The sequence below is a fragment of the Oribacterium sp. KHPX15 genome, from assembly GCF_900107835.1.
In the GTDB taxonomy this organism is placed as follows: domain Bacteria; phylum Bacillota; class Clostridia; order Lachnospirales; family Lachnospiraceae; genus Oribacterium.
Genome location: NZ_FNRG01000022.1, coordinates 1 through 57671 on the forward strand (window position 1 = coordinate 1; position 57671 = coordinate 57671).

Genomic DNA, 57671 nt, shown 5'->3' on the forward strand with positions numbered 1-57671 from the left:
TTACATTGACTTAATTTCAGGTAATCTGGATTTGGGTCATCCTGAATGGCAGGAGTCAAAGAGTACTGGATCGTAGACCCCAAACATAGATTAGTTTATGTTCATCAATTTTCGGATGAAGATTATGCCCCTAAACAGTATGCATTTGATGCTGAAATTCCTGTAGGAATATCAGGCGGAAAATGTAGCATAGATTTTTCAAAAGTGAGAGCGTGATGGAAATTTTATTCAAATTTTACTGACATTTATGTTTCCCTTATTTATAATTGATTAGAAACAAAGTCAAAAATTTGGAGGTTATGATCATATGAAAAAATTAATCTCACTGATGCTTGCACTAGCATTGCCTTTGAGTATCACTGCATGTAACTCTACATCCATTCCTGCTTCTACTACGGCGGCTGCCGTTGAAGAGACCACCGAGACGGCTGCTGAAACAGAAGAAGCTTCTAAGGACGAGGAAACAACAGAAGCAGCTACAACAGCCGAGGAAACCACCAAAGCTGAAACAACCAAGGCTGAGGAAACAACTAAGGCCGAAACGAGCAAAGCTGAAGAAACAACAGCGGCTGAAACAACCAAAGCTGAAGAAACAACTACAGCTGAAACAACCAAAGCCGAAGAAACAACTACCGAAGCTAAAACAACTGCAAAAGAAGCAACAGTGACCGAATCCGATTCAACTGAAAATAAGGTTATCAATTTTGATGAAATCAGGTCAGAGAAAACAGTCACAATCCCCGAATGGGATCCTTCATCCAAGGCTATGCAGTCTCTTGTAGAATTTGTATCCGCATCCGTAGATGAAAACAGCAAGAGTTATATCCCAGTTAAGGATCGTATCGCAGTATTCGATATGGACGGAACACTTACCTGCGAAACCTTCTTCACCTACTATGATACCTGTATGTTCATAAGCTATTGTCTCGAGGATCATCCTGATAAGGTTAGTGATGACCTGAAGCAGGCAGCATTGGAACTGAAGCCGGGTTATACAGCAGGAGAGGCACTTGCCAGAAAATTCGCCAAGGCCTACGCCGGTATGACTGTCAAGGAGCTCTATGACTATGCAGTCGAGTTCGGACAGAAGAAGACTCCAAGCTTTAACAATATGAGATATCTGGATGGTTTCTATCTTCCTATGGTGGAAGTTGTAAAATATCTATATGATAATGACTACACCATTTATGTTGTCAGCGGAACAGAACGTACAACCACAAGAGCAATCGTTGCCAACTCACCTATAAGTGAGTATGTATCTCCAAGCCATGTCATCGGAACAGAATTTGAAGTTAAGGTTAAGGGCAATGAGGAAGTACCTTCCAACATGGATTTCAAGTACAAGAACGGTGATGAACTTGTATTGACAGGCGGCTTCATCCAGAAGAACCTCAATGCCAACAAAACCATCTGGATCGAGAGAGAAATCGGACAGTATCCGGTACTTGCTTTCGGAAACAGCGGAAGTGATACCAGTATGATGAATTACGCTCTGGATGAGAGAAATCCTTATCCGGCACAGGCTTATATTGTTGTTGCTGATGATGACGTAAGAGAATGGGGAACCCAGAAATGGGACGAGAAGTCAGCTGATTATGAGAAGCAGGGCTATATCCCTATTTCCATGAAGAATGATTTCGTTAATATCTATCCTGAAGGCATCACAAGAGCCGATGTGCAGTATCATGAGCCTGAAGTCAATGCCGCAGTAACAGAGACTGCAGAGACTTCAGCCGAGACTACCGCTGAAACTCAGAAGGCAGCATAACAGCAAAATAGTCCACAAAAATTTACGGGAGAAATTCACACTGAATTTCTCCCGTTTTTTCTAATTTACCAAGTACCGGTGGACATCCATTTAATACGGATGCCCACCGGCCTTTGTTTTACATTAGTTATGCTAAGTTTAATTGTTATTCATCTTATAAGTACCGGCTGGAATCTTTTGTTGCATTTAGTGATACCAGTGGGGACGGTTCTCGCCGAAGAGAACCGTCCCCACTGGTATGTGTTGCTTTTAGTGATTTATACAGAATCCCAAAGCCAGGCATATCAGCAATGCGGCAATGTGAACCTTCCTGTACATATAGAGTATTGCGATGGTCTCACGGAAGAAAGCACCGGGCCAGAAATACCATTTTGATTCACTTCCTATAACCTGAACTTCCATGCCTTCTTTTTTGGCAAGCATACCGGATCTTAATACATGGAAATCGGAGGTTACAACTGCGATTTTGGCATAAGGTTTTAAATCGTTGATGATCTTCTTCGAAAACTTCAGGTTTTCTTCGGTGTTTCTCGATTTCTTTTCCGGAAAAACCTCAAAATCCTCAGCACCGTGGCTAAGAAGATACAGTTCCATGGCAGAGCCTTCACTCAAAGGCTCATCATCACCTTTTCCGCCGGAAGGAACATAATAGGCGGTTTTCTCATTTTCGATTTCCTGCTCCCATACAAAATGTATGGCACGATTGACTCTTTTCTTTATAAGTGGTCGCAGCAGTCCGTTCTTACTGATGGAGCATCCAAGTATGATGATATAGTCTTTGTCATAGACCGGTTTTATCCTTAGCACAGCGTAACCCATTATCCATATGGCTATCACTGTACATTCCATATATTTGACGAAGGGTCTTATTAGCCGATAAAACGGTAATACAGTGGCAGGAAGTATTTCTGTTCCAAACCATAAAAAATATGAATCCAGAATGTACATTGCTGTGATCACATATATCAGAGATGGTATAGGACGGAAACCTTCTTTTGACATGAGTACGCCGTTATTCACACATACATATAATAACAAAAGTAAAAATACTATGGTGAGTGTACTTACCGGAAGGTTAAGAACCATGTCTGCCAGTAAAGTTATCAGAAAAACAGCTGCACCTATAATAAGGATATTGATATAGGAGTATGGGTTTGTTTTTAGTGACATAGGTTATTTTTTCCTTGATGAAATCTATACAAACATCATAAGCTTAATGACTGACAATCAGTTATCGGACCCCGGAACAGAGTATTCTAAAAATCCCTTATGACGTTCTAAACAATTATATCAAACTATCAATCATCATAAAGGTGCATGTCATTTCTTGTACATAATGAAATAAAGTGCTAAGCTTTTATTAATGACGATTGTGCATCTTCACTACAAATAAAACACCATCAATCATAAAGCTTAGTGCGAAAATATTTTTCATTACTATTTGTGCCGCCGGTCAAAAGTGGCGTAATGGGGATTATTATGAAAAGAGGAAGACTTTACATCATGAGGGGAAACAAAAAATCGAAAACCGCAGCAGCGATACTTCTGACAGGAGCATTGGCCTTTGGCAGTGTGAGCACTGCCTTTGCAGGAGTTATAGGTCATGGAATATCTGCAGGAAAATGGCAACAGGATTCCATCGGCTGGTGGTACCAGTATTACAATTCATATTATCCTGTGAATAAGTGGGAATTTATCAATGGTTACTGGTATCATTTCGGACCTGCGGGCTACATGGATACCGGCTGGTACACAGAAAACGGAGTTATGTATTATCTTGACCCTACAAATGGCAACATGTATAGGAACTGTCAGTCAGTCATAGATGGCTTTACTTATGATTTCGATGATTCCGGTGCAGCAAAAGTTGAAAATCACTACAAGAATCCTGTAGTGATACCTCCTGAAGGCCAGAAGAGCGACCTTGAAAAACTTGTAGATGCAATGTGTGATGACGTTCTTTCCGGGCTTGTCTATGACGGTATGACTGATCGTCAGAAGCTCACCAATATCTACTACTGGGTACGCAGTAATCTTTCTTACAGCGGACACTCTGCAACCAGAGACTGGGTGACTGAGGCCTATGAAGGTCTGAGAAGGCATCGCGGTGACTGCTACACTTATTTTGCGGTAACCCAGGCACTGCTCACGAGAGCAGGATTCCCAAGCATTGAAGTTATCCGATGCACCGACAATGATCACTTCTGGAATCTGACTCAATGCGACGGTCAATGGTACCACTTTGATACTACTCCAAGAGCCGCAGGCGGAACCTTCTGCCTTCTGACAGACGCACAGATGCTGGCATATTCAGCAGCCCACAGAGGATGCTTTGCATTTGACCAGAGTCTCTATCCGCCTACACCTTTATATTGATCACAAAACGGAGAACAACCATGGAAGAACTTATCGAAATCCTTAAAGACATTGACCCAGACGTAGACTATGAAACCTGTGACACCCTTGTAGAGGATGGCGTTCTTACCTCCTTTGAGATGGTAATGCTGGTGACGGACATCAACCAGCGAATGGGTGTAAGCATTGCCCCGGAAGACATCCTGCCTGAGAATTTCAGCTCAGCCAAAAAGATTTATGAACTGATTCAAAAATCACGGGGAGAGTAATCTGACATGCTTCTTGTTTCCTATCAGTTTCTGCTGTTTCTGGCAGTGCTGGTCATCCTTTATTATCTTATTCCGAAAAAATTTCAGTGGATTTTAATGTTTACGGCGGGACTTCTTTTCTATGCCTGCGGAGGTCCCGGCGGACTTGTTTTTGTCTTAGTCACAGTTCTGTCCACCTGGGGACTGGCGCTGTCCATAAGCAGGATTCCAAAGGGAGAGAAGAAACGAAAGTCTTTATTCATCCTTGGTCTTTTGCTTAATGCAGGTATTCTCGCAGTACTGAAATACACAAACTTTTTCCTTCAAAACATCAATACACTTCTGGAACCACAAGGCGTAAGTTTTTCCTACGTAAACTGGCTCCTGCCACTTGGAATTTCCTACTATACTTTTCAGTCAGTCGGATACTTTACGGATGTTTATCTAGGAAAGACAGAACCCGAAAAGAATCTCGGGCACTATGCGCTGTTTGTGACATTCTTCCCCCAAATGGTTCAGGGTCCCATCAGCCGATATGACGAACTCAAAGATCAGCTATTCAAAGGCTATACCTATGACAGCAGAAGAATCCGAAGCGGACTTCTCAGGATGCTATGGGGATATTTCAAAAAACTTGTGGTGGCTGACCGTATCGCGCCTCTTGCCATCACCATAGCACAGGCGCCTGAAGGCTTCGGAGGAATCTGGGTGTGGATAGGCATGGTTTCCTACACCATCTGGATGTACTCGGATTTCACAGGCGGTATAGATATCGTGCTTGGTGTGGCCGAGCTTTTCGGAATCGCTCTTCCGGAAAACTTTGATCATCCGTTTTTCTCAAAAAGCCTCGCTGAGTTCTGGCGAAGATGGCATATGTCACTCATGCGCTGGTTACGCGAATACATTTTCTTCCCCATTTCCATGAGTAAATCTGTGGGGAAGCTTTCCCAAAAAGCAAGGAAGGTTTTCGGGAAAAACATGGGCAGAAGAGTACCTCTCTATATAGCAAGCATTGTCACCTGGTTTGTAACCGGCATCTGGCACGGAGCTTCCTGGAATTTTGTATGCTGGGGCATGGCAAACTGTATCGCCCTTTTGATCTCTCAGGAGCTTTCCTCCTGGTCAAAAAAATTCCGTAAAACCCACACCTGGACAGAGTCCAATGCTTACGGCTGTTTTGAAGTGGTGAGAACTTTTCTCATTTTCTGCATGCTGGAAATGTTTGAATACTATCCGTTTTCTTCAGTATTCAGGCTTTTTGTCAGCATGTTTACAGAGTTTGATCCGAGGCAGTTGATAGGTGGAGCCCTATTTAACATGGGAATCACTATACAGGATTTCACCATACTTATCCTGTCTGTAGCTTTAATGGTCTGGACCGGTTTTGTAAGCCTGAAAACTCCCATGAGAGAATGGCTGTCAAAGCGTCCTGCATGGATACGTTTCATTTTGGTTTATGGACTGTTCCTTTGTGTTTTGATATTCGGAATCTACGGACAGGGATATGACGCAAGTCAGTTTATATACAATCAGTTTTAATTCAAACAGAAACCGGATAAACATAGTTTCAGTCCCAATGATTATGACAAACATCAGATTTCAAAAAGACTACTAAACCGTATGTTGAATTTAAATCCTTATTTCAGAATCAAAAATCAATACATGATTTTTTAAGGAGGAACAGTAATTTGGACTCCAAAAAATATACCCGTTTTTTTATAGCGGCTCTTATCATTGCAGGTAGCCTCACAGCACTAACACGACTTCTTGTACCCAAGTATATGGGGCAGGTCACGGAAGGTGCCTTCATAGGAGAGTACTATGAAGACAAATCTTCCCACGACCTCCTGATCCTGGGTGACTGCGAAGCCTACGAAAACATTTCCCCGGTTGCACTTTGGAAGGAATACGGTATCACCTCCTGGATTCGCGGAAGTGCCCAGCAGCTGATTCCTCAATCCTATTATCTTCTGGAGGATACACTCAGGTACGAGACTCCTAAAGCAGTTCTTCTCAGCATTTCCGCAATGCAGCAAATTGAACAGGTGAGTGAAACCTACAACAGAATGACCCTGGACGGCATGCAATGGTCCGACGCAAAGCTTATGGCGATAAAAAACACCATGATGCCGGAGGAACACTTTATAGAATATGTTTTCCCGCTTCTCAGATTCCATTCCAGGTGGAGTGACCTTTCAGAGGATGACCTCAAGTACTACTTTCACGGTGAGCCCACTACACACAACGGCTACTATCTGAGAGCCGATGTGAGACCGGCAGGAGAATTCCCGGAAGAGCGTCGTGTACGTAATCCGGAATTTGAGGCAAAGGGCTATGAATACCTCGATAAGATCCGTGAGCTCTGTGATAAAAACGGCATAAAGCTAATGTTTTTCAAGGCACCTTCTCTTTATCCAGTATGGCATGAGGAGTGGAACATGCAGATTGAGGACTATGCCGGAACCTACGGTATCCCCTACATCAATGCTTTGAAAGATATCGAAAAGACAGGCATTGATTTCGATACCGACACCTACGACGGCGGTCTCCATATGAATGTTTACGGTGCCGAAAAGGTTTCCTCTTATCTTGGGCCAATGCTTTTGGAGGCAGGTCTTCAGGATCACAGAAACGAGCCAGAACTCGCAGTCCTCTGGAAAGAAAAAGAGAATCGTTACGAAGCTGATAAAGCTGCCCAGACAAAAGAATTCGCCGAGAAAGGATACCTTGCGAAATATGCAGGAGAGTACACTCATTAATATTTCTGCTGATCCATCAATAAGTGTCAGATCTGTAATATATGACATGCTTATTACGTTATAACCGGCTAAAAAATTTACGTTAAGGCTTTTACATGTTTAGTTTTCTGACGATATAATTATGGTAATAATGTTTTAGTATTTCATTAAAGTTTTGCAATGCTCACAAATCATAAAAAATATAAACCCGAAAGGAAAGGACTATGAAGAAAGCAAAGTTATTAACAGCTTCACTTTTAACTGCATTAACCATGACCATGGCGCCGGTGACAGCATTGGCCTTCGGTTTACCTTTTGCAAATCAGGCTCAGACGGAGGAATCCTATACCTTTAAAAGCGGCCTGACAGAGATAAAAATGGGAGACGAAGCAGCAACTGTTATTGCGGCTCTCGGACAAACCACAAAAGCGGTTTTCGAAACGGACAGCTGTGCATATCAGGGAAAGGACAAGGTTTATACCTACAAAGATTTTGAAGTTTCCACTTTCCCAAAAGACGGAAAGGAATGCATATCAGCCCTTGTCATCACCGGGGCAAATGTGACAACCCCGGAGGGTATAAGCATCGGCTCCAAAGCCTCTGACGTAACAAAAATCTACGGAGCAAGCGACGGGAAGTACGGAATTTACCGATATGATAAAGGCCATTCCGAGCTTACCTTCTATACAGATGCGGCAGGTTCCGTAGAAGAAATCGAATACATTTACAAACAGTGATCCGGAGGAAAAAATGGTCAAAAATGTACTGGAGTATCTGGAAGCCTCTGAAGCGGGATTTCCGGATAAAAATGCTTACATGGATAAAAACGGCAAAATAACCTTTGGAGATTTAGGTGACAGGGCGAGGAGGCTTGGAAGCTTTCTCGCCCGTAAATCTGTTAAAGGAAAACCTGTAGCCGTATTCATGGAAAAATCGGTGGATATGATTCTCGGATTTATGGGAACAGTCTATGCCGGCGGCTTTTACTGTCCCATAGACGTGACCATGCCGGAGGAAAGGATACGTACTATTTTTTCGGTGCTGAAGCCCGCGGTTGTTCTGACCCGGGAGTCAGATCGTGAGAAAGTAGCTAAACTCTTCAGCGTAGGAGACAGCAATACAGATACCGATGTTATCATCTATGAGGAGGCTATACAGTATCAGGTTAATGTTTCCGTCCTGAACTCAATCAGGAAAAGAAGTGTTGACTCTGACCCGCTTTACGTACTTTTCACCAGCGGATCCACAGGCGTTCCCAAGGGTGTTGTAGTACCTCACAGAGTCATGATCAACAACATGGAGTGGCTGGAAAAGGAATATCACTTCACATCGGAAGAGGTGCTTGGCAACCAGGTGCCTTTCTATTTTGATGTGTCAGATCATGATATCTACAGTGTATTGAAATTCGGCTGCAGCATGGTTATCGTGCCGCCTGAATATTTCGCTTTCCCGGTGAAGCTTGTACAGTTCCTGAATGAATATAAGGTGACAGCCATTTTCTGGGTGCCTTTTGCACTCTGTATGGCAGCAAATCTTGACGCCTTTAAGGCAGAGGTACCGAAGTATCTGAAGTACATCTTCTTTGCCGGTGAAGTTATGCCGGTGAAGCAGCTGAACTACTGGCGGAAACATTTGCCTGATTCACTTTATGCCAACATGTACGGACCCACGGAAACTTATGTGTGCACTTACTATAATCTGGACCGTGAGTTTAGGGACGATGAATCACTCCCCATAGGTTTTCCTGTCAGATATGCGGACATACTGGTACTTGACGAGAAGGGAGAATTAGTGGAACCGACTGAAGACGGATCCGAAAGCCGACAGGGCGAGCTTTGTGCCAGGGGATGTACATTAGCACTTGGCTATATGAACAGCCCTGAGAAAACAGCGGAAAGGTTTGTTCAGAATCCCCTTCAGAAAGGCTGGCCGGAGATCATCTACAGAACCGGCGACATAGTCCGCTACAACTCCCGCGGAGAGCTTGAATATCTTAGCCGGAAGGATTTTCAGATCAAGCATCTCGGCTACAGGATCGAGCTTGGTGAAATAGAAACTGCAGCCGGAGCAGTGCAGGGAGTCGAAACCTGTGCCTGCGTCTATGACATGGGACGAAAGATGATAGTTCTGGTGTATTCCGGAGAAGAGATTTCGAAACGTGATATGCTCCGCGCCCTGGAATCGAAAATCCCGAAATACATGCTGCCGAACAGGGTGCTTCACCTGGAGGAACTCCCTCACAATGCAAACGGAAAAATCGACAGGAAGAAGCTTGAGGGGATGGTGGTTTAATATCCCATCATTTCAAGCATCAGGACATATTTATCATTTAATAATAATTTTATAGCAATCGACAAAGGATAGTTCTATACCTCCCCGGTTTAGTTGTGCATTATTTATAAATATTATCTTGTTATTATCTTTTTGTAGTTAATATTTTCTATTTTTGTACATGACAAAAAATTATCAATAGTGTATAATGAACATAATTTAGCTCGATAATTTTTTAACAATTTAAGGAGGTATTATATGAAGGGTTTTGCAATGCTTAAGATTGGCGAGGTAGGCTGGATTGAGAAGGATCGTCCGGCTTGCGGACCTATGGACGCTATCTGCCGTCCTCTGGCAATCGCTATCTGTACATCTGATGTACATACTGTTTGGGAGGGTGCAGTAGGTGACCGTCACAATATGATCCTTGGTCATGAGGGATGCGCCGAAGTCGTTGAAGTAGGAAGCATGGTTAAGGACTTTAAGCCGGGTGACAAGGTTCTGGTTCCCGCCATCACACCTGACTGGAATTCACTTGAGGCACAGGCTGGCTATTCAATGCATTCAAACGGAATGCTTGCAGGCTGGAAGTTCTCAAACTTCAAGGATGGTCTTGATTCAGAGTTTTTCCATGTTAATGACGCCGACGGTAACCTTGCTCACATGCCAGAGGGTATGACTCTCGAGGATGCCTGCATGCTTTCAGACATGGTTCCTACAGGTTTCCATGGTGTAGAGCTTGCTGACGTACAGTTTGGTGATACAGTTCTCGTTATAGGTATCGGCCCTGTAGGTCTCATGAGTGTTGCGGGTGCACGTCTCCGCGGTGCTTCACGTATCATCGCAGTAGGCACACGTCCTAAATGCGTAGAAGCAGCTAAGTTCTACGGTGCAGACGAGTTCATCAGCTACAAGGACGGAACCATCGAGGAGCAGGTTCTCGCCAAGACAAACGGCAAGGGTGTTGACAGAGTCATCGTTGCAGGCGGCGGAGTTAAGACATTTGAATCAGCTGTTAAGGCTCTTAAGGCAGGCGGAAAGATCGGTAATGTAAACTACCTTGGAAGCGGTGATTTCGTTACAATTCCTCGTGTTGAATGGGGTGTTGGTATGGGTCACAAGCAGATCGCAGGCGGACTTATGCCGGGCGGAAGACTTCGTATGGAGAAGCTCGGAGCACTTGTTTCTTCAGGAAAGCTTGATGTAAGCAAACTTTCAACACATGTATTCCACGGTTGGGAGCACATTCCTGAGGCACTTCAGCTTATGAAGGATAAGCCTGCAGAGCTCATCAAGCCTGTTGTTATCCTTGATAACCAGCCGTAATCATTTTAATTTCTATTCCTCTTAGATTTATTATGATATCCCGGGCGGTCTCAGGACCGCCCTGATTTAGTATTTATTCAAATTGATATATTGTATCAGGATGCGTCAGTGGATTATAAGCAAGATATAGTTCATGCAGCGGTTTTTGTTTTACAGGAGTTTGTTGATGAAGATTTTATTGGTATCAGGGTTTCTCGGGGCCGGAAAAACCACATTTATAAAGGAACTTATAAAGAGAACCGGGACTCACCCTGTGATCATGGAAAATGAATATGGCGATAACAATCTGGATTCCCTGGAGCTCCGGAACGATACCGCCAAAGAAGATGACATTCAGGTCATGGAATTTATGGAGGGATGTGTCTGCTGTACCATGAAGGACAGCTTTGCAAATTCCGTATTTACCATCTTTTCATCTCTTGACCCTGAGTATCTCATCATTGAACCCACCGGTGTCGGAAGACTCAGCAATATAATCAATAATTTACAGCCTTTTCTCCACGGCAGCATCAGTCTTTTGAAACCTGCAGTGGTTCTTTCTCCGGAAAATTTCCAACAGAATATGAAGGAGTGGCCTGAGCTTTACAGGGATCAGGTTGCCAATGCTGAGACCGTTGTTTTTTCCAAGTGTGAACATGCTTCCACGGAAGTCCTTGAGCAAGTATCTGCTATGATAAGAGATATAAATCCACACGCTGAGATCATAGGGTCACATTATTCAAACATGAGTGATGAATGGTGGATGTCTCTTATGGGTTTGGGAGATACTTCTGATAATACTTCCGAAATTACTGCCATACCGGGTTCAGGGTCTGATTCATTATCAGGAGATTCTGCCGGTGAGGCAGTTGCAAAGGATGAATTCACACAGGTAAGCATTAGCCGGACAGAGCTTCATAATCCTGCTGAACTTGTAATGTTCCTTGAAGACTGCCTTCACAATGAATTCGGGCATATGGCAAGAGCCAAGGGGACAGTGATGATCGATGGAGAAATGCTCAGATTCGATCTTGCGGACCGTATGTATGCCATAACATCTTCACCTGACACAAAGTGTCAGTGTGTATTCATCGGACAGTACCTGGACGAAAAGAAGATAAGGCAGCGTCTGTGCGGTGGAACAAAGGTTGTCCGGAAGATACAACAGATTCCGCAGAGAAGATTAAAAGCTGCAGTAAATGATATATGGTGAAAGATTGATTCAGGCTCATTTGTGGTAAATACATACCGCAAATGAGCTTGTTTTTTTATATTTTTCCTTTTGGACAATACTGAAATCAGAACAGTATAATTTAAATAAAACCTATACAAACGACTGTATCTAAACTATGATTCCAGTATAATTGTTTAGACAGCCGATCAGATCTGCATCTGTATGTCGGATAAAAACCGCGAAAAGCAGGTGTTTACAAATGAGCCAATTAGATTAGCATCTGTATGTCAGAAATAAGCGGCGCATAACATGCGCCTATAGAGGGAAGAATAGTTATGAAAATATATGTGGATTTTGATGATTGTCTCTGCGAAACCGCCAGAGCATTCACAGTAATTGCAGAAAGACTTTTCGGGAAGAAAGTTCCCTATGAAGATGTACGGTTTTTTAATCTTAAAAGTTCCTTTGATCTTACGGATGAAGAATATGAAAAAATGATGATAGAAGGGCATCTTCCCGAGATCCTTTTATCCTATGAGGAAACACCCGGAGCATCGGAAGTCCTTAATGCGTGGATCGATCAGGGGCATGAAGTTTCTATCATTACCGGTCGCCCTGCAAGTTCCTATGAGCACTCCAGAAAATGGCTTGACCAACATGGTCTTGATCGTGCCCGTCTTTTTACCCTCAACAAATATGGAAGAGACTCCTTTATCAAGAACAGTGAATTCAATCTGGAGCTTGAGGACTACTACAAAATGAAATTTGATTTTGCAGTAGAGGATTCACCCATGGCTTTCAGATTTTTTGATCATATGCCGGACCTGAAGATCATGGTTTTTGATCGCCCCTGGAACCGGGAATGTGAGTTTCCAAACAAAAACTATACCCGATGTCCGGATTGGGAGTATATTAAAGAAAAAGTGAATGAAAAATAAATAATTGAATAAAAAAGTGAATAAATAATAAAAAAAGAAACGGAGTACTATTATGAAAAAAAGAACTATTACCGCGATATTGCTGATCACAGCATTATCATTAACACCTGTATTTTCTACATATGCAGATACGCAGGGGATTTCTGAAACTACATCGGAAACATTTCCGACAGTCCCTGCGACTGAAAGCACGGATACCTATACAACCGGTGTGACACAAACAGAAAATGTACCGAAAGCAGAAGAAACATTGTCAGAGGAAGAAATCCTTCGGGAGCAGCAAAACAGAGCATGGCTTGCGGAACAGGAAAGGCTTCAGGAAGAGGCTCTTCGTGCTCAAAGAATAGGAGATTTTTATAAGGATTCTGTTGTTATAGGAGATTCTGTAGCAGAGGACTTTTCCCGTTATGCTGTAAGAAATTCTGCATTACCCATATTCCAGAATCTTAAGTTCCTCACCAGAGTAAGTTACTCGGTTCATAACGCCTTTATGGCGATTTCCGGCAAATCCAAACATCCCATATATCAGGGACAGCAGATGTACGCCTGGGATTCCTTAAAGCTTATGGGAGCAAAACACATTTATACTTTCTTTGGACTGAACGACCTTTGGGGTGGTGTGGACGGCACTGTGGCTAAGTATCTTCAGTATCTTGCAAAGATACAGCAGGAAATTCCCGGTATAAAGATTACTATTGTAAGTACAACACCTATTTATGTTTATGCCAAAGAGGAATTTAACAATGACACCATCCGTGCATTTAATGCAAAGATGGCAGCATTGGCCGCAGAAAACGGTTGGGGATATCTTGATGTAGCGTCACGGCTCTATGACAGTGAGGGAAATCTCGCAAAACAATATTGCAGCGATAAAGGTATTCACCAGACAAACGCAGCTTACAAGCATTGGCATGCCGCCTTTGAGGAGTATGCCGAGGCACACCTCAATGATGATCAGAATGCTAAGCATGAAGATAAGCATGATAATAAGCAAGATGAAAATCTTGATAATAATCGGGATACATCCTTGGATAATGGGAATGGGGATTTGTCATGAGAGTTAACGCAGGAACCCGAAGTATTGGCGGTCCTTTTGGTGGTCTTTTAGGCTCCATACTCATGGTGATAATCGGAATAGCCTTTATCTTTTCATCATCATTTATAGCCAAACAAAATGCCTCATTAAAAGAACGCTGCACAGCAGAGGTTCAGGCAACAGTGATCGGTTTTGCAAGATCTGAAAGCTCAGATAATGGAAGCTCGAGTTCATCCGCAGTAACACCTGTTTTTGAATATGACTACAAAGGTACTACCTACTCATCTAATGCAAATTCCTATAGCAGTACCTTTAAAAACACTTTCAAAGTAGGGAACAGCTACACGATCTGCGTAGATCCTGACGATCCTATGGAGTTTTATTCTGAGGATATTTCCAAATCAGACGGAACCTTCCTCAAGATATTCAGGTGGTTAGGAATTGGTCTTATAGTATTTGGAATCATGTCATTCATTATTTCCATAGTCATCGTGGTCGTGATCGGAGGAGCTGTGGGTCTCGCGATCATGGAACTCTTTAAGAAGAAAGAGTAGACGATAAACCAATGAATTACTTGATGAATTCCAAAGAATTAGATATTTAAATTAAGATTGGTTAATGGAATCAAAACAGAAAAAAATTTACTCATAGTAATAAAGTTTAATGGTCCCCGGAACATATGTTCCGGGGACCATTTTCGTGAAGAGATAGAAGATGAATAAAACGTAACAGTTCAGCCGGGATGCCATATTTTCGCAGTGAACAAGGCATTACATTGACCCATATTCCGGTAATCAGCATTTGGGTCATCCTGAATGGCTGGTTACATTGACTTAATTTCAGGTAATCAGCATTTGGGTCATCCTGAATGGCTGGTTACATTGACTTAATTTCAGGTAATCAGCATTTGGGTCATCCTGAATGGCTGGTTACATTGACTTAGATTCTGAATACTGAGTTTTAAGGTCAATCAGTGGTTCCAATAACTCCGGATGGTGGGGAAAAGAGCCGACCACGGTCTTCGCGAACCATTGCCGGCTGAACTGTTACAATAAAACACCCTACATTCTATAAATTCATTAAATTAATCTTGTCAATCCTCAATCAGGCTATTCTACCCATTCAATTTGAAAACCAAGAATTAAATCTTTATGTTTATCATTTAAGGTATCATTACAAATTGAAGTTCGTTACAATCCATCAGCTAATAATGCTTTACGTCAGATTTTAATCAAATTTATCGTTGCAATTGATAGTATGCCAATATACATTTGAATTGCACATACTATAAAGAATGATCCGGAGTACTTATGGAAAAGAAATCAAATTTAGTTTTAATCATTTCTATAGTGACAGTTTTACTTCTGGCAGCTCTTGTCGGGATACTGATATATTTCAATCTTCCGGCACAGCGCATCAGGCGAATGCTTAAGTCAGCCAATAAATATATAGCGGAAGAGAATTATGACGAAGCGATCCTGACATTGCAGAAGATGATCGAAATAGATCCTAAAAATGAGAATCTATATATCCTTCTCGCCAGTACATATGAAAAAAATGGCGAAAAAGATAAAGAGATAAGTATCTTGCAGGAAGCCGTTGAAGTACTTCCGGAGGCAGTAAACTTGTCGGATGCACTTGAACAGGCATATACGAATGTCATCATATCCGATAGCGAGGAAAGTCATTTCTACGATGCCGATGATAAATCTGTCACCGGATGGCAGTCTGTTAACGGTTCATGGAAGTATTTAAATAATGATGGTTCTTTTGTAACCTCTAGTTGGTATTGTATTGATGATGATAATGACGGCTATGGAAAATGGTATCGTTTTGATGAAAATGGAAATATGCTTACAGATACAACCATCGATAACAGAAAAATCAACTCGAATGGTGCATGGTATATGGGTGAAGAAACCAATGAAATGTCAGGCTCAGTAACCCAATATACACCTATAGATGCGTCTATTTCAGGTATATATACATACCAATATAACATAAATGATTCCGGTAAATGGACACGCCCTTTCAATTTTGAATATAATTCAGTAATAATTGAATATATAGATAATAACCATATTAAGGTAACTAAAATTAGTGATATTCGTGACGATAGTACCGGCGGTTTCGTAAGTAGACCTACGTCAGAGATATATTCCAGAGTTAGTGGTTCTGAATTTGGATATGTTACAAATACTATTATGGATGGTTATATGTCAATATTTACAATTAACCCATCTACAAACACAATTGTTTTCAGTGGTGAAGAAGATGGAGATAGCTACTATGCTAAAACCGATTCATTTAAACCACATGATGGTATTGTAGGAACATATTATGATCATTATATCGAAGATGCCGAACATGATGTTGAATTTGAAGTTACTTTAAATAATGACAATACCTATGGTGCCATGTTCTTTGGTGGAAAAAGAGGATTTACTAGTGCCGGTACATATGAATTAAATGGAAATAAACTCGTATTTGTAACCGATCCAGAGTATGGTGGTATTAAATATTTTGATAATGAAGACATTTATATAGAGAATGGACTTATTTACTTCGCTGGCCACGAATTTTCAGCAATTTATCGAGGAGACCCGTATTATTCAGAATCCTCGACGTATTAAGATTTAAAACCTTTAATAATCAGATTTACTTCACAATGAAGATAATCGTGCAAAAGGCGCTTGGTACATGTACCAAGCGCCTTTTGCTGAGCTAATGATTAGAATTTAAGAGTAAAAATATCTGAATCATATATGGTTTCGTAAGTGTTATTGTTAATTATAGTAAAATATAATTCAACTTCTTCGATGTCCTTTATTCCATTCTTTTCTAAATCAGAGCTGAGGAAAGTAACCGCACTGAAAGACTTCCTTCCTATGAGAACTTCTTCAGACATCATCGCATCAACCATAAAACCATTAACAGAAACATCTCTAACCTGAACGACGATATCAGAATCAAAGTCGTTTTCAATGTATAAAAGTATTTCCGGGCCCAAAAATGAGCTGTCTTTTGACAGGCCTTTATTGATTATCTTAATGCCATTTTCATCTACAAGTATATCTCCGGAGTCATCAACCGGCTGTTCAAAACCTTCTGCTACAGATGTATCTATAGTTATAACGTCAGAAGTGTCTATTTCAGCCCAGGTATCAGCCTCTATAATATAAAGCTTTGTTTCAATATGAGCGATCTGATCAATGCCGCATTTTTTCAATGAATTTGATTCGAATGTAAGACTGGAATTTGATTTTTTCCCGGCCGCAACATCAGTCGACATCAGAGTTTCTACCATAAAACCGTTTATATTAGTATCACGAGACTGAATTGTGATATCTTTATCGGAATTATTTTCAATATAAAGCGTTAAATCAGTTCCAAATGTAGAATCTTCGATTCCCGTAGCTTTAACTAAAATTCCATTATCATCATATATTACCTGTTCTTCAATGCTTACATCTTCAGATTTTGCAGTTGTTTCTTCTTCAGTTGATTCTTCTACAGTTGTTTCCTCTGCAGTCGTTTCAGCAGCTTCTGTTGTTGAAACCTCGGATTCTTTTTCTTTAACAGCTTCGACTTTGGATGGTGCGCTTGATTCAGCTTTATCTGCGGTACCGGAAGATCCACAGCCGATAACAGATCCTGACAGTAATAAGAAACAAATGGTTAAAGACATCAATCTCTTTTTAATCATAATATCTTTCTTCCTCCTGCTAAAAAATGCAGCCTGATAGTGATATATAAGGCTATTTATATTACAATCTTATTTTCGGCTCAAAATGAGGCAACTATAAGTAATTAACAATTGTAATACGCTTGACAAATCTATACTCTTTGCAATTCATCAGCAAATACTGCATTTTTATCAGTTTTAAATCTAATTTATTAATGCCAATGATAATATACTTACATACAAAAGAAACAAGCGAAATCCTAACAGGAGATAATCTTAAAAAGATGAGCGATCTGAGTATTCTTAAGTAACAGGATGTTGATTCGGATGAAGAATTCAAAAAACCAAAGCCGGATATCCTGTAAAAAAAAAACTATATATATCAGAATCTGTCCAAAGTATAGTAATTTATCTGCATTAAGTGTAGAATAGCCTTAAATTGTCAGCTGGGCCTCCAAAAAAAGTCGGGACTTATAATAAAAATTTTTATATTAACAAAAGGAGAATTAAGTAATGAAGATTAAGAAAGCAGGTTTAGTTTTAGTAACATCAGCACTTGTAAGCATTGGTGCTATGGTTAGTTACGCCGGTGCAACCGGTATTCAGGGTGTTGATGCTTACAATACTCAGAGCCAGACAGCCGGAACAACAACAGATCAGACAGCCGGAACAGCAGTTGATAACTCTCAGGCAGCAGCACTTATCAACGGTTTCGCTGCAAAGCTTAATGCAACTCAGAATTTTGGTGTTAAAGAGACTGTTAATATGAATATGAGTACCGGTACTGATTCTATGAATTCCGTAACCGAGAGTTATTCTATAGTTAATGGTGAAAATGTTCACAGTACAATGAATACCATCGAGTATGAAAATGGTGCTGTCACTGAAACAAAAGCCAGCGAGTTTTACACCATTTATGATGGAGTGAACTATAAGCGTTATGAAATTGCATCAGGTACTGTTGCTAATTCTGAGGTAATGCAGACATCAAACATAAGAGAAAACTACTTCCCTATTAAGTATCACGGTAATGAGACAGTTACTATTGAGAATGGTGAGTTTGTTGTAAGAGGTTATACAACTAAAGAGGACTTTGCCGGTTCAAGTGCACTTAATAGCGTTGAAAATACTGGTGATACAACCTATGATTATCTTTATAACATGCCTTATGAGTTACATTTTAATGCTAATGGTGATCTGACATTCATGCAGGTGGATATGTCTAGTCTTATGGATACTTTAGTGTCAATGATCTCTGCACTTTATGGTGCTGATGCAGCAGGCTTAAATATATCCAGTCAGCTGACTTATATGGTTGCATTCAATCTTGATCCTTCACAGACATTCGCAGTTCCTTATTATCTTAATTAATAACTAACTGAACTGAGATAGCATACTACCATATATTTTGAAGACCTTCGGATTTTCCGGAGGTCTTTTTGTCTAGTGTTTTATTCGACATTTTTTTGTACTGTATCTGATTGCCGGATTATCGGATATGGCCGATGGAGCCATCGCCCGGAAAATAAATTTAGTCAGTGAATTTAGATCGAGATTTGATTAAATCGTCTTGTAAAAGGACTCTTGGCAAACTATCAATTGATGTGTATACTATCAATTGATAGTGTATATATTGAGGGAGGTGATTGACATTTTTCTTAGCACGCAATCGAAAAAAAGAGAAGTCATCGCTTTCTTGGAAGAATTGAAAGAGCTTCTGGGAAAAAAGGATTTTAATATAGATTCTGATCTTACGCTGATAAAAAAGAAAAAGCCCAATGATGAAGAACACTCTACACCATATACACTATTGGATCTTGACTATGATACATGGGATGTGGTTGAGAGACTTAAAGAGCTAACAGTTTCCGAGTATTCCGAGACAAAGATTGACAAAGATGATTTAGATCCACCATTATTGTTTGTTTTCGGAAAAGACATTAACAGAAAGCTTGTTTATGTGAAATTAAAGATTAATGGAGATCAGAAGCGACGCATATTATGCGTGTCATTCCATTACGCAAGGGAACCTATGAAATTCCCATATGCGTAAACGGAAAGGAAAGGAGGCAAACTATGGAGGCCAGCACATTAATTAGAAAGGTTCATATGGATTGTCCTTTGTGCGACAAAACACATGAAGTGGAAGAAAGAAAACGCTTTGCAACGATTACTCTGAAAGGGGATAAGGTAACCTATGAAGAGAGGTTTTATTTTTGTGCAAATGCAGATGATGAGGAAAATGAATTTGAAACTGGCTCTATGACAAATGAAAATCTTCTCAACGCTAGGAATGCATATCGTGTTAAACATGGATTACTTACTTCTGATGAAATCGTGGCAATAAGAGAAAGCTATGGATTGTCTCAAGTAGACTTAGCAAGATTACTTGGATGGGGAGAAGCTACAATTTCTCGTTATGAGAGTAAGGCGATTCAAGATGAGGCATATGATACTATGCTGCGTTTGATAAAAGATAATCCGCTGCAAGCTTTAGAATTTTTGAAGAAAAATGCGGATAAATTTCCTGGTCTTAAAAGACTTGAAGTAAGATCAAAAATCGTGGAGAAGTTAGATTCATATGGAAAAGAATACCTGACACGACAAGCATTTGAAGGTGAGTATGCAAGTTTTGAAGAGCCCTCTGATTCAAATGGATTTGTTTTGTTGGATATAGATAAGCTTGAAGCCGCTATTTCCTATATAGCTGAGAAGGTATCAAATCTTTTCAAGGTTAAGTTGATGAAAATGCTTTGGTACGCTGATGCCTTATCTTATAAAGAGAATGGAGTTGCAATTACCGGATTGGTTTATCGCCATAATGAAATGGGTGCACTTCCGATTGGGCATTATAGCCTCATGAATCTTGAAAACCTGAATGTTCGTGAGGAAGTAAGCATCAACTATGATTCCATGCTTCATATTTATCCGAGTAAGGGCATGGATTATAGTGTATTAAGCGATAAGGATAAATCTATTTTGGATGCTGTGATAAGGAAGTTTAAGAATTTTAAGGCACAAGAAATCGTAGATTACATGCATGAGGAAAAGGCATATCAAGGAACAAATCCTGGAGAAATAATACCATTTTCGATAGCTAGGGAGATAAGAACTTTTTAATGCTTGAACACTTATTGCAATAATGAGGCACTTGCAGTGATGCGAGTGCCTTTTTTGATAGTGTAAAGTCTGCTATGAAAAACTGAGCCAAAGAAAAAGTTTATTGAACCTGGTACTCTAAATCTTTAGAAGTATGTGTTATAATGCCTAAGGAACATAAAAAGTACAATTTTATGTGAAAGTTTTTTATAGAGATAGAATAGGTGAGGAAAAGAGCAATATGAGAAAACTAACAACTTTAATCGGATGCGCTTGTGCAATGACATTTGCATTTTCAACATTTGCTTATTCAGAGCATTATAATGCCGCAGAAGCAGAGGCAGCTCAGCTTGTAGCAGGTTACAATGACCTGATAAATGACATCGAGAATTGGTATCCAGAGCAGATAGCAGAGCATGAGGAAAAAATCGCTGCAGCAGAGGCAGAACTCAAAGAAATCGAGGACTACATCAAAGAGCAGGAAGACAATGGTTGGAGTTATGATAAGGACTTTTATCAGACTCTGCTCAAGCAGGCAAAGGGAAAAATCAGAAGTCTGAATGTTGACCTTGATAGACTTAAGAAAGACCTTGAGTCAAAGAAGGCATCTCTTAGCGAATACGAAATCGGTCTTAAGCAGAAGCAGGACGAGTCCTTTTCTACAGCAGTCCTTACAGGAAACAGTGTAAACTCTGATCACGAGGGTCTTGATGAATATGATGAAACAGTAATCGAATACACAGACCGTTTTTGGATTGAGGATAACGATGTTGTTGCATGTTACAGATATTGGGACAGCAACCTCCTCTCTAACGAATGGGTTTACGTACCTTTCGTAACACCAGATGCAGTTCTACAGCTTTATACCCTCGATGGCGATTACATCGCAATGCCTATGAGAGATGTTTCAGGAGACACCGACTATGACACATACAGTACCTGTAAGTGGATCACAGGTCAGGAACTCGACGAGAGCCAGTACATTCTGAGAGTAAATGGAGTAGACTACTACATCGATAACCACAGCTAATTTATGCATCAAAAGACCGCATTATATGAAAGATTCCGGAGGATAGGCTATAAAACCTGTCCTCCTTTTTATTTACCCGGGACTAATATTTACACTCATAACAATAACGAGATAACAACCAGCACTTGACCTTTATTTCCTTAATTTTATACTGTTGACGGATTATTATGGCCGAGGGGCCAATCTCCCCATCTTCCTCCTATTTTTTTATTCTGATTTTTTCATTTTAAAAAACCAAAATTTCACGAGATTTTCTTTAGAAATTTATAAATACTCAGAGTTAAAAACAAATCTTTCAAAATTCTCAAGTTTTGTAATTGAAAAGCTTCTAAAATAGCCATTTTTGATTTTGCAAATATTTGAAAAATCACAGCCCCTTAAACCGCTTGGTTGGTTCTTTACCGTCATTTTGCTATAAATTAGCATATTTTATAGTGAAGAGCAGAAATAGTAAAAAGAGACCGGACTCTACCAGTTACGGGTTATTTTGATTATATTGAAGATCTGATCGAACGTGAAAATGTTTTTACGATGGAGGAGTTCGAGAAGAGCGTAAATGCATTTTTGGAATTCCGCCAGTATAAGATTTTGAAAGACAACGGCAGGATTTCTCATAAGGAAGCGTTGGACAAGGCATATGGTGAGTATGGAATTTTCGATAAGACTCAGCCGATAGAATCCGATTTTGATAAAGAAGTAAAAAAAATGCTTGGTGTTAAATCTCGCAAATAGCATTAGCAAATATTATGAAGATAATTATTATATTCGGTTGCACAACAAAATGACCGTCGAAACCGTCGTCTTACTCACTAAGACAACCGCTTAACCATGCGGGTTTGAGTGCTGTTTAAAAGGAAACTGGTCGACTAAAATTGAAGCAAAAAATATGTACTTTTGGCGGACGGAAAATATGAGCTTAAGGAAGGCTGTGTATGCAGTCTTTCTTTTTTTTATAGTTAGATAATATGATTAATTAGGTATTTAAGAATTATAAGAAATGAGGCTTAGCGGTGACTCGACAACTAACTTCATCGACTGGGTAAATGAGTGCGTCAAAGCAGAAGCGCAGTAGAAGAGCTTCTGCAGCTTATTAAGCCTTGCATATTGAAAACTTCATCAATATGATTTTATAAGTGATGGTATTTGGGTTAAATTTCGCCAAATGGAATCTGTGCACTCTGTCATCTGGTTTTGATTGAGAGTTGGCTGGTGCAGGATTATAATGATAATAAAGTTTAATTTTTGAAATGTTATTGTGAATTCATATTAATAAAAGCAGGGATGAAGAAATGGAGAGTCGGAACAGTTACCTGATCAACAGAAGTCTGAGAAAATTTCTTACCGCATCCATAGCTACAATGGCTGTCATGAATATTAATGGTGTGGTTGACAGTATCCTTATGGGACAACTGATTGGCCCGCAGGCTGTAGCTGCGATACAGAATGTAGTGCCGGTTTTGGGACTCATTTCCGCCATAACGTTTCTACTTTCTGCCGGGGCTGCAATCATAACGGCGAAAGCACTGGGTAGCAGGAACTTCGATGAGGCGAGTAGCTCCATGACCGTTTCTATTTCCTCCTGCCTGGCTTTCGGTCTTATAATATCCCTTCTTTCCGTAGTGCTATCGCCGGGGATCAGTTCCCTGCTCTGCCAGGACATGACATTATACGATAATACTTACAAATATCTGTTTGTCATTATGGCAGGTTCTTTTTTGCTGTTTCTGTTTAACGGCATGTCAATACTAATTGAGACCATAGGTTATCCAAGACTTGTTTCTTTTGCCACTATTTCCACCGTAATCGTAAATTTAATCTGTGACATATTGTACGTAAAGGTTTTCTCACTGGATATTTCCGGAGCGGCTTTCGCAACTCTGACAGGTTCACTGATCGGAGTGGCAGTGCTGTTTGTTTTCCTTTTCCGGGAAAGAAAGGCTCTTGGAATAAGAGCGCATTTTGCGGGCTTTGCCGGCATGATAGGAAGAAATGTAGTGATGGGGATTCCATCCTTTTTCGGAAATACTGCCCTCACATTGATAATATTTATTTGTAATTATTTTGTTCAGTCTGTTCATGGGGCGGCTGGAGTTTTTGTCATGTCCATTGGCTATGCCATGATATCATTCGGACAGATGATATCAGGAGGAGTACAGGGAGCTTTTCTGGGGATAGGAGGTATGCTTGCAGCTCAAAGTGATTACGATGGTCTCCGGCGGCTGCTGAAAAGAGGTCTTGTCATATCCTGTGGATTTGCGACGCTGAGTGTCCTTGTCGTGTTATTCGTTTCAGGTGCTCTTGCTGCTCTTTTTGGGGCTACGGATCCCTCGGTGATCAGCCTGACTCGTCAGGGACTTCCTCTTATCGCCAGCCTTAATTTTTCATTGAGTGTAGTACTTCCCCTGATGATCATGTACCAGATAAATGACCATTCTGTTATCTCCACCCTGTCTGCATTATCCATGCTTTTTAGTCTTGGCATTGGCTTTCTTCTGGCAAAATACCTGATTGGTAATATCTGGGTGGCATTTCCAATCGGAAGCGGCCTTTCTATCGGATTTGTACTACTATGCTCCATACCCGCGAGGATAATGGCAGGAGGAAATGTGGGGTGGATTCATCTGATACCGAAGCCGCTTGATGACACCATGAGATTTGATGTTTCAGTACCCTGTGACAGGAAGTGGGTTGGGGATGCAGTGAATAAGGCAGGTGATTTTCTTTCCGGTAAGACCACATATGAAAAGGAAATGGACATTTCCCACTGTATAGAAGAACTTTTGCTCAATTATGTTGAGCATAGCGGAAGACCGGAAAACGCATATATGGATATCAGCCTGATCAGTGACAGTGATGGGATTACCCTCTTTGTTAAAGACGATGGCATACCATTTGATCCGGTCCATGTGGCCAATGAGGACGCAAAGGCGGGCTTAAAGATCATGAAAGAGTTTATGAGTGATGCTTCTTACAGCTATTCATTCGGGCAGAATATGGTAATAATGAAATGGAAGGAGACGCAAAATAGCGCTTCTACGACTTCCGATGAGCCTGGCATCAGAAAGGTGCTTTCAAGGAGGAACAGTAAATGAACGAGTTTTTCAAAAGGATTCAAAGTCAAGTCTTGAACACTCCTGAGAAGATAATTCTTTCATCAATGGGAGATGGAAAGAATATCACCTACCGTGAACTGGATCTGCTCTCAGGAAAAGTTTACCGTTATCTGAAGGACCATGGAATAGGACGGGAAGATTTCGTGAATATCATACTTCCCAGAGGAGTGGAGCCTTTTATTGCCATGCTTGGCGTGTGGAAGGCAGGGGCCGCTTTTGTTCTGCTGGAGCAGGAATATCCGACGGAGCGTATTGCATTTATCCGTAAGGACAGCGGGTGCAAACTGGTACTTGATAGCAGGGTCTGGGAGGAAATCCTTCAGTGTGAATCACTTCCGGGCTTTGCCGATGTGGATGATCATGATGCCGCCTTTGCCGTTTATACCTCCGGAACCACAGGTAATCCAAAAGGCGTACTCCATGAGTACGGGAACCTTGACATGATTGCACAGAGCATGTATGAAAACGGCGAGAGCCTGATGAAAATTGTTGAAAACTTTGCGCTGATCGCACCTCTTTATTTCGTTGCTGTGGTCATTTGCTATATATGCCTAATGGATGTTGGCGGCAGACTCAGTGTCGTTCCCTTCAGCATTACCAAGAATCCGCCGGCTTTATTAAAGGTTTTCGTGGAAAATAAGGTTAATGCTCTTTTCTGTGCCCCGTCTATCTTGCATCTCATGCGAAAAATACCAAATTTAAAAAGGATTTTTGTGGGGTCTGAACCGGCAAATGGTATTTGGTCCGAGGATCCCGGATTAAGCATAATAAACGCTTATGCTATGAGTGAGACTGCGTTTTGTATCACTATGGGACATCTGGACAAGCCTAACGAGATCGCACCGGTAGGAAAACCTTTGACAAACCTGAAGATTACGTTGCGGGATGAGGAAGGAAATCCAGTGCCGGAAGGTAAAGAGGGAGAGCTCTGTGTCGAGAATCCGTTTGTTCGCGGATACATAAACCGGCCGGAGGATACTGCCGTGGCCTTCGTGAATGGAGAATTCCATACCAGGGATATGGCCCGTATGCTGCCGGATGGCCAGTATGAGATCATCGGGCGCATAGATGACATGATTAAGATAAACGGCAACCGTGTGGAGCCTGCGGAGGTCGAGGCAGCGGTAAAACGTGTGTCAGGCTTAGAGCGAGTGGTTGCAGCAGGCTTCGGAGAAGGCATTGATACCTTTATCTGCTGCTATTATGCGGATCCGGTGGAGCTCGATACTGAAGAACTCAGGGAGAAGCTTGAAAGTGTCCTGCCCTACTACATGATACCGTCACGCTTTGTACACCTGGATGATCTGCCTCGTACGGCTACCGGAAAGGTCAGCCGTCGTCTTCTGCCTAAGCCTTTAGCTGAATCGGCGGAGTATGTCGCACCGGCAAATGACATGGAGCGTGCCGTGTGTGATGCCATGGCCCGTGCGCTTGGAAGAGAGCGCTTTGGAGCTGAGGATGATTTCTATGCTTTGGGAGGTAATTCCATTACTTCCATTGAGGTCGTGGGTACATGCGACCTTCCCGGGCTTAGCATCAATCAGATTTTCCGTGGGAGAACTCCGAAGAAAACAGTGAAATACTATCTGGATGAGCTGTCTTTGGAAAAAGAGGCGGAAGGGGATAGTAAGAATCTGGCAGGTCCTTGTCCACTGACCCAGTCCCAGCTCGGAATTTTCCTTGAATGCGAAAGGAGGGAAGGGGAAGCTGTCTATAATAATCCATTGCTTTTCAGCCTGCCATGTGATACGGATCCGGAGCTTATGACAGCTGCGGTCGAAAAGATGGTGCGGGCTCATCCGGGGCTCTTTGCCGGGATCGTATCAGATGAGCATGGCATGCCAGCCATGCAGTATCAGAGCGCTTTCTCGGAGCAGGAGATATGCATCCGTGAACAGATGACCGGAGAGGAATTCGAGAAGATAAAGAAATCTCTGGTGCAGCCCTTTGATATAAAGAACGAGCGCCTGTTCCGCATCAGGCTGATCGGGACGGAAGAGGTGCAGTATCTCTTTATGGATTTTCATCACCTTGTCTTTGACGGAACCTCCATGCAGATTCTGGCCGCAGATCTGGAAAAAGCTCTGAACGGGGAAGACATCTCTCCGGAGAGCTGGACTGCCTATGATGCGGCCATGGCCGAACAGAGCGCCAGACAGAACATGGAAGCATGGAATAATGCAAAGGAGTGGAACTTAAAGCAGTTTGGTGATGCTGATCCCATATCGCTTCCTGAGGGCGATCGGAAGGGAAGCGGGATGACATATGGGGACCAGTCATTTACATTGGATATTTCCTACGGAGAATTAAAGGATTTCTGCGAGAAGCATATGACGACTGAAAATGTGCTCACTACGGCTGCTTTCGGTTATCTCCTGTCAGCATACACTCTTAAGAAGGATGTACTGTTTACTACAGTATATAACGGCCGACGTGATCCTCGCTGCCACAGAACAGTATCGATGTTTGTTACGACCCTGCCAGTGCTTTGCCACAGGGGCGGGGATCTGTCTGTTGCGGAGTACCTCTCTGCTCTTAAGGAGCAGATGCTTGGCTCTATGGCCAACGACCTCTATTCCTTCGCGGAACTCTCTGCAGATACAGGCATCACCAGCGATGTGCAGTTTGTCTGGCAGGCGGATATGCTTTCTCTTCCAAAGGGGAGCACTTTAGGGCTAAAGCGTGAAAAACTGCCCTTCATCGCAACGGGAGATGCGCTTTCCGTGCAGCTCTTCCCGGAGGAGGATAAGCTTGTCTTTCAGGTACAGTATCATGCGGACCGATACAGCGAAGAGTATATAGCACGGTTTGCCGGATGCATGAACCAGGTACTGAAGGACATGATGGTAAAGAATAAGCTTTTGGATATCAGCCTTATTTCTGATGAGGAGCGCAAAGAGATTCTCACACTTTCAAAGGGAGAAGAACTTCGCTATGATGCCGGGCAGACCTGGCTTGATCTCTTCTTTGCAAGTGTCAATAAAATACCGGAAAAGACGGCGGTATCGGACAGTAAGGGAAGTTATACCTACGATGAACTGAACAGAGCATCTGACCGGATTGCGGCTTTTCTCCATGAAAATGGAGTAGAGGAAAACAGCTTCGTAGCCGTAAGGATGGACCGTGTGAAGGAGTTTGCCGCAGCGGTGATAGGAATCCACAAAGCAGGGGCAGCCTATATGCCCATAGATCTGGATTATCCGCAGGAGAGAGTAGACTATATGCTTTCAGATTCCGGGGCAAAGCTTTTACTTACAGAAGATACAGTTGCGGACATACTATCCCCTGAACAGGATAAGATGGCTGCGGCTGAAGGAGATGGACAGGAGCTGACATACAGGGTGGACATTAGCCCGGAGCATCTGGCCTATATAATCTATACCTCCGGATCTACCGGGAAACCAAAGGGCGTCATGATACAGCATAAGGCGCTTCATAATTTTGTGCAGTTTATCCGTAACAGGTGGGGACTTAGTGAAAAGAGCCGCATCGCCCTTCACTCGAATTTTGCTTTCGATGCGGCAGTGGAGGACCTTTTCCCTCCGCTTAGTGTGGGAGGAACAGTATGCATCGTACCGGAGAGCGCAAGGCGGGATCCTGTGGAAATGCGGGCATTCATGAAAAAATTCAGCGTAAATGGAGGTTCCTGTTCCACCCAGTTCGGCCAGCTGCTTGCAGCAGATGAGCCTCTCGATATGGATTACTTCTGTGTTGGCGGAGAGGCGATGACCACTGTGCCGAAGGCGAGAGGACCGGTCTACAATGCTTATGGCCCTACGGAGTTTACGGTAGATGCCACCTATTACGAAATCGATAAGACAAGGGATTACAGGACGATACCCATTGGACGTCCTGTTCATAACTGTTTTGCATATATTATGGATCCAAACGGAGAGCTGCTTCCGAGGGGATTTACGGGTGAGCTGTGCCTTGCCGGCCCCCAGATGGCTCTTGGATACCGGAATCAGCCAAAGCTTACGCAGGAGAAGTTTACCCTGGCGGACTTTGGGGGAGATAAAGTCAGGATCTATCATACGGGAGACTTGGCCAGATACAACGAGGAAGGAGACCTGGAATACCTGGGACGCATGGATACCCAGGTGAAACTCAGGGGCTTCAGGATTGAGCTCGGAGAGATTGAAAGTACTGCGGCCGGATTCGAAGGAATTGCGCTTGCGGCTGCAGAGGTGAAGAAGGACCAGCTGATACTTTATTATTCCTGTAAAGAGAGTGCCGGCAGTCAGGGTGTGGATGAGGATGCCTTGAGGGATTACCTTGCAGGCAGTCTCGCGGATTACATGTTGCCTTCTGTTTTCATGCAGCTTGATGAGATGCCGCTGACACCAAACGGTAAGATAGACAGAAAAGCCCTTCCCGAACCATCGGTTTTCCGGACGGGTGAGTATGTGGAACCTCAGGGAGAAACGGAGTGCTCTATTGCTGAGGCAATGAAGCAGGTGCTTGGAATGGACCAGGCTCCGGGGGCATTTGACAGTTTCTTTGATCTGGGAGGAGATTCCATCAGGGCGATACGCCTGGTAAGTCTTCTCCGGGAAATGGGGTGCCAGGTTTCTGTGGCGGATATCATGAAGCAGAAAACGGTCAGAGGAATCGCCTGCTGCGCTGAGAGCGACGGAACCGCCGCAATCAGCCAGGAACCTTATGAAGGAACCGTTCCTGACAGTGCCATCGTGGCCTTTTTCAAGGATATGAAGCTGCCCTGTCCCGGTCATTACAACCAGACAAGGCTCCTTGAGATGTCCGATCGCGCCGGGAGAGACAATCTTCAGAAGGCGTGGGATGCGCTGGTTTACCAACATGACATGCTGAGGGCGGTGTTTAAGGATGAGACACTGTTCGTCCGAAGCGCAGATGCGACTATAGAGATAGAAGAATATACTGTCCGGTCTGATAACAGCAAGAGTGTCGAGGAAAATACAGAGGCTGTGACCGAAATCTGCAAAATGATACAGACGCAGATCAATATGGACAAGGCCCTTACGAGGATAGCCCTTATCCATGGAATTTCTCATGACTATCTGTATATCGCGATCCATCACCTCGTGATCGACGGCGTATCCTGGAGGATCATCCTTTCAGATTTGGAAACTGCTTACGGACAGGTACTGCAGGGGGAGGAGATACGCCTTCCTCACAAAACCAATACCTACAATGATTATGCAAAGGCACTTTTGCGCTTCCGTGACAGCTACATCCTGAGCCTGGAGATACCTTACTGGAAGGACGTGCAGAAGAAACTCATTTATCTTGGAACGGCTGACGGAAAGGATTATAAACGGAGCTTTGGACGGTTAGCCTTGACCTTAGACGCACAGAACACTTACAGCTTCCTTCATGCGGACTTTGGGAAGCTGAATACAGATATCAATGATGCCCTGCTCACGGCTGTCTGCAGGAGTTTTCATGATGTGACGGGAAATAACAGAATCTCCGTGCAGCTTGAAGGACACGGAAGAGAGGAAATTGGTGAAAGACTCTCTACAGACAGGACGGTAGGCTGGTTTACATCAGAATATCCGGTTATAGTGGAAGGCTTTAATAAAGACCTTCGCCATGACTGTTTAATATCCAAAGAAGCTCTTCACAGAGTTCCGAACAAGGGCTTTGGTTATAATGTGCTGCGCTTCATAGATAGTGGAAAGTCTGACAATATCGGTTCATCCACCGATCAGAATGAGGGGCTGGATAAAAACCTTACTGCCCAGATCGGCTTTAACTATCTTGGAGATATGGGCCTGGAAGAAACTGACGGAGCACGTTTCTTTACGGATACGGATATTCCTGTGGGAGATGATATCAGCCCGCTGAACGCATATGGCCCGGATATCGCCATAAACTGCTATGTTCAGGGCGGGTGCTTTAACCTGTTTATGGACTTCAATAAGGCATTTTATGGAGAAGATGAGGCACGCATGTTCGCAGAGAGAATATTGTCTCAGATCAAAGAAATCACGAAATACTTGTCTTCTGACATAGCTACGGTGGTGACGGCAACAGATCTTGGTGAAACACAATGGAGCGAAGATGAATTTGAAGCCGTGATGGTAGACTTTGCTTCCCGTGGAGAAACATTGGAGAGAATCTATCCTCTGCTTCCCATGCAGGAGGGCATGCTGCTCAAGCATGTGTCCGAGCCTGAATCACATGCGTACCGGCTGGTAGATATTTTTGAAGTGAATGGGAACCTTTCGGAAGAGATGCTTAGAAGGGCTCTTGACAGGCTTGGCAGGAAGCATGAAGTCCTGCGTACAGCCATTATTCACGATGGGGTCACAATACCCAGACAGGCCATTGTTGACAGAAAACTAGGACTACGGATGATCAATCTTTCCACAGATGCCTATGCGGGAGAAGCCGGCTCAAAAGAAGCTGATGAAATAGATGCTGTCATGAAGATAAGGGAAGACATATTGCAGAATGGCTTTGATCTCCAGAGAAAGCCTTTATTCAGCGTGACCTGCGTGAAAGCGTATGAAGGTCGCTCCTATCTGATCACAGCGGTTCATCACATTATAGTTGACGGTTGGTGTACAGGCCTTTATATGGGCAGCTTTGTACGGTATCTCAGGGAAGAACTGAAGAGTACCGAAAGCATTGAAGCCGAAACGCAGGAAGCCGGAAGATACGAAGCCGCGGTACGCGAGATTCTGAAAAAGGATATGCATGCCGGTCTGGATTACTGGAGAGAGCTTCTGGACGGTTATGAAACCAGGGCCGCTGTTCCGTCTTACGGCAAAGTGCCGGAAGACAAGAGAAGCAAAGAGGATGATGCTTTTATCGCAATAAGCCAGAAGGTGACGTCCGACTTTGAACAGGCCTGCCGCGAGGCGGGGGCAACCATCAATACCGGCGTGGAGCTGGCCTGGGGCATGGTACTAGCCACCTGCAGCCGGCAGAATGACGTCGTATTTGCCAGAGTTGTTTCGGGACGTGACAACACCAGGGTAAAGACTGAGGATGTGGTCGGACTCTTTATCAATTCCGTACCCGTCAGAATCAGAATTGATCAGAATACCACCGCTGCAGCAGCCCTCAAGGAGCTGCAGGAGCAGGCCGCAAAGAGCAATGCTTATGATTACTGCGCGCTTTCGGAAATACAGAAGCAGTCATATCTGGGAAATGACCTGCTCCAGACGGTTTTTGCTTTTGAGAATTACAATAGTGGCGCAAAGGAAACAGTTTCGGATAATCTTCTGAAGCCAGTATACCTCCGGGAAGAGAACTTTTCCGAGATATCTCCTTTCGCATATCTGGAAGACGGAAAGCTGGTTCTGCACATAAAATTTGATACCGGCCTTTACAGGAAAAAGGAGATTGACAGGGTACTTGCTTTATTCAAAACCTATGTGGAGGAGATATCCACAAAGGCGGAGGAAGAGATCCGCACATTCCGGCATTTGGACACAGAAGAGCAGGAAAAGGTGATAGAGCTTTCCCGGGGTGAGACTTTGCCCTATGATGCAGGGAAGACCTGGCTTGACCATTTCCGTCTGCATGTCATGGAAAAACCGGATAAGAAAGCTGTCATAGACAACAGAGGAAGCTATACTTATTCAGAACTGGATAAAGTCTCTGATGCTGTCGCTTCGTACCTGATTGCGATGGGAATGGATGAGAACCATTTTGTTGCCGTGAAGATGGGTCATGTGAAGGAATTTGTCCCGGCCATCATCGGTATACAGAAAGCCGGAGCAGCTTATGTACCTGTGGATCCGGAATATCCAAAGGACAGGATTGACTATATGCTGGAGGATTCTGAAGCAAAGGTTGTCCTGACAGAAGAATTGCTAGCAGACATCATTGCAAAATATAAGGATGTGGAATCGATAAACCGTGCGACGCCTGCGCACAGGGCGTACATGATCTATACATCGGGATCTACGGGAAGACCAAAGGGCGTGGTGCAGAGTCACCGCTCACTTTGCGCATTTGCCACATGGAGGCAGCATGTGCTTCATATCGGACAAGACAGCATCCATGCCCTGCATCCAAGCTTTTCCTTTGATGCCTCGCTGGATGATCTGATCTGTCCGCTCTTTGCCGGAGGAGAGGTGCATATTTTCTCCGATGAGCTGCGTAAGGACATGACAGGGATGGCGGAGTACATCCGTGAGCATCATATCAATGGCCTTACCATGTCTACCCAGATCGGGATGGCCATGGTGAACCAGTATCCTGACCTGGCGCTTCGGTACATAATGATGGGCGGGGAGAAGATGCTGCCCTGCGCAAAGACGGGAATCAGACTTGTTAACGGTTATGGACCGACGGAATTTACCGTATGCTCCTCACTTCATGTGGTGGATCAAAATAAGGATACGGATATTCCCATTGGCCGGCCAGTACCCAACACCTGGTCCTTCATCTGCGATGCATACGGAAAGCTGATGCCGCAGGGAATGGAGGGAGAGCTGTGCCTTGCCGGACCTCAGGTGGCAGAGGGCTACTGGAAGAAAAAAGAGCTTACTGAAGAAAAATTCGTACCATGTACATTTGTTGATGGAGTGGAAATGAAAATGTACCGTACCGGTGATCTGGTAAGGTATAACGAGGAGGGTGATCTGGAATTCCTCGGACGAATCGATACCCAGGTGAAGCTGCGTGGCTTCCGCATCGAACCGGGTGAGATCGAAGCAGCAGCCAGTCATTATAAAGGAATCGCTCAGGTGGCAGCCCTGGTATGTGATGACCATCTGGTACTCTACTATACCGGTGACGGACAGATCGATCAGGAGGCTCTGCGCGGCTTCCTTGCCGAAAGCCTGGCCGAATATATGGTTCCGGGTGCATATAAGCAGCTGGATGAGATGCCGATGACGCCAAATGGTAAAATAGATCGAAAGGCGCTGCAGAAAATCCCGGCCACTTCCGATGAACTTATAGTTCCTCCGGAAAATGAGACAGAGCAGATGGTCAGTGATCTGGTGAAGGAGGTTCTTGCAGGCAGAGAGATTGGGGTTACCGCAGATTTTCGTAAAGAAGGTCTGACTTCCCTTGCGGCTATGCGACTCAGCGCTATGATAGCAACGAAATTTGAGAAAGACTTTAAGATTTCCTATATAAAAGAGTTTGGAACCATAAGAAAGATCGCGGAGTATCTAAACACTGACACAGAAGAGGAGCGCTTTGAGCAGCAGCAAAGCTATCCCATTACTACTGTTCAGCAGGGAATCTATGTGGAGTGCATGGCAAACTTCAATACGACGATATACAATACGCCTGTCTTACTAAAACTGGATGAGGAGGTAGATATATTCAGGTTAAAACAGGCCATTTCTGAAACTGTGGATGCCCATCCATACCTGAAGATGAGACTTTCCTTAGGTGATGAAGGCCGTATCGCTGCATGGCGTAGAGATGATGATAAACAGCAGGTATCCGAGGTGAATCTTGATACTGTGGAGCATGGATTTGAAGGACTGGTAAGACCCTTTAATCTGACAGGTGACTGTCTGTTCCGGACTATGATCATACATGACGGGGAGGATCATTATCTTTTCCTCGATGGACAGCATATTGTGATAGATGGTGAATCCATGGATATCTTTATGAGGGACTTAAACCGTGCATATGCCGGGGAGACCCTTACGAAAGAGAGATTCACTGGCTTTGAAGCTGCCCTTGTGGAGGATGAGCTTCGCCACAGCTCTCATTATGATCATGCAAAGGAATATTATGAAGGGCTGCTGGAAGGAATCGATACGGACTGCCTGCCTATATATGACAGGGATCTGGGAAAGACTAAGACAGGGCAGCTTACCATCGTTGCCCCCTTTGATTGGGACAGGCTGTCTGCCGTCGTAAAAGATGGAAGCGTGACGCTGAACGGATTGTGGAATGCTGCCTTCGGCCTTGCGCTTGCAAGGTTTTTATACAGGGAAGACTGTGTGTACACTACCGTATATAACGGAAGAAACGATACCCGCCTGAGTGACAGTGTTGGTATGTTTGTCCATACGCTTCCTGTGGTCTGTCATGCGCAGAAAAATGAGAACGGCATGGAATTTGCCAGACGAATGAGTCTGCAGCTGTCAGATAGTATGTCAAATGACATTTTCTCCTTTGCCGAGATTTCAAAAGCTTTTCAGCTGAAGGCCGGTATCATCTTTGTCTATCAGGGAAGAATCGGTTCCGAACCGATGATTGGAGGGAAGAAGGCTGAAAGTATCATGCTTGACTTGAATGCCCTGAAAGCACCTCTGACGATCAATGTCCTGGAAAAAGAGGATGGTTTTGAGATCTTTTGCGAGTATGATTCACGGTATTACGAGGAGTGGAGCGTAAGGGCGCTTCTTGGATTAACTGTAAGGATATTGGAACAGCTTCTGGCGGACAGAAAAATAAGCGAAATATCCCTTGTCACCCCGGAAGAAAAGCAAGAACTGGATGCCTTTAACAGCACAGAAAAAGCTGTGGAGACTACGGATATTGTGACCCTATTCAGGAGAGCAGCCAACAGGTATCCGCACAGGCGAGCCGCGATTTTTAAGGAAAAGACCCTTAGTTACCGGGAGCTTGACGAATTGACCGACCGCGTGGCAGCGCATCTCATGGAAAGGGGTATAGGAGCAGGAGATATAGTCGCCATTCTTATTCCAAGAAGTGAATACATGGCCATTACTGCGCTTGGTGTATTGAAGACAGGAGCGGCGTATCAGCCTCTGGATCCTGCTTATCCCACAGAGCGACTGAAAATCATGGTAGAGGACTCCAAAGCAAAGGCCCTGATAGAGGATGAGATGTTAAAGGACAGGCTCCCGGATTATAAAGGTGAAGTTCTGATGATCCACGAGATTGGGGGACTTCCTGACAGAAAACCCGTGGAGATCCAGCCAGGGCCGGATGCTTTATTCATTCTTCTTTATACCTCCGGCACCACGGGCGTCCCGAAGGGTGTGATGCTGACACATGGAAATCTGGTGAACTTCTGCCAGTGGTACAGGGACTATTTCGAGCTTACCGAGGATTCTGCTGTTTCCGCATATGCGAGCTTTGGATTTGACGCGTGCATGATGGATATGTATCCCGCGCTGACAACGGGAGCTTCCGTCTGTATCGTCCCAGAGGATATGAGGCTGAATCTGCCAGAACTGGACTCCTATTTTGATAAGAACCAGGTGACACACGCCTTTTTGACAACTCAGATGGCGAGGATGTTCGCGACAACCATGACGGAGACAAAAGTGAAGTACCTTATGGGTGGCGGCGAAAAGCTTGTTCCTTTTGCCCCGGAAGGAAGTTACAGATTCTACAACGGTTACGGTCCTACCGAATGCACCATATTTACTTCGATCTTTCCTGTGGAAGAAAATACTTTCCGTGTACCGATTGGGAAGCCTCTGTACAATTACAAGATCTATGTGGTTGGGAAGGACGGATACGAGCTTCCGGTCGGCGTTCCCGGTGAACTGTGGATAGCGGGATACGGGGTAGGAAAAGGTTACTTCAATAAAACTGAACTGACGGAAAAAGCGTTTATATCCAATCCCTTCTGTGATGCGCCGGGCTATGACCGTGTTTACCGCACAGGAGACATTGTGCGCAGGCTCCCGGATGGTTCGATAGATTTCATCGGGCGCAATGACGGGCAGGTGAAAATACGCGGATTCAGAATTGAGCTCAGTGAAGTGGAAAGCGTGATCCGGCTGTACGAGGGGATAAAGGATGCCACTGTACAGGCCTTTGACAGCCCTTCCGGCGGAAAATACATAGCTGCCTATTATGTGGCCGATCAGGAGATAGATGAGGACGATCTCTCGGAATTCATAAAAAACAGAAAACCGGAGTATATGGTTCCTTCAGCTTTTGTACAGATTGATGCGATACCTTTAACACAGAACCAGAAGGTAAATAAAAAGATGCTCCCTGTTCCTGAGATCCGGAATGAAGGAAAGGAGTATACGTTACCGGCAACTCCGCTTGAAAGAGAACTCTGTGAGGAGTTCGCAAAGATACTGGGCATCAGCAGAGTCGGAGCTGAGGATGATTTCTTTGAGTCAGGCGGAAGCTCCATATTGGCGGCCAATTTGCTCACCTACGCAATGGGAAAAGGTTATGATATCGTATACGATGATATCTTCAATCATCCGACCCCGAGAAAGCTGGCAGCCGTGATTGAGGGCACGAACATAAATAAAAAGACGGATGAAGTATCCGGATATGACTACAGCAGGATTAACAGTTTAATAGCTGCTAATGCTATGGGCTGTATCGATGATATTTCAAGAGAACCTTTAGGTGATGTAGTTCTTACGGGTGCCACGGGATTCCTCGGCATACATATACTGCAACAGTTTTTGGAGAAATCTGAAGGAAGGATTACCTGCCTGATGCGAAAAGTCAGCTGGGATACGTTGGAGAACCATCTGAAATCCCTGCTAATGTATTATTTCGGCAACACTTATGAAGAACTGTTTGGTAACCGGATCTTTTGTCTGGAAGGAGATATTACCGACACGAAATCTCTTTTGGCGATTGATTCGGTAAAGGCTGACGTGATCATAAACTGTGCCGCCAATGTTAAGCACTTTGTAACTGACGATGTACTGGATAGGATTAATTTCCATGGAGTTGAAAACCTGATAGAGGTTTGTCTGAAGAATCACATGAGGCTTGTCCAGGTATCTACCCTGTCAGTCGGTGGCAGCACAAGGGCCGGGCAGAAAAACAGGCTGTACGAGAGTGATCTCTATTTAGGGCAGCGTGTTGACAATGATTACATCCGTACCAAATTCCTGGCGGAGCGCGCCATCCTTGAGGCCAGGGTGGAGAGGGGGCTTGATGCTGTCATTTTAAGAGCAGGAAACCTTATGGGAAGATACTCTGACGGTGAATTCCAGATCAACCTCTTAACAAATGCCTTTATGAGATCGCTTGCGGCTTTTAACCGCCTTGGCGCGTGCCCGGTTACTGCTCTTGCAGATACTGCTGAGTTTTCACCTATAGATGCAACGGCTTCTGCGATGCTGGCCCTTGCCGGTGTAAACAGTAAATTCAGCATTTTCAATGTCAACAACAATCATACGGTGACAAGAGGAGATATCATCTTCGCTTTGAACAGGCATGGTTTTAAAATTGACATCGTTACGGAGAAGGAGTTTGCAGAGATCGTACAGAAGGCTTTGGAAGATGATTCCTACAGCGAGTCGATAATGACACTGATGGCTTATGAAGAAAAGGAGGACAACATAGTCCCGGTAGAAAGCGACAATTATTTTACAATCAACGCGCTCTACCGTCTTGGCTTCAAGTGGCCGATAGTCGATGATACCTACCTGGAAAAAGTGATATCTGCTGTGGAATCGCTTGAATTCTTTAAAAACCTGTGATCCTATCAGCACTTGAATATTCCGCTGTTATAGACAGAAAACAAAGTGAAATCATAGAGACGTGAGGAGAATTATATGGTCATTACAAAAAGCTTGAACGGAACTGAAGAGACCTTTAAGGTGGAAGGAAGGCTAGACACTCTGGCTGCCCCGGCTCTGCTTGATGAGCTGGAACAGATGGATGATCATGTCGACAGTGTGGTATTTGATTTCTCCGAGCTTGAATATATCTCATCCATGGGTCTTCGTGCACTGGTCATTGCATCTAAAAAGGTGAATGGGGCGCTCGTCATAAAGAATGTATCCCCTAGAATCATGAGCATATTAAGCACAACCGGTCTTGACAACACAATCAGAATCGAATGAAACTTCAGAACTGCCGAGACAAGGACATTCGTATCAATAACCACATAAAACTTCATAAACGATCACTTCCGTATTTGTGTCTTCACAACCGCTTAACCCGGTATTTATGTTATAATCAAGAAAACAGCGCATTTCCGGGCTTTTCCCGGCATAAGTGTGCGTGAAAGGATAAGAAAAAATGGCTATCAGAGTGCTTTTTATTTGTCATGGAAACATCTGCAGATCGGTTTCTGCGCATTACATAATGAATTATTTACTTGAAAATACACATATCTCCGAAGAGGTCGTGGTGGATTCTGCTGCGACTTCCATGGAAGAGATCGGAAATCCGATATATCCTCCCATGCGGAAGACTCTGGAGTATCACCATATCCCTATAGGTAACCATCGGGCAAGGAGGGTCAACAAGTCCGAGTACGAGGAATATGACCTGATCATCGCAATGGATGAGGAAAACAAATATAACCTAAACAGACTGTTCGATAATGATCCGGAGCATAAAGTCCATTACCTCATGGAGTACACGGATACTCCTGATGCCATAATTGATGACCCCTGGTATACGAGAGATTTCGAGACGGCATATCGAGAGATATCTAAGGGCTGTAGTGGCTTGCTGGAAGCCATAAATCGCAAAAATATTTAAATAAAAACCATATGCCGGGATGAAGTATACTGTTTAATAGCAAACACTATTCGATGAGGTTGGAGTACACCATCAAAACATCCTTATACGAAATTATTCTTTATCGTTTTTGACACACTTATCACATTAAAGGAGGACCCAAATATGAACGAAACATTAAAAGTACTTGAAACCAGAAGAAGCTGCAGAAAATTCAAGCCTGATATGGTTGAAAAGGAAAAGCTTGATGCCATCTTAAAGGCGGGAACCTATTCCGCAACCGGAATGGGAAAGCAGAGTCCTATAATAATTGCTGTTACCAACAAGGAACTGAGGGATGCCATCTCAGAGGAAAACAGAAAGATCGGCGGATGGAAGGAAGACTTTGATCCATTTTACGGAGCGCCGGTTATCCTTATCGTTCTGGCTGACAAGTCTGTTCCTACCTATATCTATGATGGTTCTCTTGTAATGGGAAATCTTATGAATGCGGCTGAAAGTCTCGGAGTGGCAAACATCTGGATTCACAGGGCAAAGCAGGAATTCGAGTCTGATTTCGGAAAGCAGATTCTCGCAAAGCTCGGAATCGAGGGCGACTACGAAGGCATCGGACATTGTGCCCTTGGCTATGCCGCAGGTCCGGCAAATGAAGCAGCACCGAGAAAAGCGAACTACGTTTACCATGTAGATTAAGGGGAGGTTTCACACATGTTGGAAGTTGGCACAAAAGCACCGGCATTTGAACTCCCTGATCAGAACGGAGTTATGCATTCCCTTGACCAGTACAAGGGGCAAAAAGTCATCCTTTACTTTTATCCAAAGGACAATACTGCCGGCTGTACAAAACAGGCCTGCGGATTTTCGGAGCGATACCCTCAGATAAGAGAAAAGGGGGCTGTAGTTCTGGGAGTGAGCAAAGACACTGTTGCCTCCCACAAAAAGTTCGAAGAGAAATATGGTCTTGCCTTCACACTTCTTGCCGATCCGGAGCGCAAGGTTATCGAAGCATACGACGTATGGAAAGAGAAGAAGAACTACGGAAAGGTATCAATGGGTGTAGTCCGTACAACCTACCTTATTGACGAGGAAGGTATCATCATTAAAGCGAATGACAAGGTCAAAGCCGCAGATGACCCGGAAAAGATGCTGAATGAGCTGTGACATCACAGAAAAGATGTTGAATGAGCTGTAACATATCAAAGAATACTTTGAAAAATTTCCGAAATCTGGCATGAATCACTGACACTTCATGATTTATGTCAGATTCTTTAATTAACGATACAAATGAGCTGTTTTTAAATTGAAGGAGTAATACCATGCCAATTCTTGCTTCATTTATGGTGCCGCACCCTCCGCTTATCATTCCGGCTGTAGGACAGGGCGGAGAGAAAAGTGTTCAAGAAACTATAGATTCCTATGAGAAAGTGGCGGATGAAATAGCTGAACTAAAACCCGAAACTATCATCATCACAAGTCCTCACAGCATCATGTACTCGGATTACTTCCATATTTCTCCGGGACATGGTGCCAAAGGAAATTTCTCGCAATTCAGAGCTCCGGAGGTTTCCTTTGAGGAATCCTATGATGAGGAGCTTCGTGACTTAATCTGTGAAATAGCAAGAAGCGAGGATTTCCCGGCAGGAACATTAGGCGAAAAAAAACCTTTACTCGATCACGGGACCATGGTTCCTCTATGGTTTATAAGGAACAAATATAAATCCGGAAAGATCCTGCGTATCGGTCTCTCCGGACTCGGCCTGCCTGAACATTATCACCTTGGAGAGATCATACAGAAAGCTGTTAATGCCTGTGACCGGCGAGTAGTGTTTGTGGCCAGCGGTGACCTTTCCCATAAATTACAGGCTCACGGTCCCTACGGTTTTGCCTCCGAAGGTCCTGTTTATGATGAAAGGATCATGGACGTTGCAAAAAGAGCAGCTTTTCAGGAGATGTTCGACTTCAATGAGGACTTTTGCGAGAGGGCGGCAGAGTGCGGACACCGTTCCTTTGTGATCATGGCCGGAGCATGGGACGGCATGAATGTGAAATCCAGGGTTTTCTCCCACCAGGACGTTACAGGTGTAGGCTATGGCATAGCTTCTTTTTATCCGGAAGGCCCGGATGATTCCAGACATTTTTTAAAAAAGCATATGGATCATATAAAAGATGAATTAAAAATTAAAGCAGAGCAATCCGATGAGTATGTACGGCTGGCAAGAGCATCTCTTGAGAGTTATATATTGAACCGAAAGAAACTGGAGGTTACCCATGATCTTCCGGCTGAAATGCTGGAAAGAAGGGCAGGAGCATTTGTTTCCATACATAAGGACGGGAGACTCAGAGGATGTATCGGAACCATCCTTCCAACCGCACCATCCGTTGCTGAGGAAATCATCCGGAACGCCATCAGTGCTTCCACAAGGGATCCGCGTTTTAATCCCATTACTCCCGATGAGCTTCCTTACCTTGATATCAATGTAGACATTCTGGGCGATCCCGAAGACATTTCCGGTCCCGAAGATCTCGACGTAAAAAGGTACGGCGTTATCGTCAGCTGCGGAAACAGAAGAGGACTGCTTCTTCCGGATCTTGACGGAGTAGATACCGTGGAACAGCAGATTTCCATTGCGAGACAGAAGGGCGGGATAGACATTGACGAACCTGTGAAGCTTCAAAGGTTCGAGGTGGTAAGACATATCTGAACAGTTTTTCAGTCGCGAAACAGCATGAAAAATTTTCAATATGCGCCTTAGCCTGAGCTATTAATTAACCGCTAAAACCTTCTAAGGAGGTTCAATCCTTTGTGAATAATCCGAACATTTATATTAATAAAAAAGCTGTCGACTAAAATTTAAGATTAGAAATATCAATATTAAGGAGATAATCCCTATGCTTGCACAGGTAGCTACAGTTACTACACAGAATTTCTCAATGGACTATTGTAAATTCGGACAGGGCGCAGAGACTCTTGTGGTGATTCCGGGTCTTAGTGCCCAGAGTGTCATGCCTATGGCTGACCTTATGGCAGATGCATACAAGCTGCTCACTGATGATTTTACGATTTATGTATTTGACAGAAAAAAGGGCGAACTGACTATGCCCTATACCATTAAGGATATGGCAGATGACACTGCGGAAGCAATAACTGAACTTGGGCTTTCCAATGTCAACATCTTTGGCGCATCCCAGGGAGGGATGATTGCCATGGAGATAGCCATTGAACACCCGGAACTGGTTGACAAGCTGGTTCTCGGATCCACCTCCTCCCATGTTCGGGATGATGAGTTCCAGGTCTTCGATACCTGGATTAAACTTGCGAAGGAGAGAAGGGCTGAGGAACTGTATCTTAATTTCGGTGAAAAGGTATATCCCGAAGACGTTTTTGTAGGCTCAAAGGAAGGATTGATCCAGGCTTCGAAAACGTTAACCGATGAAGATTTTTCACGTTTTATCGTACTCACCGAAAGCCTAAGGCACTTTGATATCACAGCCGATCTCAATAAAATCACCTGTCCGGCTTTGGTTATCGGTTCAAAGACAGACAAGGTTTTGGGTGGAAATGCCTCTGAGCTGATAGCATTAAGCCTCAGCAACAGCTCTGATTGTGAGCTTTACATGTACGATGGATACGGTCATTCAGTATATGACTGTGCTCCGGACTATCCGGAACGGATATTAAAGTTCTTAAAGAAATAACACATCATAACAGCACGCATTACCGTCTTTTCCAAGAAAGAAATGTAAACAATACATTTCACCGTGCAAATAACAGGAGAGTTTAATGTTTAACTGGATCAGCGACTTTAACTACGATTTTGCCATAGCAGCGATTCCTATCCAGATAATACTTCTTGTATTCTATGGAGTCCGCAGGAATCTCCCTATAGGCCAGAGCTTTTGCTTCTGGCTTGTTATGGTTGCCAATCTGGTGATGACCTCTGCCGATATCATTTCCTGTGAAATGAATGAGATATGGACAGAATTCCCGCTGTGGGTTATGTATGCTATCAATCACGCATATTTCCTCGGGTTTATCGTCAGAGGCTGGGCGCTCTTTGCCTATACTGCAGAAACGTCGCACTTCCTGAAAAACAATATTCTATACAAGCTGCTTGCTTCAATACCGGCATTGGTGGCTGTATTCCTGATTTTTTCCACACCCTGGACTTCAGCTATCTATACCATTGCAGAAGATGGTTATCACAACTGTTCTTTATACGGCATTATTTATTTCGATACCTATTTCTACATTATTTTTTCAATATTCATTGTTTTGTTTCAATGGAAAAAGCTGTCGCCAAGGATCAGAGGAGGTCTTCTTTCCTTTAATCTCTTGTTACTGTTCGGTATCATCATTAGAAAACAGTTCTATCATATGCTGGTAACCAGTTATTTCAGCATCCTTTCCATCATTATCATTTTCCTGACCGCGGAAAATCCGGATCTCTACAGAGACAGCAGAACGAAGCTTCTAAACAAGGAAGCCCTGGACATGATCGGCCTGGATTACTGGGAAAGAAATATTTCCTTCAGTCTTATAGTCATGACTGTTCACAATTATGAGACCTCAAAGTCAGTTTATGGCATCAATCAGGTAAATGAGAGCCTTAAAATGATGGCAGCATGGATAATTAAGACATATCCTGGTTTGAATTGTTTTTATACCAGAAACGGAACCTTTATCGTTCTTATGAGAGGACAGATGCCCGGTGATCCCGAAACCATCATGAAGGACTGGAAGGAGAAATACACGGCCTTTCAGAAATCCTGTGAGACTCCGGTTACCATGAAGGTATCTGCGATATTCCTGCCGGGATATTTAGTTGACAGGAATAAAATCACCATGGGAGATATGGCAAGATATGCAAGGTTTAATGCCTATGCCGAAAACCACCGTGGAAACTATGTTTTTTCAGAAAGTATGCTTGATGAAGTTAAAAAGCAGAAATCACTGGAAAAAGCAGTAAAGGATGCCATAGCCAACAACAGATTTGAGGTTTACTTCCAGCCCATATACTCTGTAAAAGCCGGAAAGGTGCAAGGTGCGGAGGCATTAGCCAGATTAAAGGATCCTACCATCGGTTTTATATCACCCCTTGATTTTATTTCAATAGCAGAAAAGAACGGAGACATCATTGAGATAGGAAGACAGATATTTGAAAAGGTTTGTATATTCCTTGAAAACACTGATACAAAAGGTTTGGGCATCGAATATATCAATGTTAACCTTTCACCAATCCAGTGTATGAGCAACAGTCTTTCACAGGAGCTCTCAGATATAGCAAAAAAACACGGCATATCTATGGATATGTTTGATTTTGAAATAACCGAGTCTCTGATAGAAGATTACGAAATGATCCAGATGCAGATTGCAGGACTTCGTACCATGGGAGCCGAACTGTCTCTTGACGATTTCGGAACCGGTTCTTCAAACCTTACAAGCCTTATGAATCTGCCAATCCACGTTGTTAAGATAGACATGACATTTACCAGATCTTTCTTCTCAGGAAAGGCCGAATTCCTGCCGGATCTCATTAAACTTTTCCAGCGCTCCAATATGGCAATAGTTGTTGAGGGCATCGAAACAGTAGAGATGAAGAACAAGATGGCCGAGCTTGGCTGCGACTATGAGCAGGGATACTACTTCTCAAGGCCACTGCCTCCGGAAGAGTTCATTGAATACATGAAGAATTAGACTGCATAAGAATTCCTATTTTGCCTTTTTGATTCAGCGGCACAAATAGTAATGAAACATATTTTCACACCGGGGTCAGCACAAATAATAACCAATAAATTAGGAGTTCAGGAAAATCCTGAACTCCTTTTTCTTACTTCAGTTCAATGAGCTTGATCATATCATCGGTATCATCTGTCACGAAGCTTGTAAATGCTATACAGATATAATAATCATCCTGGATACCCATATACTCCTTTTGATAAATATCATATTCATCATCTAACAATCCATGTGCGGAAAGAAGATATGTATCTTTTCCCGAAACCTTTTTCTTTACTACAGATACATCCTTGGTTTTAATACCTGCTTCTTTAAGGGAATCCTTTATATCAGGAATACTGTCTTCAAACATTTTCTTGATGTCTGTTTCACCATCGGAAAGAGATATTGTGACACAAATGTTATCTAAAGTGTCTTCATTTTCAGCATAGGCAATGGTAACAGGATTACCCTCTTTAATACTCTTGATAACAGCATCCTTATCTTTTATAAATTTTTCTGTAGATCCATCTATTTCAGCAACTGCCGCTGCATCTCCGAAGATGAATCCATCAGGGACAGCAAGCTTGAGACCGAAATAGTCATTCTCATAAACATTCTTCTTGACTGATCCCAAAGACAACTCTTTCTTTTCGGATTTAGTTGACTTAGAGTTTGTTTTCTTTGTGCTTGCAGCCGCAAAAGAAATAAGTGACTGATTAACCGGTGCCACACTGAAGAGCATAGCAGCAGTAAGAGCTGCAGCAATCTTTCTTCTTAAAAAATGTCTCATTATTAACTCCTTTCCTGAACATCATTTCCCGGGTTTACGCCCGGACTATCATGGCCCATGAAGAGATGGGCATAACCACAATACCGTTTCGCGTATATCATTTAAGATTTTATCGACAAAAAATGAGTAAAAAATAAGTATTCTTATTTGGGCTAAAATAAGGGATTTACGTTTTTTTCCATATCACATAGCAGGATGAGGATGTTGAAAAGTTAATACCTTCAACGGCGACGAATTTGATGTGAAAAGTGGCTTTTTGGGATATAATGAATAAGTCCGACTAATATCAGGAAAGTTAAGAGTTTATTGCTGTAAATTGAGGGGATGTATATGTTTTGTCCAAATTGTGGAAATGAAATAAGCGATGAAGCAAGGTTCTGCGCAAAGTGCGGGGCGAAGATACCGGATACGGAGCCGGTACCGAACTATGCTCAGGTTCCTCAGGAGGATAATCCGTCACAGGAATTTGCCGCCGAACCGGGTTCAGCAAATGACATGCCTCATGCGGATTTAGGTCCGGCAAATATCAGGCCGGTCCACGGAAAAAACCGCCTGCCGCTGATAATAGGCCTGGCTGCGGTCTTCCTGGCCGTTGCGGTCTTTGGTGGTGCGATGCTGATATGGCAGAGCAGTCCCGGAGAATCCATCAAGAAACAGTTAGTACTGGGAGAAAAGTATCTTCTGGAAGAAAATTATGAACAGGCAATTCTGGCCTTTGAGAAGGCCATAGAGATTGACCCGAAGAATCCGGAGCCATACCTCAAACTGGCTGAAATCTATACCCGTCAGGACGACTATGAAAAGGCAGTGAAGATTCTGGAAAAGGCCCGGAAGGCCGGGGCGGAAGAAGCAGATGAGGACGGAAAGATAGAAAAGCGCCTTGAGGAAGGGAAAATCATCCTTAAAGAGATGAAAGAGTCTGAAGCCGCAGAGAATGAGAGTTCACAGAATACTGCAATAACCACCAAGGATGAGAGTTCGCAGAATATTACAGAAACCACCGAGGCAACACAGGCAGCACAGACAGAACCACTAAAGCCAGAGTATGCTGCGGGTGAATGGCTGCAGGAGAATGGAAGATGGCGCTTCAGGACAACCGATGGAAATTACCTGAACGACGGTTGGTACTGGCTGGATGCCAATATGGACCTGGTGGCAGAAGCCTATGCCTTTGATAAAAACGGGTATCTGGAAACTGATAAATATGTGGATGCCTCTATTAGTAATGATTTTGGCGAAATCTATGTGGATGCGGATGGGGTTGCCAGGACATTCTATTCATCATATAGCGGAACCTCTCCTGTCTGGACTATCGACATGCCGGATTGTGCATATACCATAAAAAGGGCAACCGATGAGCCCTGGGTCTATCGCGGAGATTTTGAATATAAATTCGAAACCCAAAATGGTTATAATGATTTGCGTATGTTCGACGTTAACTATGGAGCATTAGATGAATACGGATATCCGGAGTCTTTGGGATGTATCAGTCCATTCATGAGATATTATATGGATTTTGAATATGAAGGATATACGGCTAAGAGGGAAGAAATACCGTTACTTGATAAGGGAAGCTATTACGAGATCCCTGTAGAAGTGATCTTTGATTATTCCGAAGATTCCCTGAATTTCTTTATAACTGCAACGGTTCGTTTTACAAAAGACTGTATCATATATTATGGGTATTACGATGGACAGAGCTATTATGAGGATACTTTAGAGCATTTTCTCTCGCAGGATGATCCTGAATGGCTCGGGAACTTTATGACAATCGAGCAGGTTGACAATCGCGGGTATGCGACGCGAATCAGAACATTTTCCGCTGATTGATAACAGAATTCATAATATAAGGTCATTTTTCAGCAAAATCCGTCATTTGTCTTGGAATGGCGGATTTTGCTATATATCATGATAGGCAAATAATACACACGAAATACTTTCATTAAGATAGGCTGGAAACCAAATAATATCATTTTTAAGAGGCGTCGTTCGTGATACGACAGCCTCTATTTTTTTGCGTTTTCAACACAAATTAGGATAAAAATTCCTTATATCAGCTTATTTTTGTGACGAAATTCATGTGTAATGGTATGTAATACCCTGGGAATGATAATTTTAACCGAAGTTTTTCTTTCAAACCTCAGTTACAAGTTCCATACAAAGGAGATGCAGCATGAGAACAGACACAGATAACAAGAAAACCACTGTTTACCTTGAGGGAAGGATCAATACGGATAATGCCGCAAACGTTGAGGCAGAAATATTATCCATAGTCAATGATCTAAAGCCCGGACAGGAAATCCTTTTTGATGCAGAGAAGCTCGAATACATTTCCAGTGCAGGTCTGCGTGTTCTCATGAAGGTGAGAAAACAGCTGGGAAAACCGATCACCATAACGGAAGTTAACCGTGATTTATATGATATTTTCGAAACAACAGGTTTTACAGATCTGTTTAATGTGAAAAAAGTCCTCAGGAAAGTTTCCATAGAGGACTGCGAAAAAATCGGAGGTGCTCCAAACTGTGAAGTTTACCGTCTTGATTCGGAAACCATAGTTAAAGTTTATAAGGGGGATATATATACCCGGGAGAAGATAGAAAAGGACAGGGAACTTGCCAAAAAGATTTTCACAGGAGGAATTCCTACGGCAATACCTTTCGACATGGTTAAAGTGGGGTCCCATTACGGTCTCGTTTTCGAAATGATGTCAGGAGGTTCTCTGGCAAACATTCTTTCATCACATCCCGAGGACACAGCAAAGTATGGAAAACTTGTTGCCGGGTTTATAAAGAAACTACATTCAACCGAGTTTGAATCGGGAAGTCTTCCTGATGCAAGGGCGCCATATCTCAGGAACCTGAAATATCTTGAGGAAATAGGCGTTTACACAACTGAGGAAGCAGAGAGAGTACATGAACTCCTCCGCACCATTCCTCAGAGAAACACCTTTATCCATCAGAATCTTAATCCGGTTAACATAATGCTGATGGATGATGAGTTCATTCTAATAGATGTTGATGATTCGGGAGTAGGACATCCGGTCTGGGATCTTATGGGAATGTATCAGGTTTATGTCACAGGAGCAAAAGCAGGCTGGACAAAACCGATGATGGGCCTCGGAGAAGATGTATTAAAGCCTCTGTGGCACACGATTCTTCATTCATACCTTGGGGAGGTGCACAGTGATGATATCCCGGAGGTAAACAGGGTGCTTGGCGGTTACACAAAAATGAATCAGATTTTCAATCTGGTTACGGATCCGACCATTCCGGGAGATATAAGAAAGCCGACGATAGAAAAAGAAAAGGCAGCTTTCTTCGATATGATGGATTCGCTTTACCCGGTACCGAGATGGATATGATATCGATTACGATATTTAGGAGGGGTTTCAATTGGAAAAGTACAGATACTGTGACGAAGAACTTAAACTGATGGAGAACAGTACGGTTCCCTTCGCAGTTTATCAGTTTTTAAACAAAAGAGTGATCACCATAATTCTTTCCCAAGGCTTCATTGACCTGTTCGGATTTGAGGGCATGAAAAAAGAAGATGTTTATGCTCTCATGGATAACAACATGTACCGTGACACACATCCTGATGACATGGCTTCTTTAGGGGATGCTGCCTATCGCTTCGCAACTGAAGGCGGTGCCTATGATGTGGTCTACAGATCCAAAAAGCATGGGGAATACCGGATCATCCATTCCTACGGAAGACATATTTACAAGGAAGACGGGACTCGTCTGGCTTTTGTCTGGTATACGGATCAGGGTGCCTATGTTGAAGACGGTAAAAAAGAAAAAGACAGCCTGATGAATCTTCTCAAGAATGAGCTGGCAGAAAGAAGCATTAACGTCCAGACCAGTCATGACTATCTGACGGGTCTTCCTGCCATGACCTATTTCTTTGAACTTGCGGATGAAGGCTGCAAAAGGATACGTGAAAGCGGAAAAACTCCTGTCATTCTCTTTACTGATTTCAATGGAATGAAGGTATATAACCAAAATTATGGAATGGAAGAGGGAGACAAAGTTCTTAAGTCATATGCCGATAAACTGATCGGTATTTTTACCCATGAAAACTGCAGCAGATTCAGTTCAGACCACTTCTGTATCTTCACAGATCTGGAAAAAGGTCTTTCTGCAGCAAAACAGCTTTCCTCAAACAATGCCGGATTAGATATCGAAAAAAAACTCCATCTCCGTATAGGTATGTATGTTTATGAGGATGAGAATATAAGCATAAGCGGTGCCTGCGACAGGGCAAAGGTGGCGTGCGATTCAGGCAAAAATATCTTCACTTCAAAGCTGTATGTTTTTGACCGGAAAATGATGACGACTATTGAGAATCGTCAATACGTGGTAGAGAATATTGATAAAGCCATAAAAGAAGGCTGGATCAAGGTCTACTATCAGCCCATTATCAGAACCGCCAATGGCAGGGTATGTCATGAAGAAGCCCTGTCCAGATGGATAGATCCTGTAAAGGGCTTCCTTAATCCTGCAGAATTTATACCTGCTCTTGAAGAATCAAACACCATATTTAAGCTTGATCTGTATGTTGTAGATTCTGTTTTGAAAAAAATGAAAGATCAGGCAAGCCATGGTCTTTATGTAGTTCCTCAATCCGTTAACCTGTCCAGATCCGATTTTTATACCTGTGATATCGTTGAAGAGGTAAGAAAACGTGTAGATGAGGCCGGAATTCCAAGAGACAGACTTGTTATAGAGATTACAGAAAGTATCGTAGGCGATGACATTGAATACATGATTGATAAAATCAAGCGTTTTAAGGAACTGGGTTTTAAGGTCTGGATGGATGATTACGGCAGCGGATATTCATCTCCTATGATTCTTCAGAAGGTCCCCTTTGACCTGATAAAGATCGATATGCAATTTGTAAGACAGCTTGAAGAAGGTGAAAGGGCAAAAATTATACTGACCGAACTCGTCAGAATGGCAATGTCACTTGGAATGGACACAGTCGCCGAAGGAGTTGAAACTAAGGAACAGGCTGAATTCCTTAAGGACATCGGTTGCGATATGCTTCAGGGATACTATTTCTGTAAACCGGTATCTCTGGAAGAAATCATTGAAAGAAACAGAAAAGGAATCCAGATAGGCTTTGAAAATCCCAGGGAAGAGGATTATTATACCCAGCTTGGTAAAGTAAATCTTTATAATCTTTCCATTTCAGCAAGTGACATTCACGGAGGTACCAGTTATTTTGATACCTGGCCCATGGTCATGACTGAATGCAAGGATGGTCACATAAAGATCATAAAATATAATATTACTTTTAAAACCTATACTGACGAGCTATTCCCGGATTTCGCAAATACATATGAGTTTGATTTATCTGATTTTAAGGGTAAAAACGGAGAGCTTTCCCTTAATGCGGTTCTTCAATGTGCAAAGGATGGAAAGAGAATCATTCTTGATGACATGACAAAGGATGGAAAGATCATTCAGATCATGGCCTGGCGAGTGGCGGTAAATCCCGTGACAAAGGTTTCAGCTGTAATGGTTGCCGTATTATCTTCAACAGACCAGCGTGGAGGATTCCTTGACGAAAAACACAACAAAGAACTTCAAAGATTATCCGGAGAATATGAAAAGCTCCGGAAAGAAAATGTACGTCTTAAAGAAGAGGCAGATGTAACCCAAAAGATTTCTGAACTCAAAAAATCAGTATCGGATCTTCTGACCAATATGCCTGCTATGACCTTCTCTAAGGACGTGGATACAGGAAAATACCTTGCCTGCAATCAGGCATTCGCCGACTATGCTCATAAGGAAACTCCTGAGGGTGTCGTAGGATTAACGGATTATGAGATTTTTGATGAAATCACCGCACGTCATTTTGTTGAGGATGACAAAAAAGCTCTTTCCATGAGTAAACCACACATTTTCTTCGAAGATGTGCCTGATGCAGCCGGAAATCCCCGTCAGTTCCAGACCACCAAGCTCAAATTCACTGATAATACGGGAAGAGAGTGTCTGCTGGGACTTTGTCAGGATGTTACGGATGCCATGAAGATCAAGCGTGAGTATACCGAAAAGCTGGCTCTTGTCCAGAATATGGCCGAAATAGATGCATTAACAGGCATCAAAAACAGAAATGCCTATGAGACAAGAGAAGACCTCATGAACCTGAGAATCCGGGAGCATCGGCAGCCGGAGTTTGCCATCGTTGTGCTTGATGTTAATGACTTAAAGGTCATCAATGACACCGAAGGTCATGAAGCGGGAGATAAGTGCATCTGTGATGCCTGTGAGATAATATGCAGAACCTTTAAACGAAGTCCTGTTTACAGAATAGGAGGTGACGAATTTGTTGTTATATCCCAGGACGAGGACTACGAAAGAAGTGATGATCTCACCGGTATCATTGCAAAATACAATGAAGAAGCTCTCAAAACCGGAGGACTTACCATAGCCTGTGGAATGGCAAAGTATCATAACGAAGCAACCGTTGAAGAAGTCTTTGAAAGAGCTGATAAACGGATGTATGAAAACAAGCACTTTTTAAAGAAAATAAAAAGACAGCAACAATAATATATAGTTAACAAAAAGGAACGGTTCAGTGTCGATTTTTTATAAATTCATGACGCTGAACCGTTTTACTTGTCGTTATGGATTTATCAACCAAAAAATTAACCAAATTAAAAATTATTTTTTTAACACATTTCACAGATATTATTAAGTCTCCTGAAATCTATTGAAACCGCTTTCAATTAATTCTAAAATAAATATGAAAATTTAATAAACAATCTACACAGGAGGTAATGTATGATCAGTTTTTTGTTTTGTCTCTGTTTACTGGTTGCGGGCTATTTTACTTATGGTAAATTAGTCGACAACACCTTTGGTCCCGACGACCGTGAAACACCGGCTGTCGCCATTAATGATGGAGTTGACTATGTTGTTTTACCACAGTGGAAGTTGTTCCTGGTTCAGCTTTTGAACATCGCAGGTCTTGGTCCTATTTTCGGTGCACTTCAGGGCGCTCTTTGGGGACCGATAGTATTTCTCTGGATCACCTTCGGTACAATTTTTGCCGGCGGCGTACATGATTACTTCTCAGGTATGCTGAGTGAGAGAAATAACGGTTATTCAATCGCAGAGGTAACAGGTAAGTATCTCGGAAATACCATGAAGTCCATCATGAGAGTTTTCTCTGTTGTTCTTCTTATTATGGTAGGTACAGTATTTGCTGTTGGTCCTGCAGGTCTTATTGTTCAGCTTCTTGCAAATAAGGGCGTGACCGGTGCATTTGCAAACACAGCTGTATGGCTTGCCATCATCCTTACTTATTACTTCATCGCAACATTTATTTCCATCGACAAGATCATCGGTAAGATTTATCCTGTATTCGGTATCTGCCTTATCATCATGGCGATCGGTGTTGTTATCGGACTTCCGTTAAATGGTTTCCATACACCTGAGCTTTGGGATCACTTCTATAACATGCATCCAAAGACAACTCCTGTATGGTCCTTCATGTTCATCACAGTTGCCTGCGGTGCTATCTCAGGTTTCCATTCAACCCAGTCACCTCTTATGGCAAGATGTCTTAAGTCCGAGAGACAGGGACACTTCGTATTCTACGGTGCGATGGTAGCCGAAGGCTGTATCGCTCTCGTATGGGCAGCGGCAGGTTGTTCACTCTATGCTGCTGAGGGCGGTCTCAATACAGGTCTTGCAGAGGCTCTTGCAGCAGGACAGTCAGCAGCTATCTATGATGTTTGTGTAAAGACCATGGGCAACGTCGGTGTTGTACTTGCAATGCTTGGTGTAGTTGCATGTCCTATCACTTCAGGTGATACAGCATTCCGTTCAGCAAGATATACAGTTGCAGACTGGATCAAGATGGATCAGGAGTCTTACATGAACAGACTTAAGCTCTGCGTACCATTACTTGGATGCGGTGCATTCCTTGGTTTCGGAAACTCCTTTGGACTTTTCAGTTACGCAGTGATCTGGAGATATTTCTCATGGACAAACCAGACTCTTGCTATGCTGGTTCTCTGGACAGGTGCAATGTATCTCGTAAGAGAGAAGAAGAACTACTGGGTATGTGCAGCTCCTGCAACTTTCATGTCAGCAGTATCAGCTACCTACTTCTCAATGGCTCCTGAATGCTTAGGTCTCATTCCTGTATTCACAAATAACAAGACATTTGCATATCCGTTTGGAATCATCGTTGCAGTATGCTTCCTTGGTCTTTTCCTTAAGGCAGCAAAGAAGTATAATCCCAATGTAAATGTTCATCATGCAGCACATGCATAAATAACAGAGGTTAAAATGTTTTTTACTCCTAAATGTCTCGGAACGACAACATTAACAAAAGAAGAACTGAAAGAAGATAAAGAAAAATGCCTGAAAGTAGGTCCCTGCGGACTTGGTGCTAAGGCACTTTATCTTAACAGTTTCTTTCTGGACAGAGTCTACTATATAAGCTACAAGGATATAAACAGATGCTTCAAACGAGTTGCCATGAGTAAGGGCGGCTTTACCGGAAAAGGTGTTTTCGGAAGTATGCCTTACCTGGTTGTGCAGTATGGCACCGGGCTTGAGAAACAGTGTAATTTCAAGTTTGAAGAAGAAGTTGATATGTTCCTTGAGGAGCTTTCAAAGATCAGACCTGAGATGCCTCTTCACAGCGTGGAAGCTGAATACAAGCTGAGAATGGCTGAAGAAGAGGAGCGGAAGAGATACTTAAAGGAGCTTTCTCCGGAACAGGAAAATTCCGTTAAGGTTTTAAGAGATGCTGAGGAGGTTGTCAAAGCTTATCCTAAGCAGTATACAAAACTGTCTGTAACTGCTAAACAGAAGCGCGTCATCGAACGCATAAGTCCAACCTATCAGAAAGTTGCACTGGTTATCCTGATGCTTTCCATAGCTTCGGCACTGTTTGGTCTTTTTGCCCTTATCAAAGGGCAGGGCCTGGCCATTTACTTTGTGCTTTTTGGTTTCTCCTTCATCTTTATCGTTATTTCCTCAAGGATACTTCCCACAGGAAGAAATAATAAAGCTTATGCGGAGAAAGAATGGGCAGACGCTCTTAAGGATATGTCTGAAACCATGAAGGATACTAAAGACTTCCCGGTTCCGCCTCAGTATGCACATCCTGTAGTTCTGGAGAGAATGATAAGAGTCATAAGAGAGGGCAGGGCTGACAGCGTTAGTGATGCCTTTACCATAATGAAGGAAGACCTTAAGAAGCTGAACAGCGATGTTACTGTTTCTCAAAAAGAATATGACGAAGTGGTCCAGGTTAAACCGATGTTTCTGGTGATGGACTACCAATAAAAGATTTTGTTCAGGGAGAATGCTGATGATGTCAGCATTCTCCCTGTTTTTTACATTTTGAAAAGGAAAGCTGAACTTCCCACATTCAGCAGAAAGCCAAACAGAAAGTTCTTCTTTTATTCCTTTTGTGAAGAATAATTTCTAAATAGAAAATCAAATATTATTATTATAAATATAAAGTCGATAAAATATGTAGCGAGTTAGGCTACATTTCGGCTTTATATTTTTTTTATATATTTTTGATCACAACGAGGTGACGATACATGCTTAAATCCAATTTTAAACGTTCTTTACGTACCTTACTTTCCATAACAACAGCCATGATGCTGATGACCGGCTGTATGGATCAGATACCGGAAATACAGGTCACTCCGGAGGAGACTTCAACAGGAGAAACCAAAACCACAGAAACCACTGCTGCCGGTGTAGAGTCCGGCGGAACTATGGCAGAAGGCAAAGAAGGGGCCGCTGATACCAAAGAACCGGAAAAGAACGGAGAAGTAGTGCTTCTCTTTACAAGTGATGTTCATTGCGGAATGGATAAAGGCTTCGGCTATGCGGGGCTTCAGGATGTGAGAGATAAATTTGATGCTGAAGGCTATACTACCATGCTTATTGATGACGGAGATTTTATTCAGGGAGAAGCAGTGGGAACTCTCACAAAGGGCGAAGATCTCGTAAAGCTTATGAATTCCCTCAATTATGACTTTGCTGTGGTTGGAAATCATGAATTTGATTACGGTATGGATCAGTTCATGAAGATCTCTGAAATGGCAAATTTCCCCCTCATAAGCTGTAACTTCAGAAAAAACGGTGAGCTTGTTTTTGAACCATATGTCGTTAAGGAAATTTGCGGAATAAAAATCGGCTTTGTGGGTGTAACAACCCCCACAACCATCACTACATCAACTCCAAAATTCTTCCAGGATGATAAGGGTGAATATATCTACGATTTCATGCAGGATGACACCGGAGATATGCTCTACGAAGCAGTACAGAAGTCAGTGGATGATGTAAGAGCACAGGGGGCTTCCTATGTATATCTTGTGGGACATCTCGGCATGTATGATGATGTACGTCCATGGACTTATGCAGATGTAATTTCACACACAAGTGGTATAGATGTTTGTTTTGATGGTCATAGTCATGACACTGAACATGTGGTCATGAAGGATAAGGATGGTAAAGACGTACCAAGATTTGGTCTGGGTACAAAGCTCAATGTCATCGGCTACAGCCACCTCAATAAAGATAAGGGCATAGTCGATACCAACGTTTGGAGCTGGGCAAATGATGTTTCTCTGCCTGATCTTCTGGGAATAAAAAATAAGATTTCAAAGGAAATTGATAATGATGATTCAGATGTGAACAAACTTATGGGAAAGGTGGTAGCCCACTCATCCGTAGAACTGACTGTAAACGATCCAAGGGAAAAGGATTCAAAGGGACAGCCTGTAAGAATGGTGCGACGTGCCGAAACAAATCTCGGCGATCTCTGTGCCGATGCTTACAGAGATCAGACAGGAGCTGATATCGGAATCATAAACGGCGGAGGCATCAGAGCCGGGATACAAAAAGGTGATGTTACTTACGGCGACATAATCAATGTAAATCCTTTCGGAGATACCATCGTTGTTATAGAAGCTAAAGGACAGCAGATCATTGATGTTCTTGAATGGGGCGCAAAAAACATTCCTGATGAAGACGGAGGTTTTATACAGGTTTCCGGATTAAGTTACGAAATAGATGCCTCTGTCAAAAGCGGAGCTAAAAAAGATGACAAAGGTATGTGCACGGGATTTGAGGGTAAGCGCCGTGTTAAAAATGTAAAAGTCGGAGATAATCCTATAGATCCTTCCAAGACCTACACCGTGGCCGGCATTAACTACCTTCTTCAGGAAAACGGAAACGGAATAACATCTTTCGACGGCTGCAAGGTAGTACAAAACAACCAGAAACTGGATAATCAAATATTGATAGATTACATTACAGAGACATTAAACGGAGAGATCGGAGACGAGTACAAAGATCCCTATGGGCAGGGAAGGATCGTGATACATGATGAAGGAGAGAATTCATAAGCACATTCAACTGATTCATCTGTAAATCTATCGTCCGTCGAAACAGGTTACTCTAAAAGGTGAGTACATGAAATATATCAAAACAAAAGAAGACTCAACTTCCTGTATCTTGATCGCAGGAAATACCAATTGTCTTGAAACGGAAACACTTAACCATATTGCGGATTATTACAGAGTTGTCATCATTTCTGACGACTCTGATAATGTTGCCCCGATTAAGCTTTCCGCTAAATATTCAAAAAGAATAAAGACCTATAAAGAGGATCTCTCCTCTGATAACTGTAAAAAAATATTTCACGCTTTTTCACCGGACACAGTATGGTATTTTTCAGGTTATACAGATGGGTGTGATGGTCTCAGAGACGAAAACAAGAAATTGTCGGCTCTGATCCATAACTGTTCTGCAATCGGAGTTCAGAAGCTGATTTTTATATCCTCCGTCAGCAGCCTTAACTACTACTACAAGGATACCGTCAACGGCAAAGTGAAGATTTATCTGTCTGAAACCGGATTCGAATGCAGTCAGCTTGAAAATCTTTGCAGATACAGCTCCACAAAAAACTATTTGAAATACATAATCCTGAGAGCTCCTTACCTGTACAGCAAATATAATAATACTAAAAACTATCTGGGCAGTCTCTTCAGCAGGATGGAAGAGATCGAACCT

39 protein-coding genes (1 of these 39 running past the window's edge) are annotated in these 57671 nt (G+C 42.9%); 36 read left to right on the forward strand and 3 right to left on the reverse strand.

Features of this window, described 5'->3' with window-relative positions; all coding sequences use genetic code 11:
- Window positions 1-45 precede the first annotated feature (45 nt).
- A complete protein-coding gene (locus tag BLV86_RS12405; protein ID WP_090817889.1) occupies window positions 46-216 on the forward strand; it encodes a Uma2 family endonuclease in 171 nt (56 codons plus the stop codon).
- Between the two features lie 91 nt (window positions 217-307).
- Window positions 308-1768 (forward strand): HAD family hydrolase, encoded by a 1461-nt coding sequence (locus tag BLV86_RS12410; RefSeq protein ID WP_090817892.1) that lies wholly within the window; start codon window positions 308-310, stop codon window positions 1766-1768.
- 249 nt (window positions 1769-2017) lie between these two features.
- On the opposite strand, the gene BLV86_RS12415 is transcribed toward BLV86_RS12410, so the two are convergent.
- Complete coding sequence (locus BLV86_RS12415) at window positions 2018-2938, reverse strand: YdcF family protein (RefSeq protein WP_090817895.1); 921 nt, start codon at window positions 2936-2938, stop codon at window positions 2018-2020.
- Window positions 2939-3247: 309 nt separating this feature from the next.
- Here BLV86_RS12415 and BLV86_RS17900 point away from each other — a divergent pair, with 309 nt between their 5' ends.
- The 12 genes from BLV86_RS17900 to BLV86_RS12475 all read left to right on the forward strand — a co-directional run bounded on the left by BLV86_RS17900 (window position 3248) and on the right by BLV86_RS12475 (window position 16466).
- On the forward strand, window positions 3248-4144 hold the full coding sequence (locus BLV86_RS17900) for a transglutaminase domain-containing protein (protein WP_090817898.1): 897 nt from the start codon (window positions 3248-3250) through the stop codon (window positions 4142-4144).
- Window positions 4145-4164: 20 nt separating this feature from the next.
- Window positions 4165-4392 (forward strand): hypothetical protein, encoded by a 228-nt coding sequence (locus BLV86_RS12425; RefSeq protein ID WP_031548795.1) that lies wholly within the window; start codon window positions 4165-4167, stop codon window positions 4390-4392.
- Between the two features lie 6 nt (window positions 4393-4398).
- Window positions 4399-5910, forward strand: coding sequence for an MBOAT family O-acyltransferase (locus tag BLV86_RS12430; protein ID WP_090817901.1), 1512 nt, complete (start codon window positions 4399-4401; stop codon window positions 5908-5910).
- Between the two features lie 149 nt (window positions 5911-6059).
- Window positions 6060-7130 carry an SGNH/GDSL hydrolase family protein gene (locus BLV86_RS12435; RefSeq protein ID WP_090817904.1) on the forward strand — a complete coding sequence of 357 codons (1071 nt, stop codon included), beginning with the start codon at window positions 6060-6062 and terminating at the stop codon, window positions 7128-7130.
- A 203-nt stretch (window positions 7131-7333) separates the two neighbouring features.
- On the forward strand, window positions 7334-7846 hold the full coding sequence (locus BLV86_RS12440) for a hypothetical protein (protein WP_090817907.1): 513 nt from the start codon (window positions 7334-7336) through the stop codon (window positions 7844-7846).
- A 13-nt stretch (window positions 7847-7859) separates the two neighbouring features.
- Window positions 7860-9401, forward strand: coding sequence for an amino acid adenylation domain-containing protein (locus BLV86_RS12445; RefSeq protein WP_090817909.1), 1542 nt, complete (start codon window positions 7860-7862; stop codon window positions 9399-9401).
- Window positions 9402-9638: 237 nt separating this feature from the next.
- Window positions 9639-10706, forward strand: a complete 1068-nt coding sequence (locus BLV86_RS12450; RefSeq protein ID WP_090817912.1) for an NAD(P)-dependent alcohol dehydrogenase — start codon at window positions 9639-9641, stop codon at window positions 10704-10706.
- 166 nt (window positions 10707-10872) lie between these two features.
- Window positions 10873-11898: a CobW family GTP-binding protein gene (locus tag BLV86_RS12455; protein ID WP_175456545.1), complete on the forward strand. Its 1026-nt coding sequence runs from the start codon at window positions 10873-10875 to the stop codon at window positions 11896-11898.
- 296 nt (window positions 11899-12194) lie between these two features.
- Window positions 12195-12797 carry a 5' nucleotidase, NT5C type gene (locus BLV86_RS12460; protein WP_090817917.1) on the forward strand — a complete coding sequence of 201 codons (603 nt, stop codon included), beginning with the start codon at window positions 12195-12197 and terminating at the stop codon, window positions 12795-12797.
- Window positions 12798-12849: 52 nt separating this feature from the next.
- Window positions 12850-13854: an SGNH/GDSL hydrolase family protein gene (locus BLV86_RS12465; RefSeq protein WP_090817920.1), complete on the forward strand. Its 1005-nt coding sequence runs from the start codon at window positions 12850-12852 to the stop codon at window positions 13852-13854.
- Window positions 13851-14387, forward strand: coding sequence for a DUF3592 domain-containing protein (locus BLV86_RS12470; RefSeq protein WP_090817923.1), 537 nt, complete (start codon window positions 13851-13853; stop codon window positions 14385-14387). The genes BLV86_RS12465 and BLV86_RS12470 overlap by 4 nt, the downstream gene beginning before the upstream one ends.
- A gap of 756 nt (window positions 14388-15143) precedes the next feature.
- Window positions 15144-16466, forward strand: coding sequence for a tetratricopeptide repeat protein (locus BLV86_RS12475; RefSeq protein WP_090817926.1), 1323 nt, complete (start codon window positions 15144-15146; stop codon window positions 16464-16466).
- Between the two features lie 98 nt (window positions 16467-16564).
- Here the strand turns inward: BLV86_RS12475 and BLV86_RS12480 are convergent, their stop codons facing one another.
- Window positions 16565-17539 (reverse strand): hypothetical protein, encoded by a 975-nt coding sequence (locus BLV86_RS12480; protein ID WP_090817929.1) that lies wholly within the window; start codon window positions 17537-17539, stop codon window positions 16565-16567.
- A 492-nt stretch (window positions 17540-18031) separates the two neighbouring features.
- Between BLV86_RS12480 and BLV86_RS12485 the strand changes: the two genes are divergently transcribed.
- The 15 genes from BLV86_RS12485 (at window position 18032) to BLV86_RS12550 (ending at window position 44795) form a co-directional block, all read left to right on the forward strand.
- On the forward strand, window positions 18032-18889 hold the full coding sequence (locus tag BLV86_RS12485; protein WP_090817931.1) for a hypothetical protein: 858 nt from the start codon (window positions 18032-18034) through the stop codon (window positions 18887-18889).
- Window positions 18890-18995: 106 nt separating this feature from the next.
- Entirely contained in the window at window positions 18996-19082 is an 87-nt protein-coding gene (locus BLV86_RS18795) for a CDP-alcohol phosphatidyltransferase family protein (protein ID WP_278308790.1), read from the forward strand.
- A gap of 132 nt (window positions 19083-19214) precedes the next feature.
- Window positions 19215-19571: a hypothetical protein gene (locus BLV86_RS12490; protein WP_090817934.1), complete on the forward strand. Its 357-nt coding sequence runs from the start codon at window positions 19215-19217 to the stop codon at window positions 19569-19571.
- 23 nt (window positions 19572-19594) lie between these two features.
- Entirely contained in the window at window positions 19595-20638 is a 1044-nt protein-coding gene (locus BLV86_RS12495; protein ID WP_090817936.1) for a type II TA system antitoxin MqsA family protein, read from the forward strand.
- A gap of 220 nt (window positions 20639-20858) precedes the next feature.
- Entirely contained in the window at window positions 20859-21647 is a 789-nt protein-coding gene (locus BLV86_RS12500) for a hypothetical protein (RefSeq protein ID WP_090817938.1), read from the forward strand.
- A gap of 447 nt (window positions 21648-22094) precedes the next feature.
- Window positions 22095-22379, forward strand: coding sequence for a RhuM family protein (gene rhuM, locus BLV86_RS12505; RefSeq protein WP_090817941.1), 285 nt, complete (start codon window positions 22095-22097; stop codon window positions 22377-22379).
- Between the two features lie 557 nt (window positions 22380-22936).
- A complete protein-coding gene (locus BLV86_RS12510) occupies window positions 22937-24739 on the forward strand; it encodes an MATE family efflux transporter (protein ID WP_090817944.1) in 1803 nt (600 codons plus the stop codon).
- Entirely contained in the window at window positions 24736-38109 is a 13374-nt protein-coding gene (locus BLV86_RS12515) for a non-ribosomal peptide synthetase (RefSeq protein WP_090817947.1), read from the forward strand. Before BLV86_RS12510 ends, BLV86_RS12515 begins: the two co-directional genes overlap by 4 nt.
- A gap of 75 nt (window positions 38110-38184) precedes the next feature.
- A complete protein-coding gene (locus BLV86_RS12520; protein WP_090817950.1) occupies window positions 38185-38475 on the forward strand; it encodes an STAS domain-containing protein in 291 nt (96 codons plus the stop codon).
- 178 nt (window positions 38476-38653) lie between these two features.
- Complete coding sequence (locus BLV86_RS12525; RefSeq protein WP_031548741.1) at window positions 38654-39121, forward strand: low molecular weight protein-tyrosine-phosphatase; 468 nt, start codon at window positions 38654-38656, stop codon at window positions 39119-39121.
- Window positions 39122-39265: 144 nt separating this feature from the next.
- Window positions 39266-39793: a nitroreductase gene (locus tag BLV86_RS12530; protein WP_090817953.1), complete on the forward strand. Its 528-nt coding sequence runs from the start codon at window positions 39266-39268 to the stop codon at window positions 39791-39793.
- A gap of 15 nt (window positions 39794-39808) precedes the next feature.
- Window positions 39809-40261 carry a thioredoxin-dependent thiol peroxidase gene (gene bcp / locus BLV86_RS12535; RefSeq protein ID WP_090817956.1) on the forward strand — a complete coding sequence of 151 codons (453 nt, stop codon included), beginning with the start codon at window positions 39809-39811 and terminating at the stop codon, window positions 40259-40261.
- Between the two features lie 155 nt (window positions 40262-40416).
- Complete coding sequence (gene amrA, locus BLV86_RS12540) at window positions 40417-41802, forward strand: AmmeMemoRadiSam system protein A (protein WP_090817959.1); 1386 nt, start codon at window positions 40417-40419, stop codon at window positions 41800-41802.
- Window positions 41803-41989: 187 nt separating this feature from the next.
- Window positions 41990-42796 carry an alpha/beta fold hydrolase gene (locus tag BLV86_RS12545; RefSeq protein WP_090817962.1) on the forward strand — a complete coding sequence of 269 codons (807 nt, stop codon included), beginning with the start codon at window positions 41990-41992 and terminating at the stop codon, window positions 42794-42796.
- 85 nt (window positions 42797-42881) lie between these two features.
- On the forward strand, window positions 42882-44795 hold the full coding sequence (locus tag BLV86_RS12550; RefSeq protein ID WP_090817965.1) for an EAL domain-containing protein: 1914 nt from the start codon (window positions 42882-42884) through the stop codon (window positions 44793-44795).
- Window positions 44796-44928: 133 nt separating this feature from the next.
- On the opposite strand, the gene BLV86_RS12555 is transcribed toward BLV86_RS12550, so the two are convergent.
- Entirely contained in the window at window positions 44929-45609 is a 681-nt protein-coding gene (locus BLV86_RS12555) for a hypothetical protein (protein WP_031548723.1), read from the reverse strand.
- 330 nt (window positions 45610-45939) lie between these two features.
- Here BLV86_RS12555 and BLV86_RS12560 point away from each other — a divergent pair, with 330 nt between their 5' ends.
- The 7 genes from BLV86_RS12560 to BLV86_RS12590 form a co-directional block, all read left to right on the forward strand.
- Window positions 45940-47439 (forward strand): tetratricopeptide repeat protein, encoded by a 1500-nt coding sequence (locus BLV86_RS12560; protein WP_175456546.1) that lies wholly within the window; start codon window positions 45940-45942, stop codon window positions 47437-47439.
- A 343-nt stretch (window positions 47440-47782) separates the two neighbouring features.
- Complete coding sequence (locus BLV86_RS17905) at window positions 47783-48970, forward strand: phosphotransferase (protein WP_175456547.1); 1188 nt, start codon at window positions 47783-47785, stop codon at window positions 48968-48970.
- Between the two features lie 31 nt (window positions 48971-49001).
- Window positions 49002-52166, forward strand: coding sequence for an EAL domain-containing protein (locus BLV86_RS12570; protein WP_090817968.1), 3165 nt, complete (start codon window positions 49002-49004; stop codon window positions 52164-52166).
- Window positions 52167-52400: 234 nt separating this feature from the next.
- The gene (locus BLV86_RS12575; RefSeq protein ID WP_090817971.1) at window positions 52401-53900 is read left to right on the forward strand and encodes a carbon starvation CstA family protein; all 1500 of its coding nucleotides are present in this window, start codon (window positions 52401-52403) and stop codon (window positions 53898-53900) included.
- A gap of 15 nt (window positions 53901-53915) precedes the next feature.
- Entirely contained in the window at window positions 53916-54923 is a 1008-nt protein-coding gene (locus BLV86_RS12580; RefSeq protein WP_090817974.1) for an ATPase P, read from the forward strand.
- Window positions 54924-55186: 263 nt separating this feature from the next.
- Entirely contained in the window at window positions 55187-57004 is a 1818-nt protein-coding gene (locus BLV86_RS12585) for a bifunctional metallophosphatase/5'-nucleotidase (protein WP_090817977.1), read from the forward strand.
- A gap of 67 nt (window positions 57005-57071) precedes the next feature.
- Window positions 57072-57671: the start of an NAD-dependent epimerase/dehydratase family protein gene (locus tag BLV86_RS12590; protein WP_090817980.1), read on the forward strand. The gene runs 1584 nt beyond the window's last position; 600 of the gene's 2184 nt are visible here — the first part of the coding sequence; it begins with the start codon at window positions 57072-57074; its stop codon lies off the right edge, out of view.

Bases quoted from the DNA above. Each gene is read 5' to 3' on its own strand.
- BLV86_RS12405 (WP_090817889.1), top strand. From the start codon at position 46: ATGGCAGGAGTCAAAGAGTACTGGATCGTAGACCCCAAACATAGATTA.
- BLV86_RS12410 (WP_090817892.1), top strand. From the start codon at position 308: ATGAAAAAATTAATCTCACTGATGCTTGCACTAGCATTGCCTTTGAGT.
- BLV86_RS12415 (WP_090817895.1), bottom strand. From the start codon at position 2,938: ATGTCACTAAAAACAAACCCATACTCCTATATCAATATCCTTATTATA.
- BLV86_RS17900 (WP_090817898.1), top strand. From the start codon at position 3,248: ATGAAAAGAGGAAGACTTTACATCATGAGGGGAAACAAAAAATCGAAA.
- BLV86_RS12425 (WP_031548795.1), top strand. From the start codon at position 4,165: ATGGAAGAACTTATCGAAATCCTTAAAGACATTGACCCAGACGTAGAC.
- BLV86_RS12430 (WP_090817901.1), top strand. From the start codon at position 4,399: ATGCTTCTTGTTTCCTATCAGTTTCTGCTGTTTCTGGCAGTGCTGGTC.
- BLV86_RS12440 (WP_090817907.1), top strand. From the start codon at position 7,334: ATGAAGAAAGCAAAGTTATTAACAGCTTCACTTTTAACTGCATTAACC.
- BLV86_RS12445 (WP_090817909.1), top strand. From the start codon at position 7,860: ATGGTCAAAAATGTACTGGAGTATCTGGAAGCCTCTGAAGCGGGATTT.
- BLV86_RS12450 (WP_090817912.1), top strand. From the start codon at position 9,639: ATGAAGGGTTTTGCAATGCTTAAGATTGGCGAGGTAGGCTGGATTGAG.
- BLV86_RS12455 (WP_175456545.1), top strand. From the start codon at position 10,873: ATGAAGATTTTATTGGTATCAGGGTTTCTCGGGGCCGGAAAAACCACA.
- BLV86_RS12460 (WP_090817917.1), top strand. From the start codon at position 12,195: ATGAAAATATATGTGGATTTTGATGATTGTCTCTGCGAAACCGCCAGA.
- BLV86_RS12465 (WP_090817920.1), top strand. From the start codon at position 12,850: ATGAAAAAAAGAACTATTACCGCGATATTGCTGATCACAGCATTATCA.
- BLV86_RS12470 (WP_090817923.1), top strand. From the start codon at position 13,851: ATGAGAGTTAACGCAGGAACCCGAAGTATTGGCGGTCCTTTTGGTGGT.
- BLV86_RS12475 (WP_090817926.1), top strand. From the start codon at position 15,144: ATGGAAAAGAAATCAAATTTAGTTTTAATCATTTCTATAGTGACAGTT.
- BLV86_RS12480 (WP_090817929.1), bottom strand. From the start codon at position 17,539: ATGATTAAAAAGAGATTGATGTCTTTAACCATTTGTTTCTTATTACTG.
- BLV86_RS12485 (WP_090817931.1), top strand. From the start codon at position 18,032: ATGAAGATTAAGAAAGCAGGTTTAGTTTTAGTAACATCAGCACTTGTA.
- BLV86_RS12495 (WP_090817936.1), top strand. From the start codon at position 19,595: ATGGAGGCCAGCACATTAATTAGAAAGGTTCATATGGATTGTCCTTTG.
- BLV86_RS12500 (WP_090817938.1), top strand. From the start codon at position 20,859: ATGAGAAAACTAACAACTTTAATCGGATGCGCTTGTGCAATGACATTT.
- BLV86_RS12510 (WP_090817944.1), top strand. From the start codon at position 22,937: ATGGAGAGTCGGAACAGTTACCTGATCAACAGAAGTCTGAGAAAATTT.
- BLV86_RS12515 (WP_090817947.1), top strand. From the start codon at position 24,736: ATGAACGAGTTTTTCAAAAGGATTCAAAGTCAAGTCTTGAACACTCCT.
- BLV86_RS12520 (WP_090817950.1), top strand. From the start codon at position 38,185: ATGGTCATTACAAAAAGCTTGAACGGAACTGAAGAGACCTTTAAGGTG.
- BLV86_RS12525 (WP_031548741.1), top strand. From the start codon at position 38,654: ATGGCTATCAGAGTGCTTTTTATTTGTCATGGAAACATCTGCAGATCG.
- BLV86_RS12530 (WP_090817953.1), top strand. From the start codon at position 39,266: ATGAACGAAACATTAAAAGTACTTGAAACCAGAAGAAGCTGCAGAAAA.
- bcp (WP_090817956.1), top strand. From the start codon at position 39,809: ATGTTGGAAGTTGGCACAAAAGCACCGGCATTTGAACTCCCTGATCAG.
- amrA (WP_090817959.1), top strand. From the start codon at position 40,417: ATGCCAATTCTTGCTTCATTTATGGTGCCGCACCCTCCGCTTATCATT.
- BLV86_RS12545 (WP_090817962.1), top strand. From the start codon at position 41,990: ATGCTTGCACAGGTAGCTACAGTTACTACACAGAATTTCTCAATGGAC.
- BLV86_RS12550 (WP_090817965.1), top strand. From the start codon at position 42,882: ATGTTTAACTGGATCAGCGACTTTAACTACGATTTTGCCATAGCAGCG.
- BLV86_RS12555 (WP_031548723.1), bottom strand. From the start codon at position 45,609: ATGAGACATTTTTTAAGAAGAAAGATTGCTGCAGCTCTTACTGCTGCT.
- BLV86_RS12560 (WP_175456546.1), top strand. From the start codon at position 45,940: ATGTTTTGTCCAAATTGTGGAAATGAAATAAGCGATGAAGCAAGGTTC.
- BLV86_RS17905 (WP_175456547.1), top strand. From the start codon at position 47,783: ATGAGAACAGACACAGATAACAAGAAAACCACTGTTTACCTTGAGGGA.
- BLV86_RS12575 (WP_090817971.1), top strand. From the start codon at position 52,401: ATGATCAGTTTTTTGTTTTGTCTCTGTTTACTGGTTGCGGGCTATTTT.
- BLV86_RS12580 (WP_090817974.1), top strand. From the start codon at position 53,916: ATGTTTTTTACTCCTAAATGTCTCGGAACGACAACATTAACAAAAGAA.
- BLV86_RS12585 (WP_090817977.1), top strand. From the start codon at position 55,187: ATGCTTAAATCCAATTTTAAACGTTCTTTACGTACCTTACTTTCCATA.